The organism is Virgibacillus siamensis, assembly GCF_900162695.1.
Lineage (GTDB): Bacteria > Bacillota > Bacilli > Bacillales > Amphibacillaceae > Lentibacillus > Lentibacillus siamensis_A.
Genome location: NZ_FUIH01000007.1, coordinates 1550921 through 1608591 on the forward strand (window position 1 = coordinate 1550921; position 57671 = coordinate 1608591).

60 protein-coding genes, 1 other RNA gene and 2 other annotated features (2 of these 63 running past the window's edge) are annotated in these 57671 nt (G+C 40.1%); of the genes, 15 read left to right on the forward strand and 46 right to left on the reverse strand.

Going from position 1 to position 57671, the window contains the following annotated elements:
• From hemW to gpr, 5 genes are all read right to left on the reverse strand, one after another.
• Positions 1-281 carry the 5' portion of a radical SAM family heme chaperone HemW gene (gene hemW / locus B1K71_RS11620; RefSeq protein WP_077327076.1) on the reverse strand. 877 nt of this gene lie to the left of the window's left edge, so the window shows 281 of its 1158 coding nt (coding positions 1-281); it begins with the start codon at positions 279-281; its stop codon lies beyond the left edge, outside the window.
• A gap of 85 nt (positions 282-366) precedes the next feature.
• Positions 367-2175 carry a translation elongation factor 4 gene (gene lepA / locus B1K71_RS11625; protein WP_077327078.1) on the reverse strand — a complete coding sequence of 603 codons (1809 nt, stop codon included), beginning with the start codon at positions 2173-2175 and terminating at the stop codon, positions 367-369.
• A gap of 142 nt (positions 2176-2317) precedes the next feature.
• Positions 2318-2623, reverse strand: a complete 306-nt coding sequence (locus B1K71_RS11630) for a hypothetical protein (protein WP_077327080.1) — start codon at positions 2621-2623, stop codon at positions 2318-2320.
• Between the two features lie 22 nt (positions 2624-2645).
• A complete protein-coding gene (gene spoIIP / locus B1K71_RS11635) occupies positions 2646-3827 on the reverse strand; it encodes a stage II sporulation protein P (RefSeq protein ID WP_077327082.1) in 1182 nt (393 codons plus the stop codon).
• A 113-nt stretch (positions 3828-3940) separates the two neighbouring features.
• Positions 3941-5029, reverse strand: a complete 1089-nt coding sequence (gpr, locus tag B1K71_RS11640; RefSeq protein WP_077327084.1) for a GPR endopeptidase — start codon at positions 5027-5029, stop codon at positions 3941-3943.
• A 171-nt stretch (positions 5030-5200) separates the two neighbouring features.
• Between gpr and rpsT the strand changes: the two genes are divergently transcribed.
• The gene (gene rpsT, locus B1K71_RS11645) at positions 5201-5467 is read left to right on the forward strand and encodes a 30S ribosomal protein S20 (RefSeq protein WP_077327086.1); all 267 of its coding nucleotides are present in this window, start codon (positions 5201-5203) and stop codon (positions 5465-5467) included.
• Between the two features lie 59 nt (positions 5468-5526).
• Here rpsT and holA read toward each other — a convergent pair whose 3' ends face one another.
• A complete protein-coding gene (gene holA, locus B1K71_RS11650) occupies positions 5527-6552 on the reverse strand; it encodes a DNA polymerase III subunit delta (protein WP_077327088.1) in 1026 nt (341 codons plus the stop codon).
• A 306-nt stretch (positions 6553-6858) separates the two neighbouring features.
• On the opposite strand from holA, the gene B1K71_RS11655 reads away from it, so the two are divergent.
• A complete protein-coding gene (locus B1K71_RS11655; protein ID WP_077327090.1) occupies positions 6859-6993 on the forward strand; it encodes a YqzM family protein in 135 nt (44 codons plus the stop codon).
• Between the two features lie 108 nt (positions 6994-7101).
• Here the strand turns inward: B1K71_RS11655 and B1K71_RS11660 are convergent, their stop codons facing one another.
• From B1K71_RS11660 to B1K71_RS11710, 11 genes are all read right to left on the reverse strand, one after another.
• Complete coding sequence (locus B1K71_RS11660; RefSeq protein ID WP_245799255.1) at positions 7102-9357, reverse strand: DNA internalization-related competence protein ComEC/Rec2; 2256 nt, start codon at positions 9355-9357, stop codon at positions 7102-7104.
• Positions 9358-9384: 27 nt separating this feature from the next.
• The gene (locus B1K71_RS11665; protein WP_077327094.1) at positions 9385-9948 is read right to left on the reverse strand and encodes a ComE operon protein 2; all 564 of its coding nucleotides are present in this window, start codon (positions 9946-9948) and stop codon (positions 9385-9387) included.
• A 30-nt stretch (positions 9949-9978) separates the two neighbouring features.
• Positions 9979-10569 (reverse strand): ComEA family DNA-binding protein, encoded by a 591-nt coding sequence (locus tag B1K71_RS11670; protein ID WP_245799257.1) that lies wholly within the window; start codon positions 10567-10569, stop codon positions 9979-9981.
• A gap of 228 nt (positions 10570-10797) precedes the next feature.
• Complete coding sequence (locus tag B1K71_RS11675; protein ID WP_077330210.1) at positions 10798-11547, reverse strand: class I SAM-dependent DNA methyltransferase; 750 nt, start codon at positions 11545-11547, stop codon at positions 10798-10800.
• Between the two features lie 4 nt (positions 11548-11551).
• Positions 11552-11908, reverse strand: coding sequence for a ribosome silencing factor (gene rsfS, locus B1K71_RS11680; RefSeq protein WP_077327096.1), 357 nt, complete (start codon positions 11906-11908; stop codon positions 11552-11554).
• Between the two features lie 4 nt (positions 11909-11912).
• The gene (gene yqeK, locus B1K71_RS11685) at positions 11913-12488 is read right to left on the reverse strand and encodes a bis(5'-nucleosyl)-tetraphosphatase (symmetrical) YqeK (protein ID WP_077327098.1); all 576 of its coding nucleotides are present in this window, start codon (positions 12486-12488) and stop codon (positions 11913-11915) included.
• Positions 12478-13044, reverse strand: coding sequence for a nicotinate-nucleotide adenylyltransferase (locus B1K71_RS11690; protein WP_077327100.1), 567 nt, complete (start codon positions 13042-13044; stop codon positions 12478-12480). Before B1K71_RS11690 ends, yqeK begins: the two co-directional genes overlap by 11 nt.
• 11 nt (positions 13045-13055) lie before the next feature.
• Positions 13056-13346 (reverse strand): ribosome assembly RNA-binding protein YhbY, encoded by a 291-nt coding sequence (gene yhbY / locus B1K71_RS11695; RefSeq protein WP_077327102.1) that lies wholly within the window; start codon positions 13344-13346, stop codon positions 13056-13058.
• A gap of 1 nt (position 13347) precedes the next feature.
• Positions 13348-14193 (reverse strand): shikimate dehydrogenase, encoded by an 846-nt coding sequence (gene aroE, locus B1K71_RS11700; protein WP_077327104.1) that lies wholly within the window; start codon positions 14191-14193, stop codon positions 13348-13350.
• Between the two features lie 14 nt (positions 14194-14207).
• Complete coding sequence (gene yqeH / locus B1K71_RS11705) at positions 14208-15308, reverse strand: ribosome biogenesis GTPase YqeH (RefSeq protein ID WP_077327106.1); 1101 nt, start codon at positions 15306-15308, stop codon at positions 14208-14210.
• The gene (locus B1K71_RS11710; protein ID WP_077327108.1) at positions 15308-15826 is read right to left on the reverse strand and encodes a YqeG family HAD IIIA-type phosphatase; all 519 of its coding nucleotides are present in this window, start codon (positions 15824-15826) and stop codon (positions 15308-15310) included. Before B1K71_RS11710 ends, yqeH begins: the two co-directional genes overlap by 1 nt.
• Positions 15827-16284: 458 nt before the next feature.
• Between B1K71_RS11710 and B1K71_RS11715 the strand changes: the two genes are divergently transcribed.
• The 8 genes from B1K71_RS11715 to sigK all read left to right on the forward strand — a co-directional run bounded on the left by B1K71_RS11715 (position 16285) and on the right by sigK (position 22785).
• Positions 16285-16425, forward strand: coding sequence for a sporulation histidine kinase inhibitor Sda (locus tag B1K71_RS11715; protein ID WP_077327110.1), 141 nt, complete (start codon positions 16285-16287; stop codon positions 16423-16425).
• 199 nt (positions 16426-16624) lie between these two features.
• The gene (locus B1K71_RS11720) at positions 16625-18958 is read left to right on the forward strand and encodes a Na+/H+ antiporter subunit A (RefSeq protein WP_077327112.1); all 2334 of its coding nucleotides are present in this window, start codon (positions 16625-16627) and stop codon (positions 18956-18958) included.
• A complete protein-coding gene (locus B1K71_RS11725; RefSeq protein ID WP_077327114.1) occupies positions 18959-19297 on the forward strand; it encodes a Na(+)/H(+) antiporter subunit C in 339 nt (112 codons plus the stop codon).
• A complete protein-coding gene (locus B1K71_RS11730; RefSeq protein ID WP_077327116.1) occupies positions 19290-20765 on the forward strand; it encodes a Na+/H+ antiporter subunit D in 1476 nt (491 codons plus the stop codon). The genes B1K71_RS11725 and B1K71_RS11730 overlap by 8 nt, the downstream gene beginning before the upstream one ends.
• Positions 20766-20771: 6 nt before the next feature.
• Positions 20772-21248: a Na+/H+ antiporter subunit E gene (locus B1K71_RS11735; RefSeq protein WP_077327118.1), complete on the forward strand. Its 477-nt coding sequence runs from the start codon at positions 20772-20774 to the stop codon at positions 21246-21248.
• Positions 21245-21556 carry a Na(+)/H(+) antiporter subunit F1 gene (locus B1K71_RS11740; protein WP_077327120.1) on the forward strand — a complete coding sequence of 104 codons (312 nt, stop codon included), beginning with the start codon at positions 21245-21247 and terminating at the stop codon, positions 21554-21556. Before B1K71_RS11735 ends, B1K71_RS11740 begins: the two co-directional genes overlap by 4 nt.
• Positions 21537-21911, forward strand: coding sequence for a monovalent cation/H(+) antiporter subunit G (gene mnhG / locus B1K71_RS11745; protein WP_245799259.1), 375 nt, complete (start codon positions 21537-21539; stop codon positions 21909-21911). The genes B1K71_RS11740 and mnhG overlap by 20 nt, the downstream gene beginning before the upstream one ends.
• 160 nt (positions 21912-22071) lie before the next feature.
• Positions 22072-22785, forward strand: coding sequence for an RNA polymerase sporulation sigma factor SigK (gene sigK / locus B1K71_RS11750; protein ID WP_077327122.1), 714 nt, complete (start codon positions 22072-22074; stop codon positions 22783-22785).
• Between the two features lie 55 nt (positions 22786-22840).
• Here the strand turns inward: sigK and mtnN are convergent, their stop codons facing one another.
• From mtnN to cymR, 17 genes are all read right to left on the reverse strand, one after another.
• Positions 22841-23530 carry a 5'-methylthioadenosine/S-adenosylhomocysteine nucleosidase gene (gene mtnN / locus B1K71_RS11755; protein WP_077327124.1) on the reverse strand — a complete coding sequence of 230 codons (690 nt, stop codon included), beginning with the start codon at positions 23528-23530 and terminating at the stop codon, positions 22841-22843.
• A gap of 28 nt (positions 23531-23558) precedes the next feature.
• The gene (locus B1K71_RS11760) at positions 23559-24194 is read right to left on the reverse strand and encodes a YrrS family protein (RefSeq protein WP_077327126.1); all 636 of its coding nucleotides are present in this window, start codon (positions 24192-24194) and stop codon (positions 23559-23561) included.
• 169 nt (positions 24195-24363) lie between these two features.
• A complete protein-coding gene (greA, locus tag B1K71_RS11765; RefSeq protein ID WP_077330214.1) occupies positions 24364-24840 on the reverse strand; it encodes a transcription elongation factor GreA in 477 nt (158 codons plus the stop codon).
• Positions 24841-25032: 192 nt separating this feature from the next.
• The gene (gene udk / locus B1K71_RS11770) at positions 25033-25674 is read right to left on the reverse strand and encodes a uridine kinase (RefSeq protein WP_077327128.1); all 642 of its coding nucleotides are present in this window, start codon (positions 25672-25674) and stop codon (positions 25033-25035) included.
• A 20-nt stretch (positions 25675-25694) separates the two neighbouring features.
• Entirely contained in the window at positions 25695-26330 is a 636-nt protein-coding gene (locus B1K71_RS11775; RefSeq protein WP_077327130.1) for an O-methyltransferase, read from the reverse strand.
• Positions 26331-26439: 109 nt separating this feature from the next.
• Complete coding sequence (gene mltG / locus B1K71_RS11780) at positions 26440-27558, reverse strand: endolytic transglycosylase MltG (protein WP_077327132.1); 1119 nt, start codon at positions 27556-27558, stop codon at positions 26440-26442.
• Positions 27559-27682: 124 nt separating this feature from the next.
• Positions 27683-27973: a DUF1292 domain-containing protein gene (locus B1K71_RS11785; RefSeq protein WP_077327133.1), complete on the reverse strand. Its 291-nt coding sequence runs from the start codon at positions 27971-27973 to the stop codon at positions 27683-27685.
• An 18-nt stretch (positions 27974-27991) separates the two neighbouring features.
• Positions 27992-28405, reverse strand: a complete 414-nt coding sequence (gene ruvX, locus B1K71_RS11790; RefSeq protein ID WP_077327135.1) for a Holliday junction resolvase RuvX — start codon at positions 28403-28405, stop codon at positions 27992-27994.
• Positions 28406-28675 (reverse strand): IreB family regulatory phosphoprotein, encoded by a 270-nt coding sequence (locus B1K71_RS11795; RefSeq protein ID WP_077327137.1) that lies wholly within the window; start codon positions 28673-28675, stop codon positions 28406-28408.
• 94 nt (positions 28676-28769) lie between these two features.
• On the reverse strand, positions 28770-31412 hold the full coding sequence (alaS, locus tag B1K71_RS11800) for an alanine--tRNA ligase (RefSeq protein ID WP_077327139.1): 2643 nt from the start codon (positions 31410-31412) through the stop codon (positions 28770-28772).
• A gap of 72 nt (positions 31413-31484) precedes the next feature.
• Positions 31485-31690: a binding site (T-box leader), on the reverse strand.
• Between the two features lie 45 nt (positions 31691-31735).
• Positions 31736-32800 (reverse strand): AI-2E family transporter, encoded by a 1065-nt coding sequence (locus tag B1K71_RS11805; protein ID WP_077327141.1) that lies wholly within the window; start codon positions 32798-32800, stop codon positions 31736-31738.
• A gap of 38 nt (positions 32801-32838) precedes the next feature.
• Positions 32839-33030, reverse strand: coding sequence for a hypothetical protein (locus tag B1K71_RS11810; protein ID WP_077327143.1), 192 nt, complete (start codon positions 33028-33030; stop codon positions 32839-32841).
• Positions 33031-33095: 65 nt separating this feature from the next.
• Positions 33096-35420 (reverse strand): SF1B family DNA helicase RecD2, encoded by a 2325-nt coding sequence (gene recD2 / locus B1K71_RS11815; RefSeq protein WP_077327145.1) that lies wholly within the window; start codon positions 35418-35420, stop codon positions 33096-33098.
• 12 nt (positions 35421-35432) lie between these two features.
• Positions 35433-36101 (reverse strand): tetratricopeptide repeat protein, encoded by a 669-nt coding sequence (locus tag B1K71_RS11820; RefSeq protein WP_077327147.1) that lies wholly within the window; start codon positions 36099-36101, stop codon positions 35433-35435.
• A gap of 198 nt (positions 36102-36299) precedes the next feature.
• The gene (mnmA, locus tag B1K71_RS11825; protein WP_077327149.1) at positions 36300-37409 is read right to left on the reverse strand and encodes a tRNA 2-thiouridine(34) synthase MnmA; all 1110 of its coding nucleotides are present in this window, start codon (positions 37407-37409) and stop codon (positions 36300-36302) included.
• A gap of 14 nt (positions 37410-37423) precedes the next feature.
• A complete protein-coding gene (locus B1K71_RS11830) occupies positions 37424-38566 on the reverse strand; it encodes a cysteine desulfurase family protein (protein ID WP_077330216.1) in 1143 nt (380 codons plus the stop codon).
• A 32-nt stretch (positions 38567-38598) separates the two neighbouring features.
• Positions 38599-39018: a cysteine metabolism transcriptional regulator CymR gene (cymR, locus tag B1K71_RS11835; RefSeq protein WP_077327151.1), complete on the reverse strand. Its 420-nt coding sequence runs from the start codon at positions 39016-39018 to the stop codon at positions 38599-38601.
• Between the two features lie 154 nt (positions 39019-39172).
• Between cymR and B1K71_RS11840 the strand changes: the two genes are divergently transcribed.
• Together B1K71_RS11840 and B1K71_RS11845 are read left to right on the forward strand one after the other, a co-directional pair.
• The gene (locus B1K71_RS11840) at positions 39173-40447 is read left to right on the forward strand and encodes a replication-associated recombination protein A (RefSeq protein ID WP_077327153.1); all 1275 of its coding nucleotides are present in this window, start codon (positions 39173-39175) and stop codon (positions 40445-40447) included.
• Between the two features lie 107 nt (positions 40448-40554).
• Positions 40555-41202 (forward strand): RsfA family transcriptional regulator, encoded by a 648-nt coding sequence (locus B1K71_RS11845; RefSeq protein WP_077327155.1) that lies wholly within the window; start codon positions 40555-40557, stop codon positions 41200-41202.
• Positions 41203-41569: 367 nt separating this feature from the next.
• Here B1K71_RS11845 and ssrS read toward each other — a convergent pair.
• The 4 genes from ssrS to B1K71_RS19920 form a co-directional block, all read right to left on the reverse strand.
• A non-coding RNA gene (gene ssrS / locus B1K71_RS11850) (6S RNA) lies at positions 41570-41752 on the reverse strand.
• A gap of 118 nt (positions 41753-41870) precedes the next feature.
• On the reverse strand, positions 41871-43637 hold the full coding sequence (gene aspS, locus B1K71_RS11855) for an aspartate--tRNA ligase (protein WP_077327157.1): 1767 nt from the start codon (positions 43635-43637) through the stop codon (positions 41871-41873).
• Complete coding sequence (gene hisS / locus B1K71_RS11860; protein ID WP_077327159.1) at positions 43634-44917, reverse strand: histidine--tRNA ligase; 1284 nt, start codon at positions 44915-44917, stop codon at positions 43634-43636. Before hisS ends, aspS begins: the two co-directional genes overlap by 4 nt.
• Before the next feature lie 54 nt (positions 44918-44971).
• Positions 44972-45189, reverse strand: a binding site (T-box leader).
• A gap of 50 nt (positions 45190-45239) precedes the next feature.
• Positions 45240-45413, reverse strand: coding sequence for a hypothetical protein (locus tag B1K71_RS19920; protein ID WP_175631900.1), 174 nt, complete (start codon positions 45411-45413; stop codon positions 45240-45242).
• Between the two features lie 89 nt (positions 45414-45502).
• Here B1K71_RS19920 and B1K71_RS11865 point away from each other — a divergent pair, with 89 nt between their 5' ends.
• Complete coding sequence (locus B1K71_RS11865; protein ID WP_077327161.1) at positions 45503-46345, forward strand: N-acetylmuramoyl-L-alanine amidase; 843 nt, start codon at positions 45503-45505, stop codon at positions 46343-46345.
• A 96-nt stretch (positions 46346-46441) separates the two neighbouring features.
• Here B1K71_RS11865 and fdhA read toward each other — a convergent pair whose 3' ends face one another.
• Positions 46442-47662, reverse strand: coding sequence for a formaldehyde dehydrogenase, glutathione-independent (gene fdhA, locus B1K71_RS11870; protein ID WP_077327163.1), 1221 nt, complete (start codon positions 47660-47662; stop codon positions 46442-46444).
• A 207-nt stretch (positions 47663-47869) separates the two neighbouring features.
• Between fdhA and B1K71_RS11875 the strand changes: the two genes are divergently transcribed.
• Positions 47870-48271 carry a GlcG/HbpS family heme-binding protein gene (locus B1K71_RS11875; protein ID WP_217697238.1) on the forward strand — a complete coding sequence of 134 codons (402 nt, stop codon included), beginning with the start codon at positions 47870-47872 and terminating at the stop codon, positions 48269-48271.
• A gap of 112 nt (positions 48272-48383) precedes the next feature.
• Here the strand turns inward: B1K71_RS11875 and dtd are convergent, their stop codons facing one another.
• The 7 genes from dtd to B1K71_RS11910 all read right to left on the reverse strand — a co-directional run bounded on the left by dtd (position 48384) and on the right by B1K71_RS11910 (position 57182).
• A complete protein-coding gene (gene dtd / locus B1K71_RS11880) occupies positions 48384-48830 on the reverse strand; it encodes a D-aminoacyl-tRNA deacylase (protein WP_077327167.1) in 447 nt (148 codons plus the stop codon).
• Positions 48831-48858: 28 nt separating this feature from the next.
• Entirely contained in the window at positions 48859-51060 is a 2202-nt protein-coding gene (locus B1K71_RS11885; RefSeq protein ID WP_077327169.1) for a RelA/SpoT family protein, read from the reverse strand.
• 131 nt (positions 51061-51191) lie between these two features.
• A complete protein-coding gene (locus tag B1K71_RS11890) occupies positions 51192-51704 on the reverse strand; it encodes an adenine phosphoribosyltransferase (RefSeq protein WP_077327172.1) in 513 nt (170 codons plus the stop codon).
• Complete coding sequence (gene recJ / locus B1K71_RS11895) at positions 51694-54024, reverse strand: single-stranded-DNA-specific exonuclease RecJ (RefSeq protein WP_077327174.1); 2331 nt, start codon at positions 54022-54024, stop codon at positions 51694-51696. The genes B1K71_RS11890 and recJ overlap by 11 nt, the downstream gene beginning before the upstream one ends.
• A gap of 55 nt (positions 54025-54079) precedes the next feature.
• Positions 54080-54394: a LapA family protein gene (locus B1K71_RS11900; protein WP_077327176.1), complete on the reverse strand. Its 315-nt coding sequence runs from the start codon at positions 54392-54394 to the stop codon at positions 54080-54082.
• A gap of 168 nt (positions 54395-54562) precedes the next feature.
• Entirely contained in the window at positions 54563-56830 is a 2268-nt protein-coding gene (gene secDF / locus B1K71_RS11905; RefSeq protein ID WP_077327178.1) for a protein translocase subunit SecDF, read from the reverse strand.
• Between the two features lie 49 nt (positions 56831-56879).
• Positions 56880-57182, reverse strand: coding sequence for a post-transcriptional regulator (locus tag B1K71_RS11910; RefSeq protein WP_077327180.1), 303 nt, complete (start codon positions 57180-57182; stop codon positions 56880-56882).
• A gap of 119 nt (positions 57183-57301) precedes the next feature.
• Here B1K71_RS11910 and spoVB point away from each other — a divergent pair, with 119 nt between their 5' ends.
• A protein-coding gene (gene spoVB, locus B1K71_RS11915; RefSeq protein ID WP_077327182.1) for a stage V sporulation protein B crosses the window boundary here: on the forward strand, positions 57302-57671 show its beginning. Its footprint extends 1184 nt past the window's final position; the window shows 370 of its 1554 coding nt (coding positions 1-370); its start codon is at positions 57302-57304; its stop codon lies off the right edge, out of view.

Below are 57671 nucleotides of genomic sequence, written 5' to 3' on the forward strand. Positions count from 1 at the left end.
CCCTCTATGGTGTATTCAGAACAATTGGGAATATCAAATTTCCTGTCGATCAGTTCAAGCAGCGATTGTAACTGTCCCTTGTTAAGCGCTGTTGGAGTTCCGCCGCCAATAAAAATCGTTTTAACTTTATTTTTTGTCCCGTGAATATTGGTGTTAATCTCGTTCGACAATGCTTCTATATATTCCGTGGCCAATTTTTCATTATAAAAAAACTTCGTAAAATCACAATAATGACAAATCTGCTGGCAGAATGGAATGTGTATATAAACCGATTGAATCACTGTATCCTCTCCTACATATAGTCAGCCACCGAAACAATCCGGTGGCTGAACAATGTTCAACATTCTTTCCGACATAACTTCTTTCTTAATCATTGTCCATCTTCAAGACAGCCATAAATGCCTCCTGTGGAACTTCGACAGAACCGACCATCTTCATACGTTTTTTACCTTCTTTTTGCTTTTCGAGCAATTTTCGTTTACGGGAAATATCCCCGCCGTAACATTTGGATAAAACATTTTTCCGCATTGCCTTAATTGTTGAACGGGCAACAATTTTATTACCGATAGCCGCTTGTACCGGTACTTCAAATTGCTGTCTTGGAATAAGATCCTTCAGTTTATCGACAATATGTTTTCCGCGCTCGTATGCGAAATCACGATGCACAATAAATGATAATGCATCAATTGTTTCCCCATTCAGCAAAATATCCATTTTCACGAGATTGGACGGACGATAGCCAATCAAATCATAATCAAATGATGCATATCCTTTTGTCTGCGATTTTAGCTGATCAAAAAAATCATAGACAATCTCGGATAGTGGAATATGGTAAACAACATTCACACGAATTTCGTCCAGGTATTCCATATCAACAAATTGACCGCGTTTTTTCTGGGCAATTTCCATAACCGGCCCAACAAAATCATTCGGTACCATAATTGTTGCTTTTACAAAAGGTTCCCGAACCTCACTGATTATTTGCGGATCCGGCATTACGGAAGGGTTATCAACCTCAATCATTTCATCATTGGTCTGCTCCACTTCGTAGATAACACTAGGAGCGGTTGTGATTAGTTCAATATTAAATTCCCGTTCAATGCGTTCCTGGATGATTTCCATATGTAACAGTCCAAGAAAACCACATCGGAATCCAAAACCAAGTGCCTGTGATGTCTCCGCCTCATATTGCAGGGAAGAGTCATTTAGTTCGAGACGTTCCAATGCTTCACGCAAATCATTGTATTTGTTTGAGTCAATTGGAAACATTCCACAAAAAACCATCGGATTCAGTCGTCGATATCCGGGTAATGCTTCATCTGCAGGCTTATCAACCAATGTGATTGTATCACCGACACGGCTGTCACCAACATTTTTGATGGATGCCGTCAAAAAACCAACGTCTCCTACCGTAAGTTCTTCTTTCGCAACAGGATTCGGTGTGAACACGCCTATCTCATTTACCTCGAACTCTTTACCGGTTGCCATCATTCTGATTTTATCTCCAACTTTTATCGAGCCTTCTTTAATACATACGTACGCAATTACACCCCGATACGGGTCATACAACGAATCGAATATAAGTGCTTTTGATGGTGCATTTGCATTACCAGCTGGTGCAGGAATTGCATCAATAATACGCTCCAAAATCTCAGGAATGCCAATATTATCCTTTGCAGATGCAAGAATCACATCATCTTTATCAATTCCTATAACATCTTCCAATTCCTTGGCTACATGGTCAGGATCGGCATTCGGCAAATCTATTTTATTGATGACAGGAATAATTTCCAAGTCATTATCCAAAGCAAGGTAAACGTTCGCAAGTGTCTGTGCTTCGATTCCCTGTGCGGCATCAACAACCAATATTGCGCCCTCGCAAGCTGCCAGACTTCTTGAAACTTCATATGTAAAATCAACATGCCCCGGGGTATCAATCAGATGGAAAGTATATTCTTCTCCGCCCTCACTATCATAATGAAGTTGTACAGCATTCAGTTTAATCGTGATGCCGCGTTCCCGTTCAAGATCCATTGCATCCAGAAACTGCTCTTTCATTTCACGTTGTGTTAATGCTTTTGTATTTTCCAGTATCCGGTCAGCCAATGTGGACTTCCCGTGGTCGATATGTGCTATAATCGAAAAATTCCGTACATAACTTTGATCTTTAACCATAAGTGACGTTCACTCCTACATGTCTTATAAAAATAGTTGTTACAGACGTCAACACTAGGATTGATTATAGCAATTGCACCACACACATTCAAGAATTAAAGCGGAAACGCCTCTTTATTATTTCGTGGATACCGACCGGGTTTTATTCGAAAAACACACGCACAAAGCTGTAAAGTAATTCCACAACCACATTATAAAAACCTTTCACACTGTTTTCCATAAAGCTTGCCGTTTTTTGAGCCAGTGTCTCAGGCGGTTCCGCTTTAATTACCTCTTTATCCGTTTCCCGCTTTTTCGGTACCGTTGTCACCTGAACATGTTCCACGCTTTCCTTCCTCACGCTGTCTTTCTCCTGTAAACCAGTCTCCTTCTGTCCCCGGTCCATCCCGAGTACCAAACCTGTCAGAAAGAAAACGACTAATAACAATAACACAAGCATTGAGCGCATCACGACAACCTCCATTCATTCCTTATTTAGGCTTACTAACCTTTTCTGCATCCCAGTAATAATCACTGAAAATTTCCGACACCACATCTGCAGTACGATATAATTCTTCCAGCGTATTGCCGACCCCGCCAAATTCAATCAGAAGTGCATTTCCCGACAGATCCTGGTTATATACGCCATTGCTTCCTTTGCCTTTCTTAACAACTACACCTCTGCATAACCCAGGATATTTTTTTTGGAAAAGATCATACAATTTATTTGCTAATTTCAAGTTTTTACGATAATCTTCGTATTTTCCACCCACTACAAACATAATTCGTGCATAAGTTTTCCCTTTAATTTCAGTAGTAGTTTCTGCTCTTCCTTGAGCATCACGGTGAATGTCTATAAGATACTGAAGGTCATCATTTCCCGACATTGCAGTCTGCACAACATTTCTTGAAGCTTGATATGCTTGAGGATAATCCCAGCCTTTTTCGTTTAATATTCCCATAATGTTTTCATCAGCAACTTCAGTACCAATCCCATTCTGTTCCAGTTTTTTTGATAAATGGTCACTGATTTTTGTTACATTCACCTTTTTGTGATGCGCTAGATCAGGATCATCGACTCCAGGCAAATGGGGTAAAAAAGATTCCGTATTATGAGTGTTATAAATAAAAACAACATCTTTATTTCCAGTTGAGTGCTGATTATCATCTGTTGTATTCTTATTAGACTCTTCCATCTCACCGGACTCATCAACAACTGCTTTTCTGTCCTCCAGCACATCAGAAAGTGGCGGTGCTGATTCAATTGGCAAATTTGTATAGTTTGTCCCTTCGCCTGCCACTATAATTTCATATGCATAATTGGACATTCCGGGGATTTCTTTTCCCAGCAGGCTTCTGGGATCATTCGGTTTGATGCTGGTAGCCATCTGAAAAAAGGTATCTGATAAATCCGGTAATGCTTTATCTTCCGGATACGCCTCCCTGAATGCCCTGTTTTCCATCCCTAGTAAATATAAGAATGAGGTACTTTCTATCTCACTCGTCCAATCTGAAATTGTTTCCGATGATATACGATATGCTGGTGCCACTGTTGTCAGCAGACCGATGACAATAAATAACAACAGTACAGATATGATATACACACTGCTCTTGCGATATAAGTGTTTCAGAACTTTACGTTTTTCGAATTTATATTTATTCCCTGAATTCATGGTTCCACTCCTTCTGAAGAACTCTTTCATGTTTAAATCTATGAAAAATCTTCAGAAACTAGAACCATTATTAAGGATTAACAGAATTAATAGAGAACGAGGCAGGAGAACTCCTACCTCGTGTAAGATGCAAAATTTTCAACTGTAACTTTCTCGTGCATAGCGGCATTCAGACCAGTAGCAACCAGTGTTGCCATATCTTTCATAAAACCATCCACTTCCTTGGGTGTTACCATCAAATTATGGCCAATCGGTGTCAGTACTTCTTTGATCAATGATCGTTTATCCTCTTCCGTCAATCCACCAACAATTCCCATAAACGTTTTGCGTTGTGATTCATCCGGCAAATCCTCTTCTGTGAATTTTTTCTCTCCAAATGTCATACTCGCAGGTGACAGTGATTTGGACGGTTCATCTTTTTCACGCCATTCCCGACCAAAATGCTTTAGCATATAGTCAATCGTATCACTTGTTATGGTCACGGCATCAACGACCGTGGGAACGCCGATGGAAAAAACCGGTATCCCGAGGGTTTCTTTGCTTAGCTCCTTACGCTTGTTTCCAACCCCTGAACCCGGATGAATTCCAGAGTCTGCCAGTTGTATTGTTTCATTAACTCGTTCTATTGATCGGGAGGCAAGTGCATCAACGGCAATCACAAAGTCCGGATTCAGTTTTTCAACAATCCCAAAGATAATATCGCTCGTTTCCATGCCTGTTACTCCCATTACTCCCGGTGTTACTGCAGCTACAGAGCGATATCCTTCCGAAACAGATTCATGATCCATTTTAAATAAATGACTGGTAACCAGTACTTTTTCCACGGTCATTGGCCCTAATGCATCCGGCGTAACATTCCAGTTTCCAAGACCTACAACAAGTCCGGTAGCCCCATCCGGAATATCCTGTTTTGCAATTAGGTTTTCCAGTTCTTTTGCCAGTACTTTAGCTGCGGATTCCTGCCGTTTCGTATCCTGCCGCTTAACACCATCTGCATAAATCGTAATGTATGTTCCCGGTTTTTTTCCGATGAGCTTTGATCCATTCTCATCCACATCAACATTAGAAATACGTATATTTTCCTCTTCACGCTCATTTACCGTAACACCTTTAATTTCCTGCTCTTTCTTTTCCTTTTCAACATACATTTCCTTCGCTTCGACTGCCAGGTCGGTTCTTACCTGAAAATTTTCATGGGTCATCGTTTATACTCCTTATCGCCAGGTTTTAATGCTTCTATAAAATAGACTTAACCATTCTTCATAAAAACATACAGCAATGTCGGAATGTAGCTATTGAAAAGGTTGTCTTCCTTTGGTAAAATGTCATTTGTTCATGGTAAATGAAACGTTGTTGTTTTAGGAGGTGAAACAATGGCAAATATTAAACAAGCAATCAAACGTGTGGATACAAACAGAACAAAGCACGAACAGAATCTGCAATTCAAATCCGATATGCGAACACAAATTAAACGTGTTGAAAAATTAGTCGAGGCGAAAGATGCGGAGAATGCAAAACCTGCATTGAACCAGGCAGTTAAAAAAATTGATAAAGCTATTCAAAAAGGTGTTGTCCATAAAAATAATGGAAATCGCCAAAAAGCAAGGTTAACAAAAAAAGTAAATCAGCTAAGTGCTTAATAAAGCACTAGAAAAAACGATCCCCTTTCAAGGATCGTTTTTGTTTTTATATCGGATTTTCATTTGGCAGGCTGAATCAAATCATACAGCAGCAATTCAAACGCAAGTTCTTTTTGCATTTTCCCCCGTTTAATAGAGGCATCTGCTTCTGTCAATTTGTTCATAATTTCCTCCAGCCGTTTGACCGAAAATTTACGTTCCCGGCTTATCGCTATTTTTATAACATACGGATGGACAGATAACTGCTTCTGCATCTGGAATTGACTGTAGCCTTTCTGTTTCAGAAGTTTCACCCGTAATATGGTTCGGAACTGAAATGCCAGCAGCGCAATCATACCAATAGGTTCTTCATTCATTTTTTCAAGGTTTTTATAGATCGAAATTGCTTTATGTAAATTCGATTCAATGACAGCATCAACTAATCGAAGCGCTGAATTATTAGTTGATTGCGCCATCAGATTTTCCACTGTTTCTGCCGTCACTTGTCCGCCTTCCCCAGCAAATAAAGCAAACTTGGATAGCTCATTTTGCAGCATATGAAGATCACCCGACAATTCCGTTTCAAGTATTTCAAATGCATTTTTATCTATGGTTATATTCATATTCTTGGCAAGTTCGCTAATCCATTTCCCGGTTTCATATTCTTTGATTGGCATGCATTCAGCAACAGTACCATTTTTCTTAAATGCCTTACTGACTTTTTTTCGGGTGTCAATTTTTTCATACGGTGCGACAAAAACAATAACTGAAAACTCCGCCGGCTGGTTAAGGTATTGGTTCAGCCGTTCAAGATCATGGTCGAACGGAAGCTTGTCCGGCTTCGTTTTTAAAAAGGAAGGATTATTGGCGATGATCAGTTTTTTCTCGCCAAAAAAAGGAAATGTTTCAGCATCGGCAATTACTTCCTGTACTGGAATTTCTTCCAGATCATATACCGATAAATTCTCATCATCCCCATCTTCCAGAACAGCTTTCGTAACGGATTTGAGTATATTTTGAATGAAGTATGATTCTGTGCCGTATAATAAGTATACTGGTGCGATTTGCTGCTTTTTTGCCTGTTGCAAAACCTCCGTATATGACATGCGATTCACTCCAATTTACGATATAATCAATCGTAAAACGTTCAAAGCGGAATAGCAAGCATTTTCAAAAAAGGCTGGAGGAAAATTGTGAATCCCAATTTTCCTCCATGATCTATATCAACGCTTAAAATCCAGCCCTAGGAACTGCATTTCAAACGATATTTGTTTATTTATAGGATGACCATTGCAGATAAAAGTATAGTTGTTAACTCTTTCTAAAAATGGGGAGAATTCTTTTCAGTTAATTCTCATGTGGATTTTTTTATGTATTTGTTTTATACTTGAGTTTGTATAGGAGGGGTATCGATGAACGAATTTGAAAAAGACGTACAATCAAAAAATAATGATGTTGTAGATTCAATCAAGGGCTTTACGTTCTCATTTCTGTTCTTTGTCCTGATCTTTGCTATTGGTGTAACCATTAGTGTTGTTGCTTCCTAAAACTTTTGAAATTGGAACAATTTATAACGAAACAAGCATGAAGCAGAAAGAGACGGATTATATCCAGTCTCTTTTATTATGGAAAGATTTCCATCCGTCTGTTTCAGCCTATGGCAGGTATGTCGTAAATGTTCCCTTCATATTATTAAAACGAAATTCAATTGCCCCCTTCTTATCGGTCCTGATAATGGTAACATGTGCCTTTTTAAGATCCGTTAATACTTCAGCGTGCGGATGACCATAAGCATTATTCACCCCTGCAGAAATTAAAGCAACCGTTGGCTCGAACTGTTTTAAAAAATGTGGGTCTGTGGAGGACTTGCTCCCATGGTGTGCAACTTTTAGAATATCCACCTTCAAATTAGAATACCGGGAACTTATTTCTTTTTCGGTGTCTTCTCCTATATCACCGGTAAACAGCCAGGAATATCCGCCAATTTCACTGTAAAGCACGAGCGAATTCTCATTTGTAGATCCTTGATCCGAATAAGGCGAAAGAACACGAAATTGCTGACCTGCAACACGTACAATATCATCAGCACCGATGCGTTCCACATGTGTATTGTTTTCTTTCAGCGATTCTGCTGCACTTTGTTCAAACACATAATAGTTGTTAACGAATACATTACGAACATCCATTTCCTGCAGTAGGAATGGAATGCTGCCCATATGATCCATATCCGCATGACTGATAAATACAGCATCGATTTTACGAATGCCTTTCTCATACAGGAAAGCTTTAATAACCTGTTTGTAGACCGTATCAGTCGGTTTCTGGTCCTCAAAGGACATTCTTGCACCGGCGTCAATCATGATGACACCTTTACGATATGGAAGTTCAATCACAATGGCGTCTCCCTGTCCAATATCAAGCATCGTCACTTCCCCAATTGGTGACAGATATGGTTTCGCTGCAATCCCGGCAATCAGTAATGTCATGCAGCACCCATACCGGAATGCCTGCCTCCATTTAGTAAGTTGCAGTTTATACATAAACATAAAAAAAGCCACGTAATAAAAAAATGCTGCTGTTAATGAAAATGTGCCGATGACAAACGGATAATAAGCCATTTGATCTATCCAGTGGATTGTATACACAACAATGGGATGGACCAATGAAAATAGACTGTCCAGTATTGGGGTGAAAATTTGCAATGGAGATAACAGTAGCAGTATAAACAAAAAGGGTATAACAATAATAGAAAAATAAGGAACAATCATAAGGTTAAGAAGAATTGAAAGCGGATGAAATGTTGAGAAATAGGAAATTTGCAGCGGAATAATCAGCATCTGAGCAACAAAACTAATTTTCGTCACTGCCCAAAAAGATGAATTCGATTGAAGCAGCCATCGACCGGATAATAAAAGTCCAAACGTGACAAGAAATGATAACTGAAAACCGACATTGTAGACAATAAATTTATTAAACGTCATCAAAGTTAGAAAGACTATACTTAGTACGTCTGTTGCACTTATTTTTATTCTTGCCTTTCCAATAAACAGAAACAATATGACCATTAAGCTTGCACGCCAGACAGACGGTTCACCTCCTGCAAGAAAAGCGTAACATGGTAAAAAGTATATCATGATTGTTTGTGCTTTTTCTTTTGTGAAAATCGTCAGCTTTACAAGGATAAAATAAACGAGTCCAACAATCAGACCGATGTGAAGACCCGAAATAGCTAACAGGTGGGAAAGATTCCACCGTTGAAATACTGCAGTCGTTTCGTCACCCAGCTGGGAATCGTCCCCCAGAACCAGTGCATTTATCCATGCTGCAGTTACAGGACTAACATTTTCTGTTACGTAGGCAATTAATTTACCGCGTAATTGATATACATGATTTAACAGAGAAGATCCTTGACAGACAATATCTTCAGGAGAGGCGATAATAAGTTGGTAAGTAATACCTTTGGACAATAGAAATTTACGATAATCGAACTGGCCGGGGTTTCTTGCCGTGTCTGGCAATTCTGCTGTTCCGGAGAGAATACATTGCGCACCATATTTTAAATTCGGGACGTTAATTTGGTCATTTTTAAAATAAACAACCTGGTACTTCATATCTGTGTGGTTTTTAAATATGAATTCAGTCATCTTTGGCGATTGCTTGACAGGTCCGGAAATACGCCCGGAAATTTGAACTGTTTCACGCATATCCGGCGCTTCCTTCACTGCCATGGAGTCAAGATCAGGTATATAAACATAAAAAAACATACAACAGAACACAGATAGTATTAGGGGGACCTTCGGCAGTCGTTTTCGGTAACACATCAATATCAACCATACGAGTAAAACAATCATAACCATTTCATTTTTAAAGATAACTGCCAGGTAACTGCTTAATGCTGCGAGTGCTGCCAAATGCCAATACCCTCTCACCGTATTCACCTACAAATCAAACAGTACGTTCGCTTTTGCTTTTAAAGCATCATACGTTTCATCATCATTTGTTTGATATTGCAACTCTTCCAGTAATTGTTTGATGTATTGCTCTTTTTCCTGAAAATGTGTATCAAGGGCAATTGCCGATAATTCAACTTTTTCCGTTTCCACACCAGCGTCCTTAAATAATTCCAATGCATATGGGTGGTTTTTATAGTCGGCAGCATAATAAATGGTTTTAATACCAGCCTGAATAATCTGTTTACAGCATTGAAGACAAGGAAAATGGGTTACATAAATTTCGGCTCCTTCTGTCGGGACACCGAATTTTGCACATTGAAGCAATGCATTGGCTTCCGCGTGAACCGTTCGGACACAGTGGCCATCAATAACGTAACACCCCTCATCGATACAGTGAACACTGCCGGAAACACTTCCATTATAGCCACCGGCAATAATCCGTTTCTCCCTTACAATGGTTGCCCCCACCATAAGTCTTGTACACGTACTTCTTAAAGCAAGCAAATGGCTTTGGGCCATAAAATATTGATTCCAGGAAATTCTGTCCATTTTGATTACCACCTTTATGTATAAGCTATATTATGGGATCTGAATGCTTTCCCTTAAGTTTTCCAGTGTTTTTTCACCAATGCCGGGAACCTCCAGCAGATCCTCAACTGTTTTAAACGGTCCGAATTCATCACGGTATTGTATTATAGCAGCCGCTTTGGACGGACCAATTCCATTTAATGTTTCCATTTCTTCCTCTGAGGCAAAATTGATTCTTATTTTATCTGTATTGCCAGTTACCGTTTGGACAGCTGCTGTATTCTGAGCGCCGGTTTTCGGAACAACAATAATCATTTCATCCTGTACCTTTTGAGCCAAATTTACAACAGACTGGTCAGCCCCTTTTGTAAAACCGCCGGCAAGCGAAATTACATCATTTACCCGGGAATCGATACGAACCTCATATACTCCAGGCTTCTTCACTGCCCCTTTAACATCGACCACAGCAGTTGAGGCTGTTTCTTCCTGTACAGCTTCTGAATCGGAGGATTTATCGATGGAAACTTCATTACGAGGTAAATTATTTTCTTCCACTTTACCATGTTGAATAAAGAAAAATAAACCTATTCCAATAGCTGTCAAAATGAAAACGAAATTTTTTTTGAGGAAATCAGGCACCATTTTCACGTCCTTCAGGGAATATTACGGGGAATTGCGTGGATAAAGTAAAGCATACTTCTACTATTCGACACAAATCCTGAAAATCCTCTTTTTTAAAAGGTTTATTTTTTACACATGTTCCTGGAAACCACAGCGGCGGCTTAACATATTCTGCAGACCTTTTTTGTTTGACTATGGAGGTGTAGAAATAAGGTAAAAAAGCACCTAAAAACAACCGGAAAACGTATGTTACCGGTTGTTTTGAGCTATTATAAAAATTCTTTCCGCATTTTCCTCATCAAAATCGGCTGTAACCGAAAAATCAGCGTGCAACCCACACAGTTTAAATCCGGACTCATGTAAAAGTTTTTTATAAAATTCAACATAATATGTTTGCTGATGATGAAGCTCCTCAAACCGATCATATTTTTCACCATCGGAAACAAAAAAGGTCAAATCGTGATACATTTCACCCTGGTTCTCTCCGGGCGTGCAAAACCAAATGTAGGATACATCATCCTGAACATCCGCGAATGTTTGATTAACATAGAATTGCTCGACATGATTTACTGAATGGATATCGAACAAAAACAGACCACCGGGTTTTAATGATTTTGCAACGCGTTCAAAAACAGTCCTTACTTCATCTTCATCTGTAATATAATTGATAACGTCACAATAACTGACCGCAGCATCCAGGTTTTGCAATCCTTGAAGCTGCCGCAGATCCTGCTGAATCCATTGAATTGCCAGATTTTCCTGCTGTGCCCGTTGCTGAGCGACACTTAACATATCAGCCGAATTATCCACGCCGATTACGTCATATCCCTCATGTGCAAGTAAGCTTGCAATTTGTCCGGTTCCGCAGCCAAGATCCGCTATCGTTTGTACATCACTGCCTGTCCGGCTGAAAATTTCACCGGTAAATTCAATCCACTGATTATATGGTGCATCATCCATCAATTTATCATATAAGTTCGCTAATTTTTGGTATGACATCCCATTACCCATTCTGACCTATATTCAGTTCAACTCTTGCTGCGTCTCCCCATAAGCGTTCCAGATTATAGTAGGAACGTTCATCTTTATGGAATATGTGACAGACAACATCCCCAAGATCCACAAGTATCCAGCGCGCCTGCTCATACCCTTCCAGGCGCTTTATCGTAACATCAATTTCTTCCATTGAATCTTTAATCGCCCTGGAGATGGACTGCACCTGTCGTTCATTGTTACCGTGACAAATAAGAAAATAGTCAGCCATTAAAGATACATCTTTCATATCCAATGCGACAATATCCAGTGCTCGTTTGTCCTCACATGCATTCGCAGCCCTTCGTACAAGTTCATTATTCTCCATGAATTTAATTACCCCCATTTAATTTTCTTGTTAATTCATTGTATGCATAAAATGTATCAGGATAAACTGTTGATTTCTTACTTACCAAAAATTGAATTGTATTTCGCAATGCCATCCATGAAGCTGCATCCAAATCTTCACGTGCAGCTTCACGCACTTCATTAATGCCGGGGAATGACCTTCCTGGCTCAATGTAATCCGCGACAAAAATAATCTTGTCCATCCTGCTCATGTTTTCTTTACCAGTAGTATGATAAAAGATAGCACTCTTTATTTTGTGATCTGCTATACCATATTTCTGATCAATCAATACTGATGCCGCAGGTCCATGCCATAGTTCATGGTGATAGTTCAGCAAATTATCCGGCAGTTCATCCCGTTCCATAATGAGCTGCCTCATTTCTTCAATCGGTTTATATTTCGCATAATCATGGAAGATAGCTGCCAACTCAATTTTATCCCGCGTTCCACCGAAAATATCCGCAAGATTCACTGCCGTTTCCGCAACCCGCAGTGTATGTTCAAATCGGCTCTCTGTCAAATGCGGCTTTACAATATCAACAGCTTCCTCAATTTTCATATAAGTGATTCTCCTTTATATAAACTTCAACAGCTTCGGGCACAAGATATTTAATGGAGTTTTTATCAGCAATCCGGTTTCTGATCATGGTTGATGAAATATCAATCAATGGGACATCAACTGTTTCTAAGGGATATTCAGTTTCAAGTTGATGACCATTCCGTTTTACCCCGACAAACTTGACCAAATCCATCAACTGGTCAATATTTTGCCAATGCGGCAGATACTCCACCATATCCGCACCGATAATGAAGTAAAAATCAGCATCCGGGTATTCGGATGTTATTATTTTCATTGTATCAAATGTATAGGACTTGCCAAGACGTTGCATCTCTATGGCAGTAAGTAAAAAGGACGGGTTTCCATCAATAGCACGTTTTAACATAGCAACCCGATCCATTCCATCCGACGATGCCTTCTCCTTATGGGGTGGTTCATATGATGGCATCAGCCAAACCTCTTCCAGTTGCATTGCCAACCGAACTTCCTCGGCAATAATTAAATGTCCTAAGTGCGGTGGATCGAACGTTCCGCCTAAAATGCCAATGCGTTTCATAAGAATCTCCTTTATGGAAGCTGAATATGTTTATTCTCTTCAGATTCCTTATATAGAACAATATTATTTCCAATCACCTGTACAACTTCCGCTTCCGCTCCAGCAGATAATTGTTCGGCAACTGTATGCTTATCTTCAAGGCAATTTTGCAGGATACTCACTTTAATAAGTTCACGCTTTTCAAGTGCCTCTTCAATCTGGTGAACCATATTGTCATTAACACCGGTTTTTCCGACTTGAAAAATTGGTTTCAATTGGTTCGCCTCTGCTCGTAAAAATCGTTTTTGTTTACCAGTTAGCATATTATCTTCCTTCCAGTATAGTTTGCAGCTGCTGGTCCATTTCATTAACAGGGACCAGCTTATTTGTCCATCGTTCAAATGCAGCTTGTGCCTGATAAAGGAGCATCGTATGCCCAAAATGAATATGTGCTCCCGCTTGTTCAGCTTGCATCAGGAATTTTGTTTTTATCGGCTGATAAATAATATCACTTACAACACTTCCAGCCCTTACCCCATCAGCCGAAACAATAACTTGATCGGCTTTCGGTTTCATTCCAATGGAAGAGGTTTGGATAATCAGGTCATAGTCACCGATATTTTTTTGCGCTTCCCCTAAATTCAATATGGAAGATCGGATATTTGCTGTTCCTAGTTCCACGATTGATTCGGCATTTTCCCTCGTGCGATTTGCTATATCCACACAGTAATAACCATTACTGATCAGACTGTAATAGATACCTCTCGCCGCACCCCCGGCACCAATAATTAGAATGCGTATATCCGGTTTGGAACATAATTCGGGAAATTTATGTTGTAATGCCGTCATGTATCCTTTTCCATCTGTATTATAACCAATCCATTTTCCTTCCCGGATTACCACTGTGTTTACCGCCCCGATTGATTCGGCATGGTGATCCAGATCATCCAGGTATGGAATGATTTTTTCTTTAAATGGCAAGGTTACATTAAAACCAGTCAATTCCTTCCCCTTTAGCCTCTTTATCGCATGCTCAAATGAATCCTCCGGGGAAATTTCTATAATCGAATATATTCCCTTTAAATTGGCTTTCTCCAAAAATCCCCGATGAATCCATGGTGATAATGAATGCTGAATTGGATATCCAATCAGACCTAATTGATAATGCAATGAATCTCCCCCCTCTAGAAAAATGATTTTCGCAGTGAAACGTGCACTCCTTTTGGACTGTATGCAGCCATCGTTGCATCCCCATGCGGCAAACTTACCCAGCCCAATCCGGGAAATACAATATCTGTTTTGCCTTTATTGATTTTATGGGTGCTCTGCTTTAGTTCCGGAAAATTTTCGAGTGATTCAGGATCTGGAGGAGAAAGTAAAGCCCCTTTGTGTTCAGCATATAAATTATCCGCATTTTCCAGTTTTGTGCGATGAATTGATAAACTGTTTGCGAAATAACAAACGAATGACTGTCGTTCTCCTTTGATAAAATCAAGCCTTGCCAAGCCGCCGAAAAACAGTGACTGACCTGAATTCAACTGAAATACACGTGGTTTTATTTCTTTTTTGGGTGTTATTACCTTTAAATCACTGTCCGAAATATAGTGAGCAATTTGTTCATGGTTAACAATTCCGGGTGTGTCAATTAAGGATGATTGCGCATCAAGTGGTATTTCAATAAACCCAAGCGTCGTCCCTGGAAAATATGATGTTGTAATCACATGATCTTCTCCGGTTGTTTGATGAATTAACCGGTTGATGAACGTTGACTTTCCCACATTGGTTGTTCCAACGATATAAACGTCCCTTCCACCCCGGTAATATTCAATTGCCTCTGTCAGGTCATTCAATCCATAGCCCTTCATTGAAGAAATAAGAAACACATCTTCTACGGTTAAACCAATATCTTTGGCCTTGGAACGAAGCCATTGGGTCAACTTCCGTTTGTTTGTGGACTTTGGCAGTAAGTCCATCTTATTTCCCGCCAATATTATAGGTTTATCACCAACAATCCTTGACAGATTTTTCAACAAGCTTCCTTCTACATCGAAAATGTCGATGAGATGAACGACAATCCCTTGTTTATTGCTTATTTCACTTACCATTTTAAGAAAATCGTCGTCAGTTGCTGAAACATCCTGAATATCATTGTAATGTTTTAAACGAAAGCACCGCTGGCATAAAACCACTTCTTTATCGAGTGACGTCTTCGGTGTATATCCAATTTGATTCGGATCTGTTGTCTGTATGGGGGCACCGCACCCCTGGCAAATCATTTCATTCATTATTCTTCCTCCCAGCTGATTTTCCCTTTTTTCCGCATATAATGTAAAATTCTTCGCTCAAGCTTGCGGTTGATCCGGGTCAGTTTACCATCCGTTTTAACAATGGGGACAACCAAAATTGTATAAAATCCGGCAAAATTGCCACCCAATACGTCGGTTAGCAGCTGATCTCCGATGACAACAACCTCTTCTTTTTTCAATTTCATTTCTTTTGCTGCACTCTTAAATGCATAGCTTAGCGGTTTTCTGGCACTAAAAACAAACGGCGTGTCCAGCGGCTGTGAAAAGATTTTCACCCGTTCCTGTTTATTATTTGAAATAATGGTTACTTTTATATCATTCTCTTTCATCAATTGAAACCATTGAATGACTTCCGGTGTTGCATTGCGCACATCCCAGGCTACCAATGTATTATCCAGATCAGTAATGATTCCTTTTATCCCTTTTTGGCGCAGTACATCAGGATGAACATCAAAAATGGATTTCACATGTTCATTTGGCAAAAACTTCTTCAGCAATAATCACACCTCTTCACATCTTGCAATATTTCATCGGCATTATGTACATATTTCGATAGTATAACTCAATCCTATAATAACTTTCCATAATTATAAAGTGATATTTCAAACGTGGAGGATTACACTTGCAGTCATCCCTCCTTGAATTCCTTGTAAATTCGCCTCTTTCATCTTCGAATCCTGCAGATAACGAATGGTGACGTAATTCGTCTTTATATCATATTATCAGTCAAATATGTCAAAAACCGTTCGACAATTTCTTTCATATTTCGAACTGTGGATAACTCTATTCACATTATCCACACTGAAAAATCAACATTTTTCGCCTGTATTTCCATATTATTCACAAGTTATCTACAGGCATCTGTATATAACTGAAGCCTTGTCCCGACAATAAAATCATGGTAGATTAAGTAATAACAAATTCTAAAGGACGAAATGAATGGGGGGCTGTATTTTTGGAACATTTGTCAGATGAACTGTTGCTTGAATCGTATCATAAAGCAAATGAATTAAATTTAAGCCCTGATTTTGTATACCTTATTAAACAAGAAATTACGAAACGGTCGTTGGCACATAAAATAAAATATACCGGCTGATTCGGGCCCTGCCTTATCATATAATGATAGGGTTTTTTTATTTTTATCCTCTTTCGGTTTATGGTAAGCTGATTTTGGTAACTATATTTTCACGTGTTCTGAGCAGCCTTTTCTTTTTATACACATATTCAAAATACTCCCTACTTAAAATCAATGCAATTCCAAACACTTACTAGTCCTTTTAGGAGGAAAACACCAGATGATATACATCGTACTTATTCCATTGTTACTTGCCTGTTTCATACCAATAATAAGCAAAATAAAATATAAAATACATACCGGTATTTTTGTATTTTTCATCCCATTCGCGATTTTTCTTTACTTCATCCGTTTTGTGGGTGATAATTTCACACCAATCAGACAAACATATCAATGGATTCCATCATTACATATAAACTTGGATTTTTATTTGGATGGCCTCAGTCTATTATTTGCCCTTTTAATTAGCGGAATTGGAGCACTGGTTGTCCTTTATTCCATCTATTATCTTGATAAAACAGAACAGCTTGGACATTTCTATGTTTATCTACTAATGTTCATGTCCGCAATGCTCGGAATTGTTCTGTCTGATAATGTATTTGTTTTGTATTCATTTTGGGAGCTTACATCCATTTCATCATTTCTTCTGATCGGGTATTGGCACTTTAATGAACGGTCCAGGTATGGCGCCTTAAAATCCTTGCTGATTACTATATTCGGCGGCTTAAGTATGTTCGGTGGCTTTATCCTGTTATATGTTATCACAGGAACTGCAAGCATCCAGGACATGATCAACAAAAGTGATGTAATTATGGACAGTCCTTATTTGCCATTGATTCTCGGCTTTTTACTATTGGGGGCTTTTACAAAATCGGCACAATTCCCATTCCACATTTGGTTGCCGGATGCAATGGAGGCACCCACACCGGTCAGCGCATATCTTCATTCAGCTACAATGGTTAAAGCGGGTCTGTTTTTGGTGGCACGGTTTTCGCCAATCTTTTCAAATTACGAATGGTTCCTGATTATCGTAAGTCTTATGGGAATTGTCACCCTTTGCTGGGGTTCGTATATGGCAGTCCGGCAAACAGATCTGAAAGCGATTCTGGCGTTCTCTACAGTCAGTCAGCTTGGAATGATTATGGCCATGCTCGGTTTCGGGACGCAAGCAGCGGTTTATGCAGCAGTATTCCACATTTTAAATCATGCTACTTTCAAAGGCAGCTTGTTCATGGCAGCCGGTATTATTGATCACGAGACAGGGACAAGAGACATTCGAAAATTGGGCGGATTAATCACACTGATGCCCATTACTGCAACATTGGCCTTATTGGGAACATTTTCAATGGCCGGGGTTCCACTGCCATTTCTGAACGGTTTTTACAGTAAAGAACTGTTTTTCGAATCCTCCCTGGACCTTTCAGATGGAATCACTAACACAGCACAATTACTTGCACAGGCTATTCCGTATTTGGCGGTTTTTGGAAGCATCTTTACATTCGTCTATTCCATGTATTTCTTTTTTGGTATTTTTACTGGCAGCAAGCAGTTGGATAAGCTTCCAAAAAAAGCCCATGAAGCACCTTTGGGTATGCTTGCAGCGCCGATTATACTTGTACTTGGTGTTGTTACAATCGGGATTTTTCCAAATGCTTTTAACAGTACATTCCTTGCACATGCGGCAGAGGCCGTATATGGAAACGAGGTGATGGAGCATGTTGGATTCTGGCATGGATTTTCTCCTGCATTCAACATGTCACTTGTTGTCGTTGCTCTTGGAACTATTCTGACCGTAACACGGAAAAAATGGAATTTGCTGTATCAGGTTATACCAGGAAAACTCAGTGTTAACAAAATATATGATGCATTACTTGAAAAAACGGATCATTTTTCCAATAAGATTACCGGGTTCTACATGAACGGTTCCTTAAGGCTATATATGGCAATTATATTGGGAACCACATTTCTGGTCACATATATATTTATGATTCTGACTGGAGGATTCACCATTAATTTGAGTGACCTTGCTCCGGTTACAACGATTGAAGTTGCTGTTGTACTTATAATGATGGTATCTGCAATTGCGACCATTTTTGCCCGAAACAATTTGTCGGCCATTTTGCTTCTTGGCGTGGTTGGCTATGGAATTTCTATCCTGTTTGTTATATACCGGGCACCGGATTTAGCACTAACACAGCTTATCATTGAAACGGTAACAGTGGTATTGTTCCTGCTATGCTTTTACCACCTTCCATTGATGCGGGACAGGGATGAATCGATAGGATCCAAAACTGTGAATACCATTATTTCTGTCGGATTTGGTTCGATGCTGACATTGATAGGTATTTCTGCACATAGCACCGATTGGTTTGGCACAATCTCAGAGTACTTTATAAAAACATCGCACTCCCTTGGTGGAGGGGACAATATTGTTAACGTAATCCTGGTCGATATGCGCGGACTTGATACTTTATTCGAAATTACAGTACTGGGTATTGCAGCATTGGCTATTTTCAGCCTCATCAACTTAAAGAATAATAAGGGGGCGAAATAAATGGAAATTATTACATCGATTCTCGCCGGACTTTTATTTGCTGCAGGGATTTATAATCTGCTGCAAAAACAGCTGCTGCGTATTGTTATCGGTACAGGGCTGGTATCTCATGGTGCACACCTATTTATCATTACAATGGGAAAGTTGAAACGAGGACAACCACCAATTCTGACAGAGGGTGTTTCAGACTACGTGGATCCACTTCCACAGGCACTGATTCTGACATCTATCGTAATCAGCTTTGGAGTAACCAGCCTTGTACTAGTACTTGCATATCGTACTGCCAATGAAAATAAAACAGATAATATGGACGAATTAAGGGGTAGCGAACATGAGTAATTTAGCGATATTGCCAATCATTATTCCATTACTATCCGGAATAATACTTGCCTTTTTTCCAAAAAAGCTAACGCTTGTACGATTACTGTCAAAACTATTTATTATAGGCAATTTGCTTGTATCCGGATTTGTATTATATACGGTCTATACGTCAGGTTCTATTATTCTTGAAACAGGTGCATGGCCGGCACCATACGGCATCATAATCGTTGCCGACTCATTATCAATTTTATTGGTTTTCACAACAAATATTGTCGCAGCAGCCTGTGCTTTCTATGCACCCCATTCACTTTCAGACAGAAAGGAACAGCATTATTTTTACGCTTTCTTTTTCTTTTTGATAACCGGTGTATCTGGTGCCTTTTTAACAGGTGATATTTTTAATATGTTCGTATTCTTTGAGGTGCTGTTAATGGCATCCTATGCGCTAATCGTGCTCGGCGGTGATAAAATTCAGCTGAGAGAATCCATTAAATACGTATTAATCAACCTGTTTTCATCCATCCTGTTTGTAACAGCTGTTGCTTTTTTATACGCGACAGTCGGAACCGTAAACATGGCCCAGATTGCCCAGCGTGTTCAGGAAGTTGATCAGCAAGGAATTCTGACCACCATAGGCATTTTATTATTTTTTGTTTTTGCAACAAAGGCAGCATTATTTCCATTGTATTATTGGATGCCAAATTCCTATATTGAGCCAAATCCGGTAATTTCCGCCCTATTCGGTGCTTTGCTTACCAAAGTCGGTATTTATGCCATCATTCGTGTATTCTCATTGATTTTCATTTACAAAATTGATATGACACACGAAATTTTTATCTGGATAGCGGGATTATCCATGATATTCGGTATAATTGGCGCACTTTCAACCAATAATATAAAATTGATCATTGCCTACAACATCATTCCGGCTATTGGATTCATCATTATGGGAATCGGGATATTTAATGAAACAGCAGTCAGTGGATCTATTTATTATCTGGTTCATGATATGATCATAAAAACCGCTTTATTTCTGATTGCCGGTACAGTGACATATGTCGCTGGAACATCTGATTTACGGAAATTCAGCGGCTTAATCCATTATTATCCTGTATTGGGATGGCTGTTGTTTTTGGCAGCATTTGTACTTGCCGGTATCCCCCCTTTCAGCGGGTTTATCGGGAAATTACTGTTATTAACCGGGGCACTGTCAGAATCAGAAATTGCAATTGTAATTATTGCGCTAATTAGCAGTCTGCTTATCCTATATTCGATTATGAAAATATTTATTAAAGGATTCTGGGGTGTAAAGGATGCGTCATTCCAGCCTAAGTCCACTAAAGGGTTAATCGGACCAATCGCCTTTTTATTAGCGTTATCCGTTATCCTTGGAATCGGTGCAGAATTTTTCATTCCATCGATTGAAAATATATCAGCATATCTGCTGGATCCGGAAATATATATTGATTCCGTTTTGAAGGAGTGAGATCGGATGGCCTTCCAAATATTAATTAATTTAATCATTGCAGTTATGTGGATGTTTCTGAGTGAAGCATACACTACACCAAGTTTTATTACAGGGTATATTCTAGGTCTGGCATTGTTATTTTTGTTAAATCGGTTTATACCGGATGCTTTTTATCTTAAGCGGGTTTATAAAATCTTTATGTTAATCCTTCTATTTATGAAGGAGCTAATAAAAGCAAACTTGGATATTGTGAAACTTGTCTATAAGCCAAAACCGGAGTTTGAACCTGGCATTTTTGCACTCCCGACAATATTGAAAAGCAACTGGGAAATCACACTGCTGGCCAATTTGATTACACTAACACCTGGAACGTTAACTGTTGCAGTATCAGAAGATAATACTCACTTGTATATTCATGCCATGGACATTGATGAGATAGACGATGAAATAAACGCCATTAAAGATACATTTGAAAAAGCAATTTTGGAGGTGACACGATGAACGACATTCTGAAGCTGACTGATTCATTGCTTGAGGTTGTCACAGCTTTAAGCATCATTTTAATTGCAGTCTCGCTTATCCTGCTTCTAATTCGTATTATTCAGGGGCCAACCAACGCGGACCGTGCAGTTGCGCTTGATGCAATTGGAATAAACCTGGTTGGGCTTGCTGCATTGTTGTCGATTATTCTCGTAACAACCAAATTTAATGATGTTGTCTTGTTGATTGGAATTCTATTGTTCATCGGGACACTTGTAATTGCAAAATATCTTGAAAAGGGTGTTATTATTGATCGGCACACTGATTAACATCATTATGAATTTAATCATTATTTTTTTCCTTTTGTCCGGCGTATTTTTTATGATCTCCGGTTCCATCGGGATCATACGCTTTCCAGATGTGTTTACTCGTCTGCACGCCGCTACAAAAGCTTCCACACTTGGTGTAGCCGGCATATTAATTGGTTCGTCCATCTATTTATACATAGAAGACGGTATCATTTCCGGCAAACTGATATTGGCTATTATATTTGTTCTGTTAACATCCCCGGTTTCAGGACATATGATTTCACGTGCTGCACACCGCAATGGGATCAAACCGGTGCTTAAGAACAGACATGATGAATTTGAAGAAGCAATCCAAAAACATACGAAACAGCATTAACAAAACAATATAAGGATGGGACAATCGTGTTTGAATTAACACGATTGTCCCATCTTCTTTTTTTGGCCTTTTTATCGGGACAGACACAAAAAGCACAGTACCTTCATAAAGATGTTATATGGGCTGCAGCCTAACCGGCGCTTTAAGGAGGTGCATGTGATTGTCGGGAATTTTGAGTGTGCTGGCATTATTAATAAAAGAAGCTTTATTTTTTGTATCGTACGTTAAAAACCACGCTTTTCCACAGCCACTCCCCCCTGAAGATGAAGCAAAATATATTGAAGCGATGCAGGAAGGTGACCAGGATGCACGCAATAAACTTATTGAACACAATTTAAGACTTGTTGCACACATCGTTAAGAAATTTGAGAATACCGGTGAAGATATGGAAGATTTGATTTCCATCGGTACAATTGGGTTGATCAAGGGGATTGAAAGTTATTCAACAGACAAAGGAACAAAACTGGCTACCTATGCAGCAAGATGTATTGAAAATGAAATTCTGATGCATTTGAGAGCATTGAAGAAAGTTAAAAAGGATGTCTCCCTTCATGATCCGATTGGCCAGGATAAGGAAGGAAATGAAATTAGCCTGATTGATATTCTTGAGGCGGAAAACCAAAACATTATTGAATATATTCAACTAAACATGGAAATTGACAAGATGAATGAATACTTATCGATTTTGGATGCGCGAGAAAGAGAAGTCATTATTTACCGTTATGGTCTTAATAACCATAACGAAATGACACAACGGGAAATTGCCCAGATGCTTGACATATCCAGAAGCTATGTATCACGTATTGAAAAAAGGGCGTTAATGAAAGTATTTCATGAGTACTTTCGCAAAGAAAGAAGGTCCAGGGATAAGTAAAGCGCGATGATTTCATAATCATACGCGCTTACTTCATCATGCCATCCAATTAACGTTACACAGCTGGTACCAGTTTCATAATTAATTTTGCCGCATTAGCAGCTGCTGTTTCCAGAAATGAATCAAACGATACTGCTGAATCTTTTCCTGCAATGTCACTCAAAGCGCGAACAATTACAAAAGGTGTGCCATACTGATAACAAACCTGTGCAATCGCAGCTGCCTCCATTTCACCAGCAATCATAGTTGGAAATTTATTTTTTACAAATGCCACTCTGCCGGGATCAGACATAAAGGAATCACCAGTGGCAATCATTCCCTCGGTATATGGAATTTCCAAATCTTGAATCGCTTCTGCTGTCCTTATGACAAGTTTCTCGTCAGCGGCATAAACTGCTGGCATACCTGGGACCTGTCCATAAGCATAATCAAATTCTGTGCAGTCAACATCATGATGAACTACCTTTGTTGATATGACAATATCACCAACCTGCAGAGACTCCGCAAATCCGCCGGCAGAGCCTGTATTTATAATATGTGACGGGGCATATCGTTCGTGCATAATTGTCGCAGCCATAGCAGCATTAACTTTTCCAATACCTGATTTCAGCAAAACGATTTCCCTGTCACCCAATTTTCCTTCAATAAAGAGACAGTTGGCGATGGTCGCCTCTTCTTTTTCCGTCATTTCCTCTTTCAGCATCTCAATTTCTTCATCCATTGCGCCTATGATTCCTATTGACATCCCAATGCCCCTTTCACCAAATACCTACTTATTCAAATCGATATTTTTGATCATTTTTTTTCAACTCTTCTACTTTTGTCGGTTTCCAGCCTTCATTATCCACCCAGGACATATACACGCGATAAGTTTGGGTTTCATTTGCATCGGAAACAGTAATCACCACTTTTTGATCTCCGGCCCGGGAAATCCACCACATAATCAGCTGGTCACTGTTCAAATCAGTTGCAGCTGTAACAGCCTTACGCATTTCCGATCGGTCCTGTGATCCTTCATCGTAATTAGTCGTATGTGGACCAGTCTGTTCTGTTCCTACTGGCGGCCAATTACCTGTATATGCTTTGACAACATTGTCATCCGATGGTTCCGCTTTTTCCGTTTTCACATCATCACTTTCTTTTTCTTTATTGGATTCAGCGGATTGCTCATCATTCTTCTCTTGCTGCCTGTCCGAATTTGCATCATTATGATTACCGTTGTTTTCATTTGATTGGTTCGGGCTGTGTTCATCAGCTGTCTGCTGTTCATCTCCTCCGCCAAAAACAAGCAGGCCGATAAAAACGACTAGCAGGACACTGCCAAGTATTGTGAAAATGGTCAGCGATTTCGTGTTTTTTCTCCGTTTATCATACTTATTTAAACGTGAACTATTGCGATCTCCGGACATATTTCTTCCCTCCCATATGCACATTATAATAATATCATATTTCAGGGAGAAAAATATATGACCGCACTACACCTCCCAAGAATGTTGTGGTTCTACTTGGTAACAAACTGCGCTAATTTCCGAGACAAATAAAAAAACGGAATGAAACATTCACTCCGCTTTTGCATATTTAATTAACTTTGATGATTTCGACCTGAATATCGCCACCCGGCGTTGTTACCGATACTTCTGTTCCGATTTCATGCCCAATCAGACTTTTGGCCATTGGTGAATCGTTGGAAATTTTACCTTCAAACGGATCAGCCTCCGCACTTCCGACAATGGTATACGTTTCTTCCTCACCATCCGGCAATTCTTTAAATGTCACTGATTTACCAAGCGAAACAATGTTCGGATTATCGTTGTCATTCTCAATAATAACCGCATTTCGAATCATGGTTTCCACCTGTGAAATCCGTGATTCAACAAATGCTTGTTCATCCTTGGCCGCATCGTACTCAGAGTTCTCCGAAAGATCGCCAAATCCACGGGCCACTTTAATTCTTTCCACAACTTCCTGTCTGCGGTCCGTTTTTAAATAATGCAATTCATTTTCGAGCTTTTCTTTCCCCTCTTGTGTCATATAGTAACTTTTCTCTGTAGCCATATTCATTATACACTCCTTTATGATCATCCAATCTAAACTGAAAAAACTGAGCAGCACCAAAGGACATTCAGCACCAGTTCTTTTAATGTATAAAAAGAGCGGCACAATTGTGCGCTCAGTAAAAAAAATATATCCCTATATTACTTACTAAACACTACTATGGCAGATTTAATTTAAATTTTCAATACTTTTTCATTCTTTATTTTGTCGATTTTTCGATAGGATGTTTTCTATTTTCGTTGCCATTATATCAATTGCAACATGGTTTTGTCCGCCCTCGGGTATGATAATATCCGCATAGCGTTTTGTTGGTTCCACAAATTGCAAATGACTTGGTCGTACATTATTGATATATTGATCGATCACTGAATCCAATGTTCTGCCGCGTTCTTTTATATCACGAAGCAGCCTTCGTATAATGCGGACATCTGAATCGGTATCCACAAATACCTTTATATCCATCAAGTCAACTAAACGTGGATCCTCCAGTATGAGTATCCCTTCCAGGATAATCACTTCTTTCGGATCGACCGGAATAACCTCATTTGACCGTGTATGAATCTTATAATCGTAAACGGGTTTCTCTATCGATTTCTGATTCATCAAATCATGCAGATGACTGATTAATAAATCATTATCAAAAGCCAAAGGATGATCATAATTCGTATTCAGTCTCTCTTCAAACGGGAGGTGACTTTGATCTTTATAATAGTAGTCCTGTTCAATTACTAAAATTGTTTTATCCGCAAACCGCTGGCAGATGGAACGGGTGACAGTTGTTTTACCGCTGCCGCTACCACCTGCGACACCAATAACAACGGGTTTCTCAGGCATCGTTCACCAGCTCCTTCCCTTTACTTTTTATAACTGATTGCAACCCCATCACCAACTGGAACAATGGATGTAATAAAATCCGGATGTTGGACAAGCCATTCATTGTAATCACGAAGTTTACGTGCTATTTTTTGAAACCTCGGATGTTCTTTTTCGGAATCGGCCACAAATCCTTTAAATAAGACGTTGTCTGATAAGATATATCCATTTTTGGCTAAAAGTGGTGCTGATAATTCAAAAAAGCGTTTATACTTCCCCTTAGCAGCATCAATAAACACCATATCAAATGTTCTTTCGGCATCAAGGGTACTTATTTTATCTGCAGCGTCACCATGGATAACCTGTATACTATTCCCCATTTCCAGTTTGTTTATGTTATGAACAGCCTGTTTGTAGCGTTTTTCATCCTGTTCTATTGTAACAATCGTTGCATCAGGGTTAGCTTCAAGCATTCGCAATGCAGAATATCCAATTGCTGTACCTATTTCCAAAATCCGTTTCGGTTTGGTTAGTCTGATAAGCTGCATCATAAAGTCCATTCCAACCGGATCCATGATGGGAACCTGTTCCGCTTTTGCCTCACTTTCCAGATTCCGGATCCACTCCGGTGAAACTGAGAGTACAGCCTGTAAATATTGTTCTAGTTTTTCCTCCATATTGTCACCCCCTGCTTTTCAATGTTCATGTAAAAAAACGGGAAATGTGAACAACTATTCACACTCCCTTCAGTTTTCAGCTGTACATATTTACTTTTACAACGATTTATTATTTTATATATTTCTTTTTATTTTTCCTATGCTTTTCTATTGTTTCAGCATAATGAATTTTGCCCTTGCTGTCATGAAGGAAATACAGATAATCCGATTTTTCCGGGTTAACAGCGGCTTTCAATGAACTTTCCGCGAAATTGGAAATTGGTCCTACCGGTAATGCATCCACATGATAGGTGTTATACGGTGATTTAATTTTAAGATCCTTATATAACACTTTATCCTTATGACCGCCCAAAGCATACAAAACGGTTGGGTCAGTTTGGAGAGGCATACCTTTATCAAGACGATTGTAGAATACCCCAGCTATTTTCTTGCGCTGTTTCACAGAACTTGCCTCATTTTCAATAAGGGAAGCCATCGTCATTGCTTCGTGTACAGTTAATCCCTGTTTAGAAATCTCATTCATGTATGGCGTAACAACATTCACTGTCTTCTTAAGCATTTTTTCAATTACGGATTCAACACTTGGACTTTTCGTATAAAAATTAAAGGTTGCAGCGTACAAATACCCTTCCAACGGAGTTCTAATATCCGGATTTAATATATCTTTGGTTAGAATCTGAGGATATTTGTTCATTAGTGATTCTACATAATCACGGTCATTAACTTTTTTTAAAAAGTCCTTCTTGCTGAATGACAACTTATCCGAATAAATTTTCGCCATCTGTTTTATCGTCTTACCCTCTGGTATAGTGATTCGCAATAAAGGTTCTTCCATTACCTTCCCGTGCTTTAATGATTGTATAATCTTATCAATTTCCATAGATGGTGAAAACGTGTAGTTGCCGGCCTGAAAATTGGATTGATTATTAAATTTTATGTAGAAGCGAAATACCCGTCCATCTTTAATAATGCCGTTTTCTTCCAGTATGGATGCAATATCGGAAGTTGAAGATCCCATTGGTATTTCCACTTTTACTTTTTCATCACTATCTGGGTCAACTGGTTGTAAGGCAGACTTAATATACATGTAGCCTGATATACCACCAACAACCAGGATAAGGACTACAGCCACAATAATAAGTGCGACAATTTTTCGGACAAGCCGGGATTCTTCGCTGCGCAATATGAGGTTGTCCCTGTATTTTCGTGGCTTTTTATCCTTGCTCATTGGGTTTCCCCCTTTCACCCGGTTAATTATACTAAAAAACTCATAAATTTTCTACAAAAGTATAGCCGATATCATAATCTGACATCGGCTAAACAATCAGTTATTTGGTTACAGGCTTCAGGAATTACTGATTTTGATCTTCTTCATCAGCCAGTGTGTTCAGCATTTCCTCCACCATTTCCCATTCTTCATCCGATTCAATGGCAAATAATGAAAGGTCATTGTCATCCTTTTCTTTTTCCTCGTAGCGAAAGGCATATACTTCTACTTCTTCGTCATCCTTTTGCTCAACAGGCACTACTGCAATATAAGATTGTTCCGTTTCATCAACATCGAATGAAAACAATACCTCAAACAAATGCTCCTCACCGTTTTCATCCGGAATGATGATCCGTTCTTTTTCATCCAGTGGCATTTTATGTCACCCCATTTCCTAAGCTTGATCCAGATACCCTTGGAGTATCATGACAGCAGCCATTTTATCAATTACCTTTTTCCGCTTCTTCCTGCTGACATCCGCTTCAAGCAACACGCGTTCTGCAGCCACAGTGGTAAGTCGTTCATCCCATAATGCTGCAGGGATATTATGAACCTTTTCAAAATGGTCAGCATAATTCTCGGATGCCTGTCCACGTTCCCCAATACTGCCATTCATATTTTTCGGCAACCCGATGACGGCCTTTTCCACGCCATGCTCGGCTATAATTTCCTTTAACTTATTGTCCGCTGAACGGATATCCCGTTCATCCCATTTAATGGTTGTTAGGCCCTGAGCTGTCCATCCAAATGCATCACTAATGGCAACACCAATTGTCTTGGAACCAACATCCAAACCAATTATTTTCATTTAGTTTTCCCTGCGCTGTTCATCGAGATAGAATTTGACCAATTCCTCAATCACTTCATCACGTTCAATTTTGCGAATCAGGTTTCTGGCGTCATTATATCTCGGTATATATGCCGGGTCACCGGATAGTAAATAACCAACAATCTGGTTTATCGGATTATAACCTTTTTCTTTAAGGGCACCATGGACAGTGAAGAGTATTTCCTTGATATCCTGATCAAAAGGTTCTTCTGAAAAGTTAAACTTCATCGTTTTATCAGTAGAGCTCATAGTGACACCTCATTCCATAATTTGCCTTCATTCTTTATTCTAACATGTTTAACCCTAATATTATATCTTTTTTTGTCAGATTGAAAGTAACAGCTTATCCATTTGTATTATCTTTAACATATTTACTGGCAAATAAAAGTGCATCATCAATGTTTTCCGGATTTTTACCACCTGCCTGTGCCATGTCAGGGCGTCCACCGCCACCGCCGCCACATAACTGGGCAGCTTGTTTAATAAGGTTCCCGGCATGGAGACCGTCATCCATCAGATCATTGGAAACACCTGCAGCAAGCTGAACTTTTTCGTTATTTTCTGCAGCTAACAGTATAACTCCCGAACCCATTTTTTGTTTCAGATTATCGACCATGTTGCGAAGCTGGTTCATGTCCTTGACGCTAACCTTTTGCGCAAGTACTTTAACACCATTTACTTCTTCCGCGCGATCAAGGATGGATGATGCTTCTGCATTGGATAACTTGGAACTCAGTGATTCATTTGTTTTCCGAAGGGATTTAATTTCCTCAAATAAACCTTCCACCCTCTCCGGAGCCTGTTCTTCTGTTGTTTTTAGCAATTGCGCCGTTTCGGAAAGCAAACTTAGTTTATTATTTACATATTCGTATGCATTTCTGCTTGAAACTGCTTCAATACGTCTTGTTCCGGCGCCAATTCCTGTTTCGGATACAAGCTTAAACAAACCGATTTCTGCGGTGTTTGCCACGTGACAGCCACCGCATAGTTCAATACTATAATCACTTACCTGTACAACGCGAACGATATTGCCATATTTTTCACCAAATAAAGCCATCGCACCCATTTCCTTCGCTTCATCAATTTTCATGTTTTCGATAACCAATGGGATAGATTCCCAAATTTTGCGGTTTACAATTTGTTCTATCTCTTCCAGTTGTTCCTGTTCCACACTGCCGAAGTGGGAGAAATCAAATCGCAACCGATCAGGTGTTACAAGGGAACCGGACTGATTGACATGATTACCTAAAACATCTTTCAATGCCTGATGCAGCAGATGTGTTGCTGTATGATTTTTGATGATAGCTTTACGAAATTCTTTATCAATAATGGCTTTTACTGTATCGCCCACATGAATCTCACCGTCTTTTACGTGGACTTGGTGAATATGTTGACCCTTTGGTGCTTTTTGAACATCTTTCACATACCCAGAGAAGTTATCGGAATATATCCATCCCTGATCAGCAATCTGACCACCGCTTTCAGCATAAAAAGGCGTTTCTTTCAGCAGCACGAGCACAGTTTCACCAGCAACAGCCGATTCTGCATGTTTATTTCCCGAAACAATTGCTGCAATCGTGGTCATTGTTTCACTATAATCATAGCCGACAAATGTACTGTCTGAATCCAGTTCGCTTAAAACTCCATCCTGAATCTGCATGGAGTCTGTTTTCTGGCGCGCTTTACGGGCACGGTCACGCTGCAAACTCATTTCCTTTTGAAAGCCTTGCTCATCAATGGTGAATCCCTCTTCTGCTACATATTCTTCTGTTAGTTCTTTCGGGAATCCGTACGTATCATAAAGACGGAAGACTTCATACCCCGGAAACACATTACTTCCCTTTTGTTTTTCTTTTTCAATAATGGCTGTCAATATTTCCAAACCGTCATGCAATGTTTCATGGAAGCGTTCTTCTTCAAGCTTCACCACATTTTCTATATAGTCCTGCTGTTTAGCAACCTCCGGATAAAAATCCTTCATTATGGTCCCCACAACGGGAACAAGCTGATACATAAATGGTTGGTTTATTCCAATCTGTTTAGCAAACCGGACTGCACGGCGCAATAGCCTCCTTAATACATAGCCCCTTCCTTCGTTTGACGGTACTGCATTGTCACCAATCGCAAACGTAACGGTCCGGATATGATCGGCAATCACTTTAAATGCCGTATCTGTTTCTTCACTTTGACCGTAAGTTGCTCCGGATAGTTCCTCAGTCTTCCGAATCAGCGGCATAAACAGATCAGTTTCAAAGTTTGTTGGTGTATCCTGAATGACACAGACCATTCGTTCAAGTCCCATTCCTGTATCAATATTTTTCTTCGGAAGTGGTGTATACGTATCATCAGGATTGTGATTAAACTGCGAAAATACCAAATTCCAAATTTCAAGATAACGTTCATTTTCTCCGCCTGGATATAGCTCTGGATCATTGGGATCGGATCCGTATTTTTCACCCCGGTCAAAGAAAATTTCTGTATTTGGACCACTTGGACCTTCACCAATATCCCAGAAATTCTCCTCCAGACGGATAATTCGTTCTTTCGGGATTTTTATCTCGTGAAGCCAAAGATCATAAGCCTCATCATCTTCCGGGTGAACAGTTACGGATAAACGTTCAGCATCGAATCCAATCCATTTATCGCTTGTCAAAAACTCCCACGCCCATTCGATTGCTTCCTTTTTAAAGTAATCGCCAATCGAAAAATTACCAAGCATTTCAAAAAAAGTATGATGCCGGGCAGTATATCCGACATTCTCGATATCATTCGTCCGAATTGACTTTTGTGCATTAACGATCCTGGGATTATCGGGAATAACCCTTCCATCAAAGTATTTTTTTAATGTGGCAACACCACTGTTTATCCAAAGCAGTGTCGGATCTTCTTTTGGAACAAGTGATGCGCTCGGTTCAACCCCATGACCTTTTTCCTTAAAAAAACCCAAAAACATTTGCCTTACCTGTGCCGATGTTAATTGTTTCATAATGCATCCTCCATATCCATAATCTATTTTTGACAATACATTTACATAAAAAAATCTCCTCCTCTGCATTATCGCAGGGACGAGATTCATCGCGGTACCACCCTAATTATGAACAAAACATGTTCATCACTTTACCATGTTAACGGTTTGAAACCGGCGGGTATTAACCGCACTCCGACTTAGCTTTCCATGACCCTCTATTTAAGACTCCTTGCAGCCAAATGGAAGTCTTTCTCTTTGAAATGGTATCATGTACTCCATGTCATCAACGTCTTCAGTATAGTATCAGTTATGCGATATTATAAAAAATTAATGAACAATTGTCAATGAATCCGACCGGCATCATTCCAATGTTCGAAAATCACTTTTAAAACGGTAAGGACTGGCACAGCAATAATCATTCCGACAACCCCGAACATTTCACCACCGACAAGTAGAACAAAAATAATAGCAGCCGGGTGAATTTGAATACTTTTCCCCATCACATAGGGTGTCAGTAAATTCCCTTCCATTACCTGGATTGCTGCAATACCCGCGATGACAATCAGCAATAAATCAGGGGCCGTTGCTGCAGTAATAGCTACAACCGGTAATGCACCAATGATGGGGCCGAAATAAGGAATGATATTTGTAATTCCAATCACAATAGCAAGCAATAATGCATAGTTAATATGCAAAAAATACAGAAGAGCAAATGATACCAGGGAAACTATTAGACAAACCAGGAGTTGACCGCGGAAATAACCGCCGAGACGATCATCCAACTCTCCGGCAAGCTGCCTGACATCATCCCTGTACTTTCCCGGGACCCACTTTTTCAGAAAGTCCTTCATTTTTGTATAATCTTTCAGAAAGTAAAAAACCAGGACAGGAATTACCGTCAGCAGGATAATCATATCAAAAATTTTCGTAAATCCCCGAACCAGGTTTGTCAACAAATTCTCAACATATGATTCCAGTTCACGTAAAAGTTCATCCATCTTGTCATGGACATTTTCCGGTAAGAATGCCGTGTATTCATATAATGAATAGATAAAATCACGATACATATCCAATAGCTGCGGCAGTTGATTCTTCAATTCCGCTAACTGATGTATAATGGCCGGATAAATCCGATAGATCAGATAAGCAGTGCCACCAAAAAAAATCACGTAAATCACCATTACAGCCAATCCTTTTGGCATATTATACTGGTGCATTTTACGAACTACCGGATACAATAAATAAGCAATAAGTCCAGCTATTAAGAAAGGAGCGATAATATGCCATAGAAAAGAAAAAACAGCTCCATATACCGGGAACAGTTTTATAATCAAATACACAAACAATAATACGACTATTCCAGTCAGAGCTGTCAGGAAGATATTCAACAGTTTAGCTTTTAACATGTAATCGCTCCTCAGCAACTATAATTGACATGCCAAGGTTACCATTGAATTTTCCGTTCATCTTCGGAAAACAAGTCATTCAGTGAGCTTAGTGAACCATCAGATTCCACTTGATGAATCATGACTTCATTCTCAAAGACAGACAACTCAATAAAACAGTTCCAGCAATAATATTGTTGTGATCCGATTTTCCCTATATCCTTCCCATTGCAATTCGGGCACACGAACATACGTAAAGCTCCTTTGATAATTGTTTCCTTATCGTTGCCCGATATTTTAGAAAATATACGTCTGTTCACATGAAATCATAAGGGCTCAGTTCTTCTTCATCCGGATTATCGACAGGTTCCGGGTGAATATCTTCGAGCCTTGCCTCAAGTAAATCATTCAGTGAAGTAAATCGTTCATTCGTATCTTTGGTCTGAATTCCTTTTAAGAACGCGCGCTGTTCTCCGCAAATAATTAATGATTGCTTACTTCTTGTAATGGCTGTATAAAGCAAATTCTTCCGAAGCATCCGATGGTACCCGGTAACAACCGGAAGAATGACATTTGGAAACTCGCTTCCCTGCGATTTGTGAATGGAAATACAATATGCGTGCATCAGATTGATATAGTCTTTCCGTTCATAAACAACTTCTTTACCATCAAATGTGATTACAAGCTGTTCAACATGGTCCGTGTTTTCGTCCTCTTCAAAAATGGCCGCAACCTCGCCAATATCCCCATTAAACACGCCATCTTCCGGCTGGTTCACCAACTGGATGACTTTATCACCAGTCCGGAATGTCACATTGTTTGCTTTAACTTCCCGTTTTGCAGCTGTCTTTGGATTAATAAGCGCCTGCAAATGATGGTTTATTGCATTAATTCCTGCCTGGGAGCGGTACATTGGAGCAAGTACCTGAATCGATTTGGGGTCGACGCCTTTTTCTATTGCCTTATGGAATACTTTTGTAATCAGATCAATCAATTGATGTTCCCCGCATGAAATAAAGCTGAAATCTTTATCATTTGCCAATGCCTCTTTATTGCACTGATCATGCTTAATTAAATGAGCAAGCTGAATAATTTTTGATCCTTCCTTCTGCCGGTATACCTCATTTAGACTTACATATGAAATAAACCCGCTGCTTAACAGGTCAGACAATACTTGTCCCGGTCCAACCGATGGCAGTTGATCCTCGTCCCCGACAAGCAGGACCTGCATCTCATCCGGAATCGCTTTAAACAAGCTGTTTGCAAGCCATATATCAACCATGGAAAATTCATCAACAATCAGGTATTTCCCTGACAGCTGATCTTGCTCGTCTTTACTAAAGCCATTATGCCCATCCCAGCCAAGCAAACGATGAATCGTAACAGCAGGCAATCCAGTTGATTCATTCAACCGTTTGGAAGCACGACCCGTTGGTGCTGTTAAAATAAACGGGAAATCTGACTCCGAGTCGTAATCCCGTGGATTCATCGAAAGGTTATGAATGGAGGCATACGCCTGCACAATTCCTTTAATAACGGTTGTTTTTCCAGTTCCTGGTCCGCCTGTTACAATCATTAACTTCGATTTGAGCGCTTTGCTCAGCGCATCAAATTGTTCTTTTCCATAGCTCAATACCTCTGTTTCTTCAATATCCCCGATAATTTTCATTAGTTCAGCCATGGTCGTATCATGTTCCATCGGTTTTTCCGTCAAACGTTTAATGCTTGAGGCAAACCCATCTTCCGCATAATAAAGGGATGGCAGGTACACATTGCCATTTTGAATAATAACTTTTTTGGCTGTATTCAGTTCTGTTAATAATTCCGATATATTCTCATATGTAAGCGGCTCCCGCCGATCAAAAAGCAGCCCCATAACTTGTTCAATACACGTATCCATTGGCAGAAAAACATGACCACTCTGAATGTTATTCTGTAAAATGTAAATACACCCTGCTGATATCCGATTCGGATGTGATAATGACAAACCATTTTGTCTGGCTATCTGATCGGCAGTCTGGAAACCGAATCCCTCAATATCAAACACAAACTGATATGGATCATTTTCCAAAATCTCAATGGCTTCCTCTTTATACTCCTGAAAAATTTTTTGGGCTAGTTTCAACCCAATACCATATTTTGCAAGATATACAACAACATGCTCAAAACCCTGGTTCTCCTGGAGCGTTTTGAAAAGCAATTCCCGTTTATCCTGTTTCAGACCGGGAATATCTTTTAACACATCTGGGTTGTTCAGTATTTTGGAAATCGTATTCTCTCCAAGTTTAGCCACAATTTTCGAGGCAGTCTTTTTACCAATTCCATAAAACATGTCACTGGAAAGATAGGCAGCCAAACCGTCTTTCGTATCCGGAATAAATGTCCGATATGAATTTACATTATACTGCAAACCAAATTTTACATGATTTTCGAAGACTCCGTAAAAATAATATGGCGTTGCTTCCTGTAAGCTGGAGAAATAGCCTTTAATTACAATTTCTTTCGCCTGGAAATCCTCATTTGTATCATGAATTTTTATTTTTGCAATCGAAAAATGCTCCTGTTCATTTTGATAAATGTTGTACAGGAGCTCTCCTTTTATATATCCCTTTTCACGATCAGCTTGGCTGTCGGCTGCCATTTATATTTCCCCTTATAAATCTGTATTGTTCAGCAATTCCTCAATCTGTTTCTTTCCGTTAGCTGCAAGTGTATGTTCCGGCTGAATTTCCAATGCCATATCAAAATGATGCAATGCTTGTGAAAGGTCTTCATCATACAAGGCAATGACACCCAGATTATAGTGTGCATCACTATGTTTCTGTTCCTTTTCCAGTACACGTTCAAATATGCCTTTAGCGTCTTTCAGATGGTCACTCTGTGCCAGTGTCAGCCCGTATTGAAACAACACCTCAACATCATCGGGGTCAAGTTCTGTTGCCCGCTGCAGATATGGCAGTGCAAGCTTAAAATGTTCCTGGTGATAGAAAGTCATGCCGAGCATAAAATAGGCATCAGCTTCCACAAGTCCGATTTCGATAGCTTTCTGGAAATTTTCCTGTGCCTTTGGAAACAGTGATTTTTCGTAATATATATTGCCTAACCCGTAATAGGCGGTTGCAGCAAATTCATCCAGTTCAATTGCCTTTTGGAAAAAGCGTTCTGCACGTTCCAAATCATTTATATGCAGAAGAAGGTTTCCAAAATTGATATATCCAAGGGCTTCTTCCGGTTCTTCTTCGATGATCTCATTGAAAAGTTCTGCAGCTTCTTCATATTTTTGTTCTTTCATCAGTTCTATGGCGCGTTCCGTCTTGTCCATCATATACAATCCTTTCATTTGAACGGGTATAGAAAAAGTTCCTGAAAAAGAGGTTGGGACAAAAGTGTTTATCCATTTTAAAACCCGAACAACTAAATGGAAATGGAGCGTAATTACCGCTCCGGAAATATACTTCGCTAAATTGTTCGTTTTTTGAATTGCACTTTTTTGATATATCCCTGCCCCAGCCTCTTTATGTTATCCTACATAATCCAAAGCGGCGTGATTTTTAATAACCTCATCAATCGTTCCGCCTCCGAGACATACTTCATTATCATAAAACACGACAGCCTGTCCCGGTGTAACAGCACGCTGCGTGTTTTTGAATTCAACCGTAACTTGCCCATCATTTGACGGGTGTACCAATACTTCACAGTCCTTTTGACGATAGCGGAATTTCGCAGTACATGTGAATGGCTCACCCGGAGTATCGCCTATCCAGTTTACATCGGTTGCAAGCAATCCATCCGAATACAATTTATCATTTTGAAAACCTTGTTCAACATAAAGCACATTTTCTTGCAGATTTTTACCGACAACAAACCACGGGTCACCGGATCCGCCTATCCCGAGACCTTGCCGCTGACCGATTGTATAATACATCAACCCATCATGACGTCCTTTTTCGATACCGGATAATGTTTTCATTAATCCCGGCTGTGCCGGAAGATACTCACTAAGGAACTCCTTGAAATTACGTTCTCCAATGAAACAAATTCCTGTGCTGTCCTTCTTGGCTGCCGTAACAAGATCATGTTGCTTTGCAATTTCACGAACTTCTTTTTTGTTTAAATGGCCCAATGGGAACATTACTTTTTCCAAAACGTCTTCCGTCAACTGATTTAAAAAATACGTCTGATCTTTATTATCATCGATTCCACGGAGCATTTCGTATCTTCCATTATTCTCCCGCACTTGTGCGTAATGTCCTGTCGCCAGATAATCTGCTCCAAGTGATAATGCATGATCCAGGAATGCCTTAAATTTAATTTCTTTATTACACATCACATCGGGATTAGGTGTTCTTCCTGCTTTATATTCATCCAGGAAATAGGTGAATACTTTATCCCAGTATTGTTTCTCAAAATTTACCGCAAAGTATGGAATATCCAGTTGATTGCAGACTCTTACAACGTCATCAAAATCTTCTGTCGCAGTACAAACACCATTTTCATCAGTATCATCCCAATTTTTCATAAATATGCCGACCACATCATAACCTTGCTCCTTCAGCAATAATGCAGCTACCGAGGAATCCACTCCCCCGCTCATTCCTACTACAACTCTTGTTTCACTTTTATGTTTCAAAATATACACCTCCTCTAAGCTGCAAGCCGCTTGGCAATACCCGCAACTCGTTTGCCAGCTTCTCTAACATTTTCATCTGTATTATGAATACCAAAACTGAACCTTACAGAATTCGTAGTCCGTTCATTACCCTCTCCATACATCGCCGTCAAGACATGTGAAGGTTCAACGGATCCGGCTGTACAGGCACTTCCGCTTGACGCTGAAACCCCCGACAAATCCAGATTCGTCAGCATGGACTCTACATTTGTTCCTGGAAAACTGATATTCAAAATGGATGCGGCGCCATTCTCAAAAACACCATTTATATCATAGCGGACACCGGCTTTGTCCAACTCGTTCAAAAACATTTTTTTATACCTTGCGTAGCGTTCATTTCGGTTCTGTTTTGATTCAATCGTAAGTTGAACTGCTTTCTGAAAGCCTGCTGCTCCGGCAACATTTTCAGTACCTGGTCTGCGTTTACGTTCCTGCTCACCGCCATATTGAATGGCTTCCAGTTTCACATCATCCGCTGTGTATAAAAATCCAATCCCTTTAGGTCCGCTAATTTTGTGTGATGACACAGAAAGCATATCAATCCCAGCTTCTTTTACATTGATATCGAACAATCCATATGCCTGTACCGCATCTGTATGAAAATAAGCCTGATGATCACTAAGAATATTCCCAATCTCCTCAACTGGTTGAATCATGCCGGTTTCATTATTAACGTACATAATGGAAACCAGTATCGTTTCATCAGTCAGGGCATTTTGTAAATCGGTTACGGAAATAATTCCTGTTTCATCAACAGGAAGATATGTCACGTGAAACCCCGCACTTTCCAAATGCATGGCAGTGTGGAGTGTAGCATGATGTTCCTGTACTGTTGTTATAATGTGACGGCCTTTATCTTTGTTTGCCAGTGCCGTTCCAATCAATGCCATATTGTTAGCTTCCGTTCCGCCACTGGTAAAAATGATTTCTTTTTCGTTTGCATGAATACTTCGGGCCATGACCCGCCGTGCTTCATCCAATTGCTGCCTTGCTTTTCGGCCAAATCCATGAACACTTGACGGATTGCCGAATACTTCATTCATTACAGGAACCATCGCATCCGTGACCTGTTTATCCATAGGTGCTGTTGCAGCATGGTCCAAATAAATATAGTCCACTTTTTCCAATTCCTTTCTGTTTCCTTGAATTATTATATATAAAACATATAAGCATCCTGCAGTTTATCGTCCTGGTGCTGTTTTAAATCTTCTAAAGTAGTTGTATCCAGAACATCTCGAACAGCATCTCGGATACGAATCCACAATGCCTGCTGTGCAGGCTCCTCATCCTCGATGCCTTCAACCGGTGAGATTGGGCCTTCCAATACCCGGATAATATCGCCCGCTTTTATATCTCCGGGTTTTTTTGCCAGAACATAACCGCCGTATGCTCCACGGATACTGTTTATCAGGCCGGCATTACGCAAAGGTGCTGCCAGCTGTTCCAGATAATGTTCAGATAGATTTTTTTCCTGAGCAATTGCCTTTAATGACATAGGTCCGTTACCATACGTTCTGGCCAGTTCAATCATAATTGTCAGCCCATATCGGCCCTTTGTTGAAATCTTCATAGTGACACCTCTTATTTAAGATAATACAATAGCTTTCATTATTTCTATTTGTCAATACATGTTATTATAGCATGAATGACAACCCACTTGCATTTCAGGAAATTCAGTGTTGCACTGATATGTAAACTACTATTTTAGACAAAGGAAGATTTGGATGAATCAACAACCATTAGCATACAAAATGCGGCCATCCAGCATTGATGATGTAATTGGACAGGAACACCTTGTCAGTGAAGGAAAAATATTAAATCGTATGGTACAAGCAAACCGGCTTGCTTCCATGATCCTGTTCGGACCTCCGGGGACAGGCAAAACATCCATGGCTGTTGCGCTTGCCAAGAGCCTGAATATCCCTGTTAAAACATTAAATGCTGTTGTAGACAAGAAAAAGGATATGGAGATTGCTGTCGAGGAAGCAAAAATGACCGGGCAATCAGTGATGGTTTTGGATGAAGTTCATCGTTTAGATAAAGCAAAACAGGATTTTTTGCTTCCGCATATTGAAAGTAACTTAATAACATTAATAGGATGTACAACAAGCAATCCATACCATTCCATAAACCCGGCAATTCGCAGCAGGTGTCACTTGTTTGAGGTTCACAAACTGAGCCCTGATAATGTCAAAACAGCGATAACCCGTTCACTTACGGATGAAACAAATGGCTTCGGATCCCGGGACATTACACTATCGGGCGAAGCATTGGATCATTTTGCTTTTGCTTCAGGTGGTGACTTGCGTTCTGCATTAAATGGTCTTGAACTGGCTGTTTATTCCACTCCGGAAAATGAAAATGGTCTAATTCAGATCAACCTGGACGTCGCAGAAGAATGTATGCAGAAAAAAAGTTTCTCCCACGATAAGGACGGTGATGCACATTATGATGTGTTATCCGCATTTCAAAAATCCATCAGGGGCAGTGATGTTAATGCAGCACTGCATTATTTATCACGGCTAATCGAAGCTGGAGACTTGGACAGTATCGCACGACGAATGATTGTATGTGCATATGAGGACATTGGTCTGGCCAACCCCCAGGCTGGTCCGCGAGCAATTGCCGCTGTTCAGGCTGCCGAACGGGTAGGTTTTCCTGAAGCGAGAATTCCATTGTCGGTTGCCATTATCGAGTTGTGTCTTTCCCCAAAATCAAATACGGCATACAAAGCACTTGATGAGGCGCTATCCGACATACGCAACGGGAAAAGCGGGGATGTACCGGCACATTTGAAAGATTCCCACTACCGGGGGGCTAAAAAACTTGGACGTGGACTCGAATACAAGTACCCCCATAATTATGATAATGGATGGGTCAAACAGCAATATTTACCTGATTCTATAAAAAACAAACATTATTACAAACCAAAAGATTCCGGAAAGTTCGAACGGGCACTTAAACAGGTATATGAAAAAATACAAAATGACTCCCAATAATACTAGATAATAGACGTATAAAACCTTTTCAAACCGGTAAGAATAGACATAAAGATTAAAATCTATGTTATCGTGCACATGCCGATTTGGAAAAGGAGATGAATGAAATGGTTAAAGTCAGACAGGATGCCTGGTCACATGAGGATGACCTGTTACTGGCAGAAACAGTCTTACGCCATATCAGAGAAGGAAGTACGCAATTAAATGCTTTTGAAGAAGTAGGAGATAAACTGAACCGGACCTCAGCTGCCTGCGGGTTTCGATGGAACGCAGAAGTCCGGGAAAAATATGAAAATGCTATTGACTTGGCAAAACGCCAGCGGAAAGAGAAAAAACGTGCACAAGCTGCGAGTGCAACAAAACCGAAACAAGCAACTGCACCAACTCCGCAATATACTGAAACAAATGATGATGCAATACCTGAACCGGAATCAACCGAACTTAATATGGATTCCGTCATTCATTATTTAACCCAGTTGAAGGAAGACTATTATGCTTCCAATCAATCAAAAATGTCGCTGGAACAAACGAAAAAAGAGAACCAGACACTGCGTAACCAAATAGAAGAATTGGAACAAAAACTTTCTGAAACAGAAAAACAATTTGCCGCGGTTCAGGAGGATTATCAAGTATTTATGCAAATCATGGATCGCGCCCGAAAGATGACAGTGCTTGAAGATCAAGGCACATTCAAGGCCCCGTCCTTTAAAATGGACAAAAACGGCAACCTTCAGCAAGTGGCAAATAGTGAATAAAAAGATCAAAAGCGTAAGCGCCCGTTTAGCAACGTATATTGTGAAACTTTATTCAGTGGTGGTTTCCCACTGAATATTAGTTGAACCAATCGGGCTTGAACTGGCAGTAATCCTCGCGTTTTTCAGCGAGGATTACTGCCAGTCAAACTGCGACAAACTGCGCCCCTGCCATGCAGGGTGGGTCTGCGTTGCCGCGCAAAGCGGCGGTTTTAGCCGATCTTCCCTAATCCGCAATGAGATAAAGGAAACACGGTGAGCTGGACGTGGCTCATTCGGTAACCTAGTTATACACAAGCATAAAATTTTATAATTTCTTGACGGCTAAAAAACTCTTCCATATTGGAGGAGTTTTTTTGTGCATAAAACAATCAATCCCAATCGTGCCGTCCATGCTGAGTTTTGATCCCGCTCTTGGCAGGTGGGTGCCCTGTTCCATATTTATTATGCTTCCTCAGATGAGGCGTGCACGCAACATGGAAACTGCTGCAGGCTCCCGTTTATATAGATGTTCGGTCAAAACGACTATATCGGACGAACACATCAGGATTGATGTTTATCAGTTGTTTAATTGTACGTTCATTCTATCACAGTAATAATTGATTTTCAATATTCTTACTTTAACGGATTGATTACAAATATTACGACTTTCCAACAATTTACTATTTCTGTCATTTCTTCGCTTCAACATGAATAGAGAGTTCTTCAAGCTGGTCCGGGCTTACTTCGTCAGGTGCATCAGTGAGTAAATCGGATGCCGAAGCAGTTTTTGGAAACAGAATAGTATCCCGCAAATTGGATCTTCCTGACAACAGCATGATTATACGATCAAGCCCGAGCGCAATTCCTCCGTGAGGCGGTGCACCATATTCCAATGCCTCAAGCAGAAATCCAAACTGTTCTGTTGCAGCTTCTTTTGTAAATCCCAGCACTTCAAACATTGTATCCTGAAGTTCACGCTTATGGATACGCAATGATCCGCCACCTAACTCGTAACCGTTCAAAACGAGGTCATATGCATTTGCACGTACCTCTTCCGGACTCGTCTTCAGTTTTTCCACATCACCTTCAGCAGGCATTGTAAACGGGTGGTGCGCTGCAAAATACCGTTCCAGATCATCATCATATTCAAATAATGGCCAATCTGTAACCCATAAATAATTAAATTGACTTTCATCAATCAGCCCAAGCTCTCTGCCTAACTTAAGACGCAAAGCCCCAAGTGAATCATAAACAATATTCGTCTTATCTGATCCGAACAATAGCAGGTCCCCATCTGATACTTCAGCACGTTTCATCACGTCTGCCCTCTCCTGTTCAGACAAGAATTTTGCAATTGGCCCTTTCAGTTCATCACCTTCAGCCTTCAGCCAGGCCATTCCTTTTGCACCGTAAACTTTCACGAATTCTGTCAGTTTATCCAGGTCTTTTCTTGAATAATTATTTGCCTGCTCTTTCACATTCAGCAAACAAACTTTACCACCGGAGTTAATGGCATCCTGAAAAACCTTGAACGATGAATCAGCAAGTATATCAGAGACATGAATCAATTCCATTCCAAACCTTGTGTCCGGCTTATCTGAACCAAATCGGGCCATTGCCTCATCGTAAGGCATTCGATTAAATGGAATATCAATGTTGATATTTTTAACTTCTTTCATAACATATTTCATCATATTTTCCGTCATTTCCATGATTTCATCACTTGTCATGAATGATGTTTCAATATCAATCTGTGTAAATTCCGGCTGACGATCTGCCCGTAAATCCTCATCCCTGAAACAGCGGGCAATCTGATAATATTTTTCAAATCCGCCCATCATAATCAGCTGTTTGAACAATTGCGGGGACTGAGGCAAAGCGTAAAATTCACCGTGATGAACCCGGCTCGGAACAAGATAATCCCTTGCTCCTTCAGGTGTACTTTTTGTAAGAATCGGTGTTTCCATTTCCAGGAAATCCTGTTCATTCAAAAAATTTCGTACCGCCTGGGTTGTTTGATGTCTCAGCTTAAATGTATTTTGCAGAACATTTCTGCGAAGATCAATATAACGATATTTCAAGCGTAAGTCTTCCGCTACATCTGACTGATCCTGAATTAAAAATGGCGGGGTTTTCGCTTTATTTAAAATAATAAGTTCTTCAGCTATTACTTCAATTTCACCGGTTTTCATTGCCTCGTTCACGGTACTTTTATCCCGTTCCACCACTTTTCCGGAAATTTGCACCACATACTCAGTTCGTACTGACTCAGCTGTTTCCAATGCTTCCTTCGAATGATCCGGATTAAACACTACTTGAACCAGACCTGATTTATCCCGCAGGTCAATAAAAATTAAACCGCCCAGATCGCGTCGTTTTTGAACCCATCCCTTCAGGAGTACTTTTTCTCCAATATTTGACTCCTCGAGTGTCCCACTCATTATGCGTCCCATCATTCATTGCCTCCTGTCAATAACTGCTGCATTTGAACATCAACATTTTCAATCGATATTTCTTTTTGATCACCGGTTATCATATCTTTAACCGTGACAATTTCTTTCTCCAGTTCATCTTCACCAATTATTAATACAAATTTTGCCTGAAGCCGATCGGCCGTTTTAAATTGGGTTTTCATCTTGCGACCCTGGTAATCTTTATCAGCTTGAATTCCGTTGGCTCTTAACCTGTGCATAACCTTCATAGCCTGCTTATCCGCTTCATCACCGGCTGCAACTATAAAGCAATCCAGACTTTTATCAATCGGGATGTCAATGTTCTCAGCTTCCAGCGCCATCAATAATCGTTCAAGTCCCATTCCAAAGCCTATACCAGGGGTGTCCGGGCCACCAAGTTCTTCAACCAGACCATTGTATCTTCCGCCGCCGGCTAATGTGGCGATTGCTCCAAACCCGTCCGCTTCACTCATAATTTCAAATGCTGTGTGATTGTAATAATCCAGGCCTCGAACAAGATTCTGATCCACTTCATAGGTGATTCCCATGCTTGTTAAATATTCCTGAACCTGCTCAAAATACTGTTTCGATTCCCCATTCAAATAATCCAGGATAGATGGAGCGGTTTTCATTGCGGGGTGATCACGATCTGTTTTACAATCGAGAATCCGCATCGGGTTTTGAGTCAATCTAGTCTGACAATCACCGCAAAGATCATCTTTATACGGTGTGAAGTGTTCGATTAACGCCTCCCGGTGACTGGTCCGGCTCTCCTGATCGCCAAGTGAATTGATGACAAGTTTTAAAGACTTTAAGCCTAATTCTTGATAACATCTCATTGCTAAATCGATAACTTCCGCATCGACTGCAGGGTTCGCACTTCCCAATACTTCTACTCCAAATTGATTTAACTGGCGCATTCTTCCTTTTTGCGGACGTTCATACCGGAACATTTGAGCAAAATAAAACAATTTTACCGGCTGAATCGGATTTCCAAACAGTTTATTCTGTACAAATGCACGAACAACAGAGGCAGTTCCTTCAGGGCGCAAAGTCAGACTTCTTCCCCCACGATCTTCAAACGTGTACATTTCTTTTTGTACAATATCGGTGGAATCCCCAACACCACGCTGAAATACTTCTGTATTCTCAAACAATGGAGTCCGTATTTCTTCAAAATGATATCTTCTGCAAATTTCTTTAATTTTTCTTTCAACATAATCCCATTTCACCGAGTCCACTGGTAAAATATCAACTGTACCTCTAGGCGCCTTGTAACTCATTTCATCATCCCCTATCTAAATTAATAACCAATATAAAACTCCCGTCCCTTTAATAAAAGGGACGGGAGTTTACCCGCGTTGCCACCCTGGTTGATGCACAATGCATCCACTCTGCACAGTTAACGCCTGCAAAACGTTTGTATTTACTTCCTTTTCAATACAAAGCCTAAGGAATGTCTTTCATTGAATCATCATGTGAAAATGGTTTCAGCCCAAGACATTTTCTCTCTTTCCATGTGGGGTTCAATTACTTTTTCCATCACTGGTTTTATCCACTCATGATTTAATATGACTATTATCATAATCGCTTGGCGTGTTAATGTCAAGAACGAGTTATTTTTTTCTTCAACTTTTTCACTTCTCCAAGTGTAATTCCGAATTCTTCTGCTATTTCCATATGATTATGATTTCCTTCCATTTCCATAAACTGATGCAAATCGACCCCAAAAACGTCTTTCGTTAAGTTCGCATTCCATTGCTTTTCATGATATCTCATCTTCCATTCCTCCCTCAATGCCATTAGTTTTGCCTATTTGCCGATTATTTATTATGATAGGAAAAAAGATATAATGGAGGGGAACCCTTTTGTCGAATAAAAAACAAATACTCTTGCCTCTGGTTATACTGCTTTTGTTTTTTACAACCGGGGCCTCCACCTTGGACAAATCACGTAAAACAGCGGAAAGATTAACCATTTCGAAAGACAATATTCATCTGCGCAAAGGCCCCGCTTCCTCATTCGAAATTGTCGGTTTTGCTGATAAGGGTGCCACATTTGCCATTGTTTCGGAAACAAAAGAATGGTATAAGCTCACCAACGACCGGCTGACCGGCTTTGTATTGAAGGACATCATCAAATATGAAGAAAAGAAGACCCCCAACACAATAAAAAACAAAACGATTGTAATTGATGCCGGCCATGGCGGCAGGGATACTGGTGCTATCGGTGCAAGTGGTACATATGAGAAGCATTTTACTTACAAAACGATGAAGAAACTGAAACAAGAGTTAATGGTGCTGGGGGCAGAGGTAATTGTTACACGGAGCGAAAATGAATTTATTTCACTTGCCAGTCGGACAAGTCTTTCAAATATTAAACAAACGGATGCTTTCATCAGTATTCACTATAACAGCTTTCCGAAGATGCCGACAGTTACCGGGATTTCCGCTTATTACTATCACGATCAGTACCAAAAACTTGCCCGTTTCATCCTGGAAGAAGTAAGTAAGGAAACCGGTGCACGTAATCGGGGAAGCAAGTATGCTGATTATCAGGTAATCAGACAAAGCTTCAAGCCGGCAGTGTTATTGGAACTGGGATTTATCTCAAATCCGCAACAAGAACAACTGCTGCAGACAGATGCGTATCAGAAAAAAATAGTAAAGGGAATTGTTAATGGACTGGACCATTATTTTGGAAATCTGTAGAGAAAATAAGTGAAGTTGAAGGTGATCCAGCATTGTAAAACGACAGCCAGGCTCATGGTATTGAACCTGGCTGTTGTTTATATCAAACATAGTATTTTAATGGTTACGCAATGTTCCATGGGGATCAATGACAAATTTTTTGGCAACACCGCTGTCAAAATCAGCATAACCTTGCGGGGCATCGTCAAGCGATATGACAGTTGCATTCACAACATTTGCAATGTCAGCCTTTCCGCTAAGGATGGCATTCATTAATTGATGCTGATATTTCATAGCGGGGGTTTGTCCGGTCGTAAACGAATGTGCTTTTGACCAGCCTAATCCAAAACGAACTTTTAACGATCCCTGTTTGGCGTCCTGATCCTTTGCTCCTGGATCTTCAGTTACATATAAACCTGGAATCCCAAACTTGCCGCCTGCTTCGACAACATCCATCATTGTATTAAGCACAGTAGCCGGGGCATCTTTATGATCAGTTCCATGTCCATATGCCTCAAAACCAACTGCATCAACAGCACAGTCTACTTCAGGAATACCAAGGATTTGTTCGATTTGTTCTCCAACGTCATCATGTTTCTTTAAATTTATCGTTTCACAACCGAAACTTCTTGCCTGCTCCAACCGTTCCTCTTTCAAATCTCCAACAATAACAGCCGATGCACCGAGCAATTGTGCGGAGTGTGCTGCGGCCAGACCCACCGGACCTGCCCCGGCGACATAAACCGTCGAACCGGTTGTAACACCTGCATTTACAGCACCGTGATAACCCGTCGGAAAAATATCCGATAACATAGTTAAATCAAGAATCTTCTCCATTGCTTTTTCCTTGTCCGGAAATTTCAACAATTGGAAGTCGGCATACGGAACCATTACATACTCGGACTGTCCGCCTACCCAGCCTCCCATATCAACATAACCATATGCTCCACCCGGACGTTCCGGATTGACATTCTGACAAATATGCGTATCCTGGCGTCTGCACATTTTACATCGTCCGCATGCAACGTTAAATGGTACTGAAACAAGATCACCTTTCTTAATAAATTCAACATCCCGTCCTACTTCAATAACCTCACCGGTAATTTCATGTCCTAATACAAGCCCTGTTGGAGCTGTCGTACGGCCGCGGACCATATGCTGGTCACTGCCGCAAATATTTGTAACGATATTTTTAAGTATAACCCCATGTTCACATTTTCTTCCTGCGTTTGATTTCGGTACCCCTGGTCCATCATGCAGCACCAAATCCGGAAATGAAATATCCTGTACTTCTACTTTCCCATCACCTGTGTACACTACTCCACGATTGTCAGCCATCAATTAACCTCCTCCATGATTTCAGTGAATTACAGGTCGTTCAAAATGCAGACCTACTTCGTATCTACCCGGTTATTTTTATACAAAACTGAAAAATTGAATCTATTGCAAAATAAACATTTTTTCATGTTTTGTATTCAGACAGGCAGGGAAAGCCGATGAGTGGAAAGAAATATTTTTATAGAAATATGAGAAAGGATGATTAATGTGGAAAAATTGAATTTGGAGACAGCCAAGAAACTTATTGACAGTGCTGAACAAGAGGCGGATAAAATTGGGGTACAAATGGTTATTACCGTACTTGATGATGGAGGTAATCTTGTTGCAGCCCATCGAATGAATGATGCCTGGCTGGCAAGTGTGGATATATCATGGAATAAAGCCTGGACTTCTGTGGCCCTAAAGATGCCCACATCGAACCTGGAGGAAGCAACGGTACCCAATGCGGAACTCTGGGGACTCAATACAACAAATCAGGGAAAAATTGTCGTGTTCGGTGGTGGAATTCCATTAGAAAAAGATGGAAAAGTAATAGGTGCTGTTGGTGTCAGCGGGGGAGCCGTACCAGAAGATGTCCAAGTAGCAAAAGCAGCAGTAAATGCCTTTTGATAGTCGGCTGGACATATCCGCGGGCTTGCGATGAGCTCCTCGTGAGAAAAACCACTCACTGCAGGGTCTCATCGTCTTCGCTTTCCCGTGGTACAGAAGCTAAAAGGTAACATTATCTGTCGTTACTGTCGAGGATAATTGTTACAGGTCCTTGGTTTGTCAGCTTAACATCCATCAATTCCCCAAATTCACCGGTCTCAACCTGTACATCCTGTTCCTCAATCAATCGATTAAAATATTTATAAAGTTCAAATGCATGGTCCGGTTTGGCAGCTTGTACAAAACTCGGCCGTCTCCCTTTACGCGTGTCAGCGAAAAGGGTGAACTGGGAAATGGACAATACCTTGCCGTTAACATCCTTAAGTGACAGGTTCATTTTTTCATTCTCATCGGCAAAAATACGTAAATTCACCAATTTATTTACAAGATACTGTGCGTCTGCCTCCGTATCATCATGTGTAACTCCAAGAAGAACAACAAAACCGAAATCAATTTCACCCGTTACGTTGCCGCCCACAGTTACTGTTGCATCTTTTGCCAGCTGAATTACCGCTTTCATCGTGTAGTTCCCCTTTTTGATAATCGTTTTACTGGATTGTTCGTGTTACCGTATAAACGTCCTTAATTTGTTTAATACGATCTACAATACGCCGCAAATGATTTGTATTATGAATCAAAATGGTAATATTAATGGTCGCCATCTTATTCCGGTCTGACTTACCATTTACATGTGTGATATTTGTCTTGGTTTCGTTCACTGCCTGCAGGACCTCATTGAGCAGCCCCCGCCGGTCATATCCGGAAATTTCCAAATCAACATGGTACTGTTTCTTCTGGGGTTGATTATTCTCCCATTCTACATGAAGAAAACGCTGTTTCGCTTCTTCGGATTGAACGTTGGGGCAGTCTGTCCGATGAACGGATACTCCTCTGCCCTTGGTAATATAACCAATGATTTTATCACCCGGAACAGGATTGCAGCATTTTGACAATCGTACAAGCATATTGTCAACTCCTGCAACACGGACACCTGAATCACGCTTATGTCCTTTCTTAAACGTGGATTCACTCTTGACTTCTTCCAGCGTTTCTTCCAAATTCTGCTCTTTCTGTTTTGCCTCACGAATTTTATCTGTCAAACGTGTCGCTATTAACGCTGCTGTAATACCCTGATAGCCCACTGCCGCATACATATCGTCCGAACTTGCAAAATTAAACCGTTCATAAACGCGATTGAGATTTTCCTGTATCAGCACCTCTTTCGGTTCAATTCCCAGCGCCTGTATCTCCTTCTCTACTGCTTCTTTACCTTTGCTGATATTTTCTTCCCTGCGCTGTTTTTTAAAAAATTGTTTAATTTTACTTTTTGCCTGGGATGTCTGTGTCATTTTCAGCCAATCCTGTGATGGGCCATATGAATGCTTAGAAGTCATCACATCGACAATATCGCCATTTTTTAACTGATAATCCAACGGCTCCATTTTTCCGTTAACTTTAGCACCAATTGTCTGGTTACCCACTTCGGTATGAATCCGATAGGCAAAATCTATCGGGACAGAACCGGATGGAAGTTCAATAACATCTCCCTTTGGTGTGAATACATAGACCATGTCGGAAAAGAGGTCCACTTTTAATGTCTCCATAAACTCTTCCGCATCATGTGTCTCACTTTGCCATTCAAGTATTTCACGAAACCATGTCAGTTTTTCTTCAAATGATCGTTTATCTTTTGACACCCGGGCTCCTTCTTTATAAGCCCAATGAGCTGCAATCCCATATTCCGCTATCTCATGCATTTCCTTCGTCCGGATTTGCACTTCCAACGGATCGCCTTTGGGGCCAATAACAGTTGTATGAAGTGACTGGTATAAATTAGGTTTGGGCATCGCGATATAATCTTTAAATCTTCCAGGCATGGGCTTCCAGCATGTATGAATGATTCCCAGAACTGCATAACAATCTTTAATATTATTAACGATTATCCGTACAGCGAGCAAATCGTAAATCTCGTTAAATTGTTTATGCTGTTTCACCATTTTTCTGTAAATGCTGTACAAGTGTTTCGGCCGTCCGGAAATGTCTGCTTCAATGTTAACGTCCTTCAGCTGATTCCTGACCTCAGTCATCACTTCATCAATGTAGGATTCGCGTTGTTCCCTTTTCTGTCGCATCAATTGAACAATCCGGTAATACTGCTGCGGATTTAAATACCGCAATGCTGTATCTTCCAACTCCCATTTTATCGTTGATATACCAAGCCGATGTGCAAGCGGCGCAAAAATTTCAAGCGTTTCATTGGAAATCCGGCGCTGTTTCTGTGGTGGGAGGTGTTTCAATGTACGCATATTATGCAATCTGTCAGCAAGTTTAATCAATATAACCCGAATATCTTTCGCCATTGCTACAAACATTTTCCGATGGTTTTCCGCTTGTATCGCTTCTTTTGATTTATATTTGATTTTTCCAAGCTTGGTAACACCGTCAACAAGCATGGCGACCTCTTCATTAAATTCCGCTTCCAGATTATCTGTTGTGACATCTGTATCCTCTACGACATCATGCAAAAAACCGCCCGCGACCGTTTCCGGGTCCATTTCGAGATCAAGCAGTATACCTGCTACCTGAACAGGATGGATAATATAAGGCTCACCGGATTTTCGGAACTGATTTTCATGTGCCTTTGCAGCATAATCGTATGCACGCTTCAAAAATGTCACATCATCCTCGGCAAGATAGCGGCGAGCCTTGTTCAATACTTCTTCAATTGTTAATATTTCTTCTTTTGCCATATAATCACCTTTATCCGATGCAGAGAATACTTTCAATTGTTTATCGAAAATTTTTACATAAAATAAAAGAAAATACAAATAATTTTAATTAAGCAACAGGCCTGACAATCAGCCAGACCTGTTTTCCGGAATTAATAGCTCATCAATGTAAGTACATCGTATCCCTCAAGTTTCTCAAGGCCATTTAAATACGACAATTCAATAAGAAAAGCACATCCTGCTACAATACCGCCAAGCTCTTCCACCAGTTTAATTGTTGCCTCTATAGTACCTCCAGTTGCCAGCAAATCATCTGTAATCAGTACACGCTGTCCGGGTTTGATTGCATCTTTATGAATTGTCAGCGTGTTTTTTCCATATTCCAAACCGTAGTCAACCTTTATTACCTCACGCGGTAACTTTCCTTCTTTCCGTACTGGGGCAAAACCTTTCTGCAACGCATAGGAAACCGGACATCCTATAATAAAGCCCCTGGCCTCAGGTCCCACTACCAAATCAATATCACGTTTACGTGCATATTCCACAATTTCATCCACTGCGGCTTTATATGCGGGACCATTATCCATCAACGGTGTAATATCTTTAAACTGAATACCTTCTTTTGGCCAGTTTTCTACGATTTTAATATGTTTTTTATAGTCCATTCGTTACTTCCTCCCTGGATATTTCACTATCCTGTACGCAATTTAAAAACCAATTTTTCAATTCCTCATAATTGGAAAAGTAAAGTACTTTTTCTATTTCAGCCCGGCTAATACGTCTCTGATATGCAAGGGACTCTGACAAATCACGTTTCACCGGATTGGAGTTAATTGATATAACGCCTTTTTCTATTTTAACAAAACCCAATTCAAAAAACACGTCTGACATAAACAGAATCTGGTCTTTTGTCCAATTCTTTGCCCGTTTCATCATCTCAAGGTCTTCTGTCAGATTAATTTGTTTCCTGCGCATAACAAGTGCATACAGCCACTTAAAATCCTCTCTGTTTGGAAAGTGATTCATATATGCGCTGTTTTCCAGGTGGAAACATACATGCAGATTATTTGGCCTTGTCCTTTGGATAATCTGCTGCAATGAATGTAACTCATCCGGTAATTCATATAAATAGACCGTGTCTGTTATTTCCAATTCATTTACGTCGGTATCATATGTAATGCAATTAACATTATCCGGAACTGTACCTGTTTCATTCGGAATTGTATGAAATACTGCTGTTTGAGATTTATAGTCACACGAAAATGGTGAAATATCAATCTGTTTTTTCCCGCGATGATCAAATAATTGTTTCTCCGCAATTTTTAAATCCTTCATCACGATTTGCACTTTTTTATTTCCATTCCACTCATTGATACCCAATTCTCCAACGACTGTAATGCTTGTTGCGGGTGAGATAAACGGATGCAGATGCCCAAGACCGAAACCAATCCCATCTAATGACGTATTTTCCTGCCTGAATTGAACTTTCAAATGGTTCTTCCTGCTGCCAATTTGTCTCGCATCAGCAGGAATTTGATTCAACTGAAAGACAGGTTTCGGGTTGCTCATCCCAAATGGCGCAAGCTGCGCAATCTCATTAACGAGAAGCTCATTTATTTCCGGAAGTGCAACCGTTTTGTTAATTTCCAATTCCTGCGTGAAATCTTCTTCTGTTAGCTGCTCATGAATAAGATTGTTTAACTTTTCTCTTAAAGGTTGTACATTATCCAATGGCAACGTCATTCCGGCAGCCTGTGAGTGTCCTCCAAAAGCATCAAATAATTCCCGTTGTTTCATACAATTCTGGAACAAATTAAAAGCTGGGATACTTCTTGCCGATCCTTTTGCTTGTCCTGTTTCAGGAATAATGGAAAGTACAATCGCCGGACAGTCATATTTTCTTACCAGATTAGATGCAACAATCCCCAGCACTCCCTGATTCCATCCTTCTTTCGCCACGACGATAACACCGTGTTGGTCCATAGAATCAATCATCTTATCAGCTTCACGAACAATATCACTTACGATCTTCTGACGTTCCTTATTAATAGACTGAACCATTTCCGCAATCTGCGCTGCCTCATCCATATTATTTGTCATTAACAACTGAACTGCCAAATCTGCATCCTGCAGCCTTCCGACAGCATTTAGACGTGGCCCGATCAAAAAACCGACATCATCTTCCCCAACATCGCCGTTTATATTGCATACCTGTTTCAATGCTGTTAAACCGGGACGTTTGGTTGTGGATAATGACCGCAAACCAAAAAAAGCCAGCACTCTGTTTTCATCCACTAATGGTACAAGATCTGCAATCGTACCAATCGCAACAAGATCAAGGTATTGTTTCGGAAAATATCCCAAGAGGTACTGTGCAAGTTTAAAAGCTACCCCAACACCAGCCAATTCTTTAAAACCATATTCCGGTGAACATTTTGGATGAATGATGGCAAGTGCCTCAGGAAGCTTCTCCTGAGGTTCATGGTGATCCGTAACAATCAAATCAATACCAAGTTCTTTTGCGACATTAGCCTCATGTACTGAAGCAATTCCTGTATCCACCGTTATGATAACAGTAAATCCATTTTGTGCAGCGTCTCTGAAGGCTTGCTCATTTGGTCCATAGCCTTCCGTAAACCGATTCGGTATGTAATAATCACAGTCCGCTCCAAGCTCTTCCAATGCTTGGAGAAGCAATGTTGTTGAACTTACTCCATCAGCATCATAGTCACCAAAAACAAGAATTCGTTCATTCTGTACGATTGCTTGGTGTACACGATCTCCAGCGATTTTTATGTTTTCTAATTTATGGGGGTCGTTTAGTTGATCCAATGAGGGATGTAGAAACTCCTGTGCGGTTTGTTCATCCGTAATCCCCCGTTGCAGAAGCAATTCCTTAATAAGCGGAGAGATTTTCATTGATTCCCAATTTATCGGTTCGTCGATTGTTTCCGTATATTTCCATTTCATTATGCTTTGTAACATAAATTCACCCCTGACTTTCCTATTATACAAAAGTAAGTCAAGGGTAGCAATCAGGTTATTTTTCGGTTTTGTTCTTATCTTGTTTATCCATCGTGTCCAGTAATTTATGTTTCTTTAAAATTTCGCGCATTTGGTTGTTTTCATGCTGCAGCATTTTCCGTTCCCGCTGAAGATGAATTATTTTGACGAGACCAACTGCTGCTGTTATGATTCCCCCCATCAAAACGGAAAATAATATAACTAATATTAATGGTGCCTGCCCAGTGTTGAATAAGTAATTTACCTCAACCGGTTCCACATTAATAACGGCGAATATTGCAATAATAATGACAAAAATAATAGCCAAAATAACGTATGATTGTCCACGCATCCTTATTTCCTCCTTCATTTACAGGCTATTTTACTCCATTACCCGTTGCTGACAAAAATTAATCTGAAAATAGACATGGTCCAAATATTTAATTCGTACCCAAGACACTTGCTTTCCATCGTCCATTTAAAATAATCCCGTGTCACTTTAGATGACACGGGATCTTTTTTATACCTGTGGTCCTTCTGTACGTTTCTTTTTAACAAAGGAAATCGGTTTTTCTTTGATATTCTTGCCACGCCACACAAGCCACAACTGTGAAGCTATAAAGAGTGACGAGTATGTCCCTGCAATCAGTCCGACCGTAAGCGCGATCGCGAAAGGAACTATCGACTGTGCACCAAGGAACAGGAATGCGAGAACAGCAATTAACGTTGTAACTGTTGTATTGATGCTTCGGGTAAGGGTCTGAACAAGACTCCGGTTTACAATTTTTGCAAGTTCACCAAAGGACTTGACCCTTTTCTTTTTCTGGATATTCTCCCGTATCCTGTCAAAAGTAACAATCGTATCATTTATCGAATACCCTATTATCGTCAGGATTGCAGCTACAATCGTGATATCAAATTCAATTCTGGTAAAGCTGAAAATAGCCAGTATGAAAAACACATCATGCAGCAGTGCAATAATTGCGGTCACCGCGAAAAACAACTCGAATCGGAATGCAACATAGATAATCATTCCAATTGATGCAATTCCTAACGCGTACAAGGCGTTTTTAACCAGTTCCTTCCCGACAATCGGCGATACAATACTCACACTTGTATCTGCATTGTAATTTTTATCGAAAAGGTTTTGGATTTCAGCTATTTTATCCTCATCAATCACTTTGTCATAACGTGCAACAGCTGATGTTTTATTTCCAGATAGTATGACAGATTCAGGGCTTACACCAAGTTTATCGAGATCATCTTCCACATCCTCGGCGTTAAGCGTATTATCTGCATTAATCTGAACCCTCGAACCACTTGTGAAGTCAATCCCCGGATTCAACTGGAAAATCCCAAGTGATATTGCTCCTAATACAATCATAATGGTAGAAGCAATGAAGAATTTTTTACGATGCTTTACAGGGTTGATTTCACGATTAAACAGCTTTGGTTCCCTTTCCGTCGTATCTGCAATATCCTTGATGTCTCTCTTATTAACACCAAACCATCCTGGACGATTTTTCAAAAACTTGGTTCTCATCCACAGTCCCATTAATAGTCTTGTTCCATATACAGCCGTCAGAAAACTGACCAGAATACTTAGAATGAGCATGGTAGCAAAACCTTTAATCGAACTTGTACCGAAAATAAACAATACGACTGCAGCAAGTATGGTTGTTATATTGGCATCGATAATTGCTGAAAGCGAGTTGCTGGTTCCCGCCTTAAACGATGCCAGAATGGATTTTCCTTCACGCAATTCTTCCTTAATCCGCTCAAATGTAATAACGTTTGCATCCACCGCCATACCTACACCAAGTATGAGAGCAGCTATCCCTTGCAGGGTCAGAACCCCATTCATTAACTCGAAGAACAGTAAAATAAGAAAAATGTAAAAGGTTAAATTAATGGTTGCAATGATACCCGGAAAACGATAAACAGCTATCATAAACAGAAAGATAATACTTACACCAACAATACCGGAAAACACAGTCTTATTTAATGCCTGTTCACCAAATTGTGCTCCTACCGTAGTCGAATACAATTCGGTCATATTAACCGGCAATGAACCGGCATTGATAATATCAGCAAGCCGCTGTGCTTCTTCTACTGTAAAGTCCCCCGTGATCATAACATCTGACGTATTCAATGTTTCATCAACCGCGGGTGCGGACACATACTTGGGGTCTTTCTTTTTATATTGTTCTGCGAATGAATCCCCTTTTTGATAATCCATCCAAATAACAAGCAAATTATCCGGATAAGGCGTCTCTGGATCATAATTACCCTTTAATTTACTTGTCACATCACCGAATTTCTTAGCAGACTTAAGCTGTAACGTTACAATCGGCTGATTGGTCTGAGAATGGAAGTCCTGCTGGGCGCTTCCCTCTTTAATGTCTGATCCATTAAGTAATTCTTTATCGGATACATTTCGAAACGATAATCTTGCTGAGGTGGAAAGTAATTCCCTTGCCTCTTCCGGATCTTTGATTCCCGCAAGCTGAACCCGAATCCGGTTTTCACCTTCAATATTAATGTTTGCCTCACTAATACCCAGACGGTTAACCCGTTCATTCAGAATCCGGACAGTTGATTCAAGCAAATCTTTGTCAACTTTTTCCCCATCATCAACTGGTTCAACCTTGTACAGGATTTCAAAACCACCCTGCAAGTCTAATCCAAGGTTAATATCCTTCGTTATTCCGGTTATCGTTGTCCCAATCGTTCCTAAAAATAATAGTACAATCAGAAAAAAGGCAACGATTTTCCCTCTGTTTTTCATCTATTATTTGCCTCCCTTAGTATCACGCGGGTCAAACGTTATGTAAAGATTATTTTTCAGCATCTGCATGGCCATTCACAACCGCAGCAATCGATGCCATAAGATCTTCATCCTGATAAGCATTAACCGTCAAATAACTCATGTATATGTTGGATGCTAAATGGAATATATCCTGCACTACCTCATACAAGCGTTTTTGAGGGTTACCTTTCCAAACTTTCTCCTCAAGACACTTCCAGATATCATCATTGGATGCTTGTCTGTAACCCATCATCCGAAATTCATCTTTTTTGCATTCAAGTGCCATTTCAATCTCATTTCTCCAATCACGTACACACTTAACGGTTTCCATACGATCCCCCCTATACACGATCACGTCAATTCATTAAAGCTTGTCATGCTTGGCCCACTACTTTGCATATATATCATTGTATATGAAAATTTATTTTTTGAGAAGGCAGGGCGGCAATATTGACAAAACAAACTTTTTTACAAGGAACAATCATTTTAATAATTGCTGGAATGATTACACGTTTACTTGGTTTCATCAACCGGCTTGTTCTTGCACGTTTTATGGGGGAAGAAGGCGTCGGTTTGTACATGATGGCACTTCCGACATTGTTTCTCGTAATAACACTGACACAGTTCGGCCTTCCTGTTGCAATTTCCAAAAGAGTTGCTGAGGCCGAGGCCCAAGGTGATAAACAGAAAATAAAAAAAATCCTTGTCGTTTCCCTGGTCATAACCGCCATTTCAAGTATTGTCTTTACAACCGCCATGATTCTCGCAACGCCGTTTATCGCAACCACTTTGCTGACGGATGAACGAACGATGTTTCCGT

What these genes read in the sequence shown, in the direction of transcription:
- lepA (WP_077327078.1), bottom strand. Translation starts at nt 2,175, where the DNA reads ATGGTTAAAGATCAAAGTTATGTACGGAATTTTTCGATTATAGCACAT.
- B1K71_RS11630 (WP_077327080.1), bottom strand. Translation starts at nt 2,623, where the DNA reads ATGCGCTCAATGCTTGTGTTATTGTTATTAGTCGTTTTCTTTCTGACA.
- spoIIP (WP_077327082.1), bottom strand. Translation starts at nt 3,827, where the DNA reads ATGAATTCAGGGAATAAATATAAATTCGAAAAACGTAAAGTTCTGAAA.
- gpr (WP_077327084.1), bottom strand. Translation starts at nt 5,029, where the DNA reads ATGACCCATGAAAATTTTCAGGTAAGAACCGACCTGGCAGTCGAAGCG.
- rpsT (WP_077327086.1), top strand. Translation starts at nt 5,201, where the DNA reads ATGGCAAATATTAAACAAGCAATCAAACGTGTGGATACAAACAGAACA.
- holA (WP_077327088.1), bottom strand. Translation starts at nt 6,552, where the DNA reads ATGTCATATACGGAGGTTTTGCAACAGGCAAAAAAGCAGCAAATCGCA.
- B1K71_RS11655 (WP_077327090.1), top strand. Translation starts at nt 6,859, where the DNA reads ATGAACGAATTTGAAAAAGACGTACAATCAAAAAATAATGATGTTGTA.
- B1K71_RS11665 (WP_077327094.1), bottom strand. Translation starts at nt 9,948, where the DNA reads ATGGACAGAATTTCCTGGAATCAATATTTTATGGCCCAAAGCCATTTG.
- B1K71_RS11670 (WP_245799257.1), bottom strand. Translation starts at nt 10,569, where the DNA reads ATGGTGCCTGATTTCCTCAAAAAAAATTTCGTTTTCATTTTGACAGCT.
- B1K71_RS11675 (WP_077330210.1), bottom strand. Translation starts at nt 11,547, where the DNA reads ATGTCATACCAAAAATTAGCGAACTTATATGATAAATTGATGGATGAT.
- rsfS (WP_077327096.1), bottom strand. Translation starts at nt 11,908, where the DNA reads ATGGAGAATAATGAACTTGTACGAAGGGCTGCGAATGCATGTGAGGAC.
- yqeK (WP_077327098.1), bottom strand. Translation starts at nt 12,488, where the DNA reads ATGAAAATTGAGGAAGCTGTTGATATTGTAAAGCCGCATTTGACAGAG.
- B1K71_RS11690 (WP_077327100.1), bottom strand. Translation starts at nt 13,044, where the DNA reads ATGAAACGCATTGGCATTTTAGGCGGAACGTTCGATCCACCGCACTTA.
- yhbY (WP_077327102.1), bottom strand. Translation starts at nt 13,346, where the DNA reads ATGCTAACTGGTAAACAAAAACGATTTTTACGAGCAGAGGCGAACCAA.
- yqeH (WP_077327106.1), bottom strand. Translation starts at nt 15,308, where the DNA reads ATGAATGAAATGATTTGCCAGGGGTGCGGTGCCCCCATACAGACAACA.
- B1K71_RS11720 (WP_077327112.1), top strand. Translation starts at nt 16,625, where the DNA reads ATGATATACATCGTACTTATTCCATTGTTACTTGCCTGTTTCATACCA.
- B1K71_RS11725 (WP_077327114.1), top strand. Translation starts at nt 18,959, where the DNA reads ATGGAAATTATTACATCGATTCTCGCCGGACTTTTATTTGCTGCAGGG.
- B1K71_RS11730 (WP_077327116.1), top strand. Translation starts at nt 19,290, where the DNA reads ATGAGTAATTTAGCGATATTGCCAATCATTATTCCATTACTATCCGGA.
- B1K71_RS11735 (WP_077327118.1), top strand. Translation starts at nt 20,772, where the DNA reads ATGGCCTTCCAAATATTAATTAATTTAATCATTGCAGTTATGTGGATG.
- B1K71_RS11740 (WP_077327120.1), top strand. Translation starts at nt 21,245, where the DNA reads ATGAACGACATTCTGAAGCTGACTGATTCATTGCTTGAGGTTGTCACA.
- mtnN (WP_077327124.1), bottom strand. Translation starts at nt 23,530, where the DNA reads ATGTCAATAGGAATCATAGGCGCAATGGATGAAGAAATTGAGATGCTG.
- B1K71_RS11760 (WP_077327126.1), bottom strand. Translation starts at nt 24,194, where the DNA reads ATGTCCGGAGATCGCAATAGTTCACGTTTAAATAAGTATGATAAACGG.
- greA (WP_077330214.1), bottom strand. Translation starts at nt 24,840, where the DNA reads ATGGCTACAGAGAAAAGTTACTATATGACACAAGAGGGGAAAGAAAAG.
- udk (WP_077327128.1), bottom strand. Translation starts at nt 25,674, where the DNA reads ATGCCTGAGAAACCCGTTGTTATTGGTGTCGCAGGTGGTAGCGGCAGC.
- B1K71_RS11775 (WP_077327130.1), bottom strand. Translation starts at nt 26,330, where the DNA reads ATGGAGGAAAAACTAGAACAATATTTACAGGCTGTACTCTCAGTTTCA.
- mltG (WP_077327132.1), bottom strand. Translation starts at nt 27,558, where the DNA reads ATGAGCAAGGATAAAAAGCCACGAAAATACAGGGACAACCTCATATTG.
- B1K71_RS11785 (WP_077327133.1), bottom strand. Translation starts at nt 27,973, where the DNA reads ATGCCACTGGATGAAAAAGAACGGATCATCATTCCGGATGAAAACGGT.
- ruvX (WP_077327135.1), bottom strand. Translation starts at nt 28,405, where the DNA reads ATGAAAATAATTGGTTTGGATGTTGGTTCCAAGACAATTGGTGTTGCC.
- B1K71_RS11795 (WP_077327137.1), bottom strand. Translation starts at nt 28,675, where the DNA reads ATGAGCTCTACTGATAAAACGATGAAGTTTAACTTTTCAGAAGAACCT.
- alaS (WP_077327139.1), bottom strand. Translation starts at nt 31,412, where the DNA reads ATGAAACAATTAACATCGGCACAGGTAAGGCAAATGTTTTTGGGTTTT.
- B1K71_RS11805 (WP_077327141.1), bottom strand. Translation starts at nt 32,800, where the DNA reads ATGTTAAAAGCTAAACTGTTGAATATCTTCCTGACAGCTCTGACTGGA.
- B1K71_RS11810 (WP_077327143.1), bottom strand. Translation starts at nt 33,030, where the DNA reads ATGTTCGTGTGCCCGAATTGCAATGGGAAGGATATAGGGAAAATCGGA.
- recD2 (WP_077327145.1), bottom strand. Translation starts at nt 35,420, where the DNA reads ATGGCAGCCGACAGCCAAGCTGATCGTGAAAAGGGATATATAAAAGGA.
- B1K71_RS11820 (WP_077327147.1), bottom strand. Translation starts at nt 36,101, where the DNA reads ATGGACAAGACGGAACGCGCCATAGAACTGATGAAAGAACAAAAATAT.
- cymR (WP_077327151.1), bottom strand. Translation starts at nt 39,018, where the DNA reads ATGAAGATTTCAACAAAGGGCCGATATGGGCTGACAATTATGATTGAA.
- B1K71_RS11840 (WP_077327153.1), top strand. Translation starts at nt 39,173, where the DNA reads ATGAATCAACAACCATTAGCATACAAAATGCGGCCATCCAGCATTGAT.
- B1K71_RS11845 (WP_077327155.1), top strand. Translation starts at nt 40,555, where the DNA reads ATGGTTAAAGTCAGACAGGATGCCTGGTCACATGAGGATGACCTGTTA.
- aspS (WP_077327157.1), bottom strand. Translation starts at nt 43,637, where the DNA reads ATGATGGGACGCATAATGAGTGGGACACTCGAGGAGTCAAATATTGGA.
- hisS (WP_077327159.1), bottom strand. Translation starts at nt 44,917, where the DNA reads ATGAGTTACAAGGCGCCTAGAGGTACAGTTGATATTTTACCAGTGGAC.
- B1K71_RS19920 (WP_175631900.1), bottom strand. Translation starts at nt 45,413, where the DNA reads ATGAGATATCATGAAAAGCAATGGAATGCGAACTTAACGAAAGACGTT.
- fdhA (WP_077327163.1), bottom strand. Translation starts at nt 47,662, where the DNA reads ATGGCTGACAATCGTGGAGTAGTGTACACAGGTGATGGGAAAGTAGAA.
- dtd (WP_077327167.1), bottom strand. Translation starts at nt 48,830, where the DNA reads ATGAAAGCGGTAATTCAGCTGGCAAAAGATGCAACAGTAACTGTGGGC.
- B1K71_RS11885 (WP_077327169.1), bottom strand. Translation starts at nt 51,060, where the DNA reads ATGGCAAAAGAAGAAATATTAACAATTGAAGAAGTATTGAACAAGGCT.
- B1K71_RS11890 (WP_077327172.1), bottom strand. Translation starts at nt 51,704, where the DNA reads ATGGACTATAAAAAACATATTAAAATCGTAGAAAACTGGCCAAAAGAA.
- recJ (WP_077327174.1), bottom strand. Translation starts at nt 54,024, where the DNA reads ATGTTACAAAGCATAATGAAATGGAAATATACGGAAACAATCGACGAA.
- B1K71_RS11900 (WP_077327176.1), bottom strand. Translation starts at nt 54,394, where the DNA reads ATGCGTGGACAATCATACGTTATTTTGGCTATTATTTTTGTCATTATT.
- secDF (WP_077327178.1), bottom strand. Translation starts at nt 56,830, where the DNA reads ATGAAAAACAGAGGGAAAATCGTTGCCTTTTTTCTGATTGTACTATTA.
- B1K71_RS11910 (WP_077327180.1), bottom strand. Translation starts at nt 57,182, where the DNA reads ATGGAAACCGTTAAGTGTGTACGTGATTGGAGAAATGAGATTGAAATG.